The sequence below is a fragment of the Pantoea sp. E2023-21 genome, assembly GCF_051302795.1.
Taxonomy (GTDB): domain Bacteria; phylum Pseudomonadota; class Gammaproteobacteria; order Enterobacterales; family Enterobacteriaceae; genus Pantoea; species Pantoea ludwigii_A.
Genome location: NZ_CP195344.1, coordinates 1029215 through 1086885 on the forward strand (window position 1 = coordinate 1029215; position 57671 = coordinate 1086885).

General features: G+C 55.2%; 49 protein-coding genes and 1 pseudogene (2 of these 50 running past the window's edge). 28 read left to right on the forward strand and 22 right to left on the reverse strand.

Going from position 1 to position 57671, the window contains the following annotated elements; all coding sequences use genetic code 11:
- The 6 genes and pseudogenes from ACRQ84_RS04945 to ACRQ84_RS04970 form a co-directional block, all read left to right on the forward strand.
- A pseudogene (locus ACRQ84_RS04945) lies at positions 1-154 on the forward strand (MFS transporter) (it extends 1015 nt beyond the left edge of the window).
- A gap of 79 nt (positions 155-233) precedes the next feature.
- The gene (locus ACRQ84_RS04950; protein ID WP_483817324.1) at positions 234-1028 is read left to right on the forward strand and encodes an SDR family NAD(P)-dependent oxidoreductase; all 795 of its coding nucleotides are present in this window, start codon (positions 234-236) and stop codon (positions 1026-1028) included.
- Between the two features lie 220 nt (positions 1029-1248).
- Positions 1249-1605 carry a hypothetical protein gene (locus ACRQ84_RS04955; protein ID WP_064741138.1) on the forward strand — a complete coding sequence of 119 codons (357 nt, stop codon included), beginning with the start codon at positions 1249-1251 and terminating at the stop codon, positions 1603-1605.
- A gap of 49 nt (positions 1606-1654) precedes the next feature.
- Positions 1655-3655 carry a protein-disulfide reductase DsbD family protein gene (locus ACRQ84_RS04960; RefSeq protein WP_483817325.1) on the forward strand — a complete coding sequence of 667 codons (2001 nt, stop codon included), beginning with the start codon at positions 1655-1657 and terminating at the stop codon, positions 3653-3655.
- Positions 3655-4377, forward strand: coding sequence for a DsbA family protein (locus tag ACRQ84_RS04965; protein ID WP_483817326.1), 723 nt, complete (start codon positions 3655-3657; stop codon positions 4375-4377). Before ACRQ84_RS04960 ends, ACRQ84_RS04965 begins: the two co-directional genes overlap by 1 nt.
- A complete protein-coding gene (locus ACRQ84_RS04970) occupies positions 4374-4871 on the forward strand; it encodes a protein disulfide oxidoreductase (protein ID WP_483817327.1) in 498 nt (165 codons plus the stop codon). The genes ACRQ84_RS04965 and ACRQ84_RS04970 overlap by 4 nt, the downstream gene beginning before the upstream one ends.
- A 16-nt stretch (positions 4872-4887) precedes the next feature.
- On the opposite strand, the gene ACRQ84_RS04975 is transcribed toward ACRQ84_RS04970, so the two are convergent.
- Positions 4888-5217 carry a cupin domain-containing protein gene (locus tag ACRQ84_RS04975; RefSeq protein WP_483817328.1) on the reverse strand — a complete coding sequence of 110 codons (330 nt, stop codon included), beginning with the start codon at positions 5215-5217 and terminating at the stop codon, positions 4888-4890.
- 128 nt (positions 5218-5345) lie between these two features.
- Between ACRQ84_RS04975 and ACRQ84_RS04980 the strand changes: the two genes are divergently transcribed.
- A complete protein-coding gene (locus tag ACRQ84_RS04980; RefSeq protein WP_064741143.1) occupies positions 5346-5984 on the forward strand; it encodes an RpiB/LacA/LacB family sugar-phosphate isomerase in 639 nt (212 codons plus the stop codon).
- 106 nt (positions 5985-6090) lie between these two features.
- On the forward strand, positions 6091-6324 hold the full coding sequence (locus tag ACRQ84_RS04985; RefSeq protein ID WP_483817329.1) for an HTH domain-containing protein: 234 nt from the start codon (positions 6091-6093) through the stop codon (positions 6322-6324).
- A gap of 220 nt (positions 6325-6544) precedes the next feature.
- Here ACRQ84_RS04985 and ACRQ84_RS04990 read toward each other — a convergent pair whose 3' ends face one another.
- From ACRQ84_RS04990 to ACRQ84_RS05015, 6 genes are read right to left on the reverse strand one after another with little or no spacing between them, the layout of a single operon-like run.
- Positions 6545-7300 (reverse strand): ABC transporter ATP-binding protein, encoded by a 756-nt coding sequence (locus ACRQ84_RS04990; RefSeq protein WP_483817885.1) that lies wholly within the window; start codon positions 7298-7300, stop codon positions 6545-6547.
- An 18-nt stretch (positions 7301-7318) separates the two neighbouring features.
- Positions 7319-8185, reverse strand: a complete 867-nt coding sequence (locus ACRQ84_RS04995) for an ABC transporter ATP-binding protein (RefSeq protein ID WP_483817330.1) — start codon at positions 8183-8185, stop codon at positions 7319-7321.
- Positions 8157-9062, reverse strand: coding sequence for an ABC transporter permease (locus tag ACRQ84_RS05000; protein ID WP_176972282.1), 906 nt, complete (start codon positions 9060-9062; stop codon positions 8157-8159). Before ACRQ84_RS05000 ends, ACRQ84_RS04995 begins: the two co-directional genes overlap by 29 nt.
- Entirely contained in the window at positions 9059-10084 is a 1026-nt protein-coding gene (locus tag ACRQ84_RS05005) for an ABC transporter permease (protein ID WP_064741146.1), read from the reverse strand. The genes ACRQ84_RS05000 and ACRQ84_RS05005 overlap by 4 nt, the downstream gene beginning before the upstream one ends.
- Entirely contained in the window at positions 10081-11712 is a 1632-nt protein-coding gene (locus ACRQ84_RS05010) for an ABC transporter substrate-binding protein (RefSeq protein WP_064741147.1), read from the reverse strand. The genes ACRQ84_RS05005 and ACRQ84_RS05010 overlap by 4 nt, the downstream gene beginning before the upstream one ends.
- A gap of 60 nt (positions 11713-11772) precedes the next feature.
- Positions 11773-12927, reverse strand: coding sequence for a mandelate racemase family protein (locus tag ACRQ84_RS05015; RefSeq protein ID WP_483817331.1), 1155 nt, complete (start codon positions 12925-12927; stop codon positions 11773-11775).
- A gap of 323 nt (positions 12928-13250) precedes the next feature.
- On the opposite strand from ACRQ84_RS05015, the gene ACRQ84_RS05020 reads away from it, so the two are divergent.
- The 4 genes from ACRQ84_RS05020 to ACRQ84_RS05035 all read left to right on the forward strand — a co-directional run bounded on the left by ACRQ84_RS05020 (position 13251) and on the right by ACRQ84_RS05035 (position 18182).
- Positions 13251-14366, forward strand: coding sequence for an ABC transporter substrate-binding protein (locus tag ACRQ84_RS05020; RefSeq protein ID WP_483817332.1), 1116 nt, complete (start codon positions 13251-13253; stop codon positions 14364-14366).
- 132 nt (positions 14367-14498) lie between these two features.
- Positions 14499-14921: a DUF2231 domain-containing protein gene (locus ACRQ84_RS05025; protein ID WP_064741150.1), complete on the forward strand. Its 423-nt coding sequence runs from the start codon at positions 14499-14501 to the stop codon at positions 14919-14921.
- Complete coding sequence (locus tag ACRQ84_RS05030) at positions 14918-16210, forward strand: PQQ-dependent sugar dehydrogenase (RefSeq protein ID WP_483817333.1); 1293 nt, start codon at positions 14918-14920, stop codon at positions 16208-16210. The genes ACRQ84_RS05025 and ACRQ84_RS05030 overlap by 4 nt, the downstream gene beginning before the upstream one ends.
- Before the next feature lie 589 nt (positions 16211-16799).
- On the forward strand, positions 16800-18182 hold the full coding sequence (locus tag ACRQ84_RS05035) for a M24 family metallopeptidase (protein WP_155726424.1): 1383 nt from the start codon (positions 16800-16802) through the stop codon (positions 18180-18182).
- A gap of 78 nt (positions 18183-18260) precedes the next feature.
- On the opposite strand, the gene ACRQ84_RS05040 is transcribed toward ACRQ84_RS05035, so the two are convergent.
- From ACRQ84_RS05040 to uxuA, 4 genes are all read right to left on the reverse strand, one after another.
- A complete protein-coding gene (locus ACRQ84_RS05040) occupies positions 18261-19160 on the reverse strand; it encodes a LysR family transcriptional regulator (RefSeq protein WP_483817334.1) in 900 nt (299 codons plus the stop codon).
- Positions 19161-19194: 34 nt separating this feature from the next.
- Positions 19195-19971: a Uxu operon transcriptional regulator gene (uxuR, locus tag ACRQ84_RS05045; protein ID WP_073991707.1), complete on the reverse strand. Its 777-nt coding sequence runs from the start codon at positions 19969-19971 to the stop codon at positions 19195-19197.
- Positions 19972-20092: 121 nt separating this feature from the next.
- Positions 20093-21511 carry a glucuronate isomerase gene (gene uxaC, locus ACRQ84_RS05050; RefSeq protein ID WP_483817886.1) on the reverse strand — a complete coding sequence of 473 codons (1419 nt, stop codon included), beginning with the start codon at positions 21509-21511 and terminating at the stop codon, positions 20093-20095.
- On the reverse strand, positions 21508-22701 hold the full coding sequence (uxuA, locus tag ACRQ84_RS05055) for a mannonate dehydratase (protein WP_483817335.1): 1194 nt from the start codon (positions 22699-22701) through the stop codon (positions 21508-21510). Before uxuA ends, uxaC begins: the two co-directional genes overlap by 4 nt.
- A 230-nt stretch (positions 22702-22931) precedes the next feature.
- Between uxuA and ACRQ84_RS05060 the strand changes: the two genes are divergently transcribed.
- Together ACRQ84_RS05060 and ACRQ84_RS05065 are read left to right on the forward strand one after the other, a co-directional pair.
- Positions 22932-24233 (forward strand): MFS transporter, encoded by a 1302-nt coding sequence (locus ACRQ84_RS05060; protein WP_064741157.1) that lies wholly within the window; start codon positions 22932-22934, stop codon positions 24231-24233.
- Positions 24234-24247: 14 nt separating this feature from the next.
- The gene (locus tag ACRQ84_RS05065) at positions 24248-26641 is read left to right on the forward strand and encodes a glycoside hydrolase family 31 protein (protein WP_483817336.1); all 2394 of its coding nucleotides are present in this window, start codon (positions 24248-24250) and stop codon (positions 26639-26641) included.
- A 182-nt stretch (positions 26642-26823) separates the two neighbouring features.
- Here the strand turns inward: ACRQ84_RS05065 and ACRQ84_RS05070 are convergent, their stop codons facing one another.
- Both ACRQ84_RS05070 and ACRQ84_RS05075 read right to left on the reverse strand, forming a co-directional pair.
- On the reverse strand, positions 26824-27369 hold the full coding sequence (locus ACRQ84_RS05070; RefSeq protein WP_483817337.1) for an NUDIX hydrolase: 546 nt from the start codon (positions 27367-27369) through the stop codon (positions 26824-26826).
- A gap of 68 nt (positions 27370-27437) precedes the next feature.
- Positions 27438-28319 carry a LysR family transcriptional regulator gene (locus ACRQ84_RS05075; RefSeq protein WP_483817338.1) on the reverse strand — a complete coding sequence of 294 codons (882 nt, stop codon included), beginning with the start codon at positions 28317-28319 and terminating at the stop codon, positions 27438-27440.
- A gap of 103 nt (positions 28320-28422) precedes the next feature.
- Between ACRQ84_RS05075 and ACRQ84_RS05080 the strand changes: the two genes are divergently transcribed.
- Entirely contained in the window at positions 28423-29517 is a 1095-nt protein-coding gene (locus tag ACRQ84_RS05080) for an oxidoreductase (protein ID WP_483817339.1), read from the forward strand.
- A gap of 126 nt (positions 29518-29643) precedes the next feature.
- Positions 29644-31590 carry a TonB-dependent receptor domain-containing protein gene (locus tag ACRQ84_RS05085; protein WP_483817340.1) on the forward strand — a complete coding sequence of 649 codons (1947 nt, stop codon included), beginning with the start codon at positions 29644-29646 and terminating at the stop codon, positions 31588-31590.
- Here ACRQ84_RS05085 and ACRQ84_RS05090 read toward each other — a convergent pair.
- From ACRQ84_RS05090 to ACRQ84_RS05100, 3 genes are all read right to left on the reverse strand, one after another.
- Positions 31580-32908: an ATP-binding protein gene (locus tag ACRQ84_RS05090; RefSeq protein ID WP_483817341.1), complete on the reverse strand. Its 1329-nt coding sequence runs from the start codon at positions 32906-32908 to the stop codon at positions 31580-31582. The two genes, ACRQ84_RS05085 and ACRQ84_RS05090, sit on opposite strands and share 11 nt — an antisense overlap.
- A 20-nt stretch (positions 32909-32928) precedes the next feature.
- Positions 32929-33681: a response regulator transcription factor gene (locus ACRQ84_RS05095; protein ID WP_483817342.1), complete on the reverse strand. Its 753-nt coding sequence runs from the start codon at positions 33679-33681 to the stop codon at positions 32929-32931.
- Positions 33682-33801: 120 nt separating this feature from the next.
- On the reverse strand, positions 33802-34704 hold the full coding sequence (locus ACRQ84_RS05100) for a ParB/Srx family N-terminal domain-containing protein (RefSeq protein WP_483817343.1): 903 nt from the start codon (positions 34702-34704) through the stop codon (positions 33802-33804).
- A 133-nt stretch (positions 34705-34837) separates the two neighbouring features.
- On the opposite strand from ACRQ84_RS05100, the gene ACRQ84_RS05105 reads away from it, so the two are divergent.
- Complete coding sequence (locus tag ACRQ84_RS05105) at positions 34838-35470, forward strand: DapH/DapD/GlmU-related protein (protein WP_483817344.1); 633 nt, start codon at positions 34838-34840, stop codon at positions 35468-35470.
- 84 nt (positions 35471-35554) lie between these two features.
- Here the strand turns inward: ACRQ84_RS05105 and ACRQ84_RS05110 are convergent, their stop codons facing one another.
- The 3 genes from ACRQ84_RS05110 to ACRQ84_RS05120 all read right to left on the reverse strand — a co-directional run bounded on the left by ACRQ84_RS05110 (position 35555) and on the right by ACRQ84_RS05120 (position 39029).
- Entirely contained in the window at positions 35555-36523 is a 969-nt protein-coding gene (locus ACRQ84_RS05110) for a GT-D fold domain-containing glycosyltransferase (RefSeq protein ID WP_483817887.1), read from the reverse strand.
- A gap of 236 nt (positions 36524-36759) precedes the next feature.
- On the reverse strand, positions 36760-38103 hold the full coding sequence (locus ACRQ84_RS05115; protein ID WP_483817345.1) for an NtaA/DmoA family FMN-dependent monooxygenase: 1344 nt from the start codon (positions 38101-38103) through the stop codon (positions 36760-36762).
- Positions 38100-39029, reverse strand: a complete 930-nt coding sequence (locus ACRQ84_RS05120; RefSeq protein ID WP_483817346.1) for an aliphatic sulfonate ABC transporter substrate-binding protein — start codon at positions 39027-39029, stop codon at positions 38100-38102. The genes ACRQ84_RS05115 and ACRQ84_RS05120 overlap by 4 nt, the downstream gene beginning before the upstream one ends.
- Before the next feature lie 367 nt (positions 39030-39396).
- Here ACRQ84_RS05120 and ACRQ84_RS05125 point away from each other — a divergent pair, with 367 nt between their 5' ends.
- From ACRQ84_RS05125 to ACRQ84_RS05150, 6 genes are all read left to right on the forward strand, one after another.
- Complete coding sequence (locus ACRQ84_RS05125) at positions 39397-41757, forward strand: membrane-bound PQQ-dependent dehydrogenase, glucose/quinate/shikimate family (protein WP_483817347.1); 2361 nt, start codon at positions 39397-39399, stop codon at positions 41755-41757.
- 100 nt (positions 41758-41857) lie between these two features.
- Positions 41858-42511 carry a glutamate racemase gene (locus tag ACRQ84_RS05130; RefSeq protein WP_483817348.1) on the forward strand — a complete coding sequence of 218 codons (654 nt, stop codon included), beginning with the start codon at positions 41858-41860 and terminating at the stop codon, positions 42509-42511.
- Positions 42512-42941: 430 nt separating this feature from the next.
- On the forward strand, positions 42942-44084 hold the full coding sequence (locus ACRQ84_RS05135) for an efflux RND transporter periplasmic adaptor subunit (RefSeq protein ID WP_483817349.1): 1143 nt from the start codon (positions 42942-42944) through the stop codon (positions 44082-44084).
- A 2-nt stretch (positions 44085-44086) separates the two neighbouring features.
- On the forward strand, positions 44087-47242 hold the full coding sequence (locus tag ACRQ84_RS05140; protein WP_483817350.1) for an efflux RND transporter permease subunit: 3156 nt from the start codon (positions 44087-44089) through the stop codon (positions 47240-47242).
- Position 47243: 1 nt separating this feature from the next.
- The gene (locus ACRQ84_RS05145; protein WP_483817351.1) at positions 47244-48677 is read left to right on the forward strand and encodes an efflux transporter outer membrane subunit; all 1434 of its coding nucleotides are present in this window, start codon (positions 47244-47246) and stop codon (positions 48675-48677) included.
- A 162-nt stretch (positions 48678-48839) separates the two neighbouring features.
- Positions 48840-49421 (forward strand): TetR/AcrR family transcriptional regulator, encoded by a 582-nt coding sequence (locus ACRQ84_RS05150; protein ID WP_483817352.1) that lies wholly within the window; start codon positions 48840-48842, stop codon positions 49419-49421.
- Positions 49422-49423: 2 nt separating this feature from the next.
- On the opposite strand, the gene ACRQ84_RS05155 is transcribed toward ACRQ84_RS05150, so the two are convergent.
- Positions 49424-49987 carry a TetR/AcrR family transcriptional regulator gene (locus tag ACRQ84_RS05155; protein WP_483817353.1) on the reverse strand — a complete coding sequence of 188 codons (564 nt, stop codon included), beginning with the start codon at positions 49985-49987 and terminating at the stop codon, positions 49424-49426.
- 205 nt (positions 49988-50192) lie between these two features.
- On the opposite strand from ACRQ84_RS05155, the gene ACRQ84_RS05160 reads away from it, so the two are divergent.
- Positions 50193-50864 (forward strand): pirin family protein, encoded by a 672-nt coding sequence (locus ACRQ84_RS05160; protein ID WP_483817354.1) that lies wholly within the window; start codon positions 50193-50195, stop codon positions 50862-50864.
- Positions 50865-51425: 561 nt separating this feature from the next.
- The gene (locus ACRQ84_RS05165; RefSeq protein ID WP_483817355.1) at positions 51426-52142 is read left to right on the forward strand and encodes a GntR family transcriptional regulator; all 717 of its coding nucleotides are present in this window, start codon (positions 51426-51428) and stop codon (positions 52140-52142) included.
- A gap of 1 nt (position 52143) precedes the next feature.
- On the opposite strand, the gene ACRQ84_RS05170 is transcribed toward ACRQ84_RS05165, so the two are convergent.
- The gene (locus ACRQ84_RS05170) at positions 52144-53343 is read right to left on the reverse strand and encodes an enolase C-terminal domain-like protein (RefSeq protein WP_483817356.1); all 1200 of its coding nucleotides are present in this window, start codon (positions 53341-53343) and stop codon (positions 52144-52146) included.
- 304 nt (positions 53344-53647) lie between these two features.
- On the opposite strand from ACRQ84_RS05170, the gene ACRQ84_RS05175 reads away from it, so the two are divergent.
- Complete coding sequence (locus tag ACRQ84_RS05175) at positions 53648-55039, forward strand: PTS transporter subunit EIIC (protein ID WP_483817357.1); 1392 nt, start codon at positions 53648-53650, stop codon at positions 55037-55039.
- A 123-nt stretch (positions 55040-55162) separates the two neighbouring features.
- On the opposite strand, the gene ACRQ84_RS05180 is transcribed toward ACRQ84_RS05175, so the two are convergent.
- Positions 55163-56179 (reverse strand): lipoate--protein ligase, encoded by a 1017-nt coding sequence (locus ACRQ84_RS05180; RefSeq protein ID WP_483817888.1) that lies wholly within the window; start codon positions 56177-56179, stop codon positions 55163-55165.
- A gap of 203 nt (positions 56180-56382) precedes the next feature.
- Between ACRQ84_RS05180 and ACRQ84_RS05185 the strand changes: the two genes are divergently transcribed.
- Positions 56383-57063, forward strand: coding sequence for a type 1 glutamine amidotransferase domain-containing protein (locus ACRQ84_RS05185; RefSeq protein WP_483817358.1), 681 nt, complete (start codon positions 56383-56385; stop codon positions 57061-57063).
- A gap of 251 nt (positions 57064-57314) precedes the next feature.
- On the forward strand, positions 57315-57671 hold the 5' portion of the coding sequence (locus tag ACRQ84_RS05190) for a TetR/AcrR family transcriptional regulator (protein ID WP_064741182.1). It continues 252 nt past the right edge of the window; the window shows 357 of its 609 coding nt (coding positions 1-357); the start codon lies at positions 57315-57317; the stop codon falls past the right edge of the window.

A 57671-nucleotide genomic window follows, 5' to 3' on the forward strand; every position in this document is an offset into this window, starting at 1 on the left:
TGCGGCTGGCGGCATGTTGGGCGGCGTGTTGCTACAAAATCTCGGTATCGGCAGTTTCGCTCCGGTGTTGTTGCTATTGTTAATCATGGCGTTTGCGGTGGCAGGGTGGTCGGGACGGCGTGCAGTTCAGGCAGAGGTTGATCCCTTGCCGTGACAATAACCGCATGATTTGTCAATGCATATTCGCCAGCATCAACCAGGCTTTTGTGATTACGCTCACAGAGGAAACCTTTATGAATATCGATTTACACGGAAAAATTGCCCTGGTAACCGCCTCTACCGGCGGCATCGGTTTTGCCATTGCACAAGGTCTGGCTGCCAGCGGAGCGGAAGTGGTGCTAAACGGACGCAGTGAAGCATCGGTCAGCCGGGCGCGCGAGAAGCTTAACGGTCTGGTGGCGGGGGCGAAAATTCATACTGCTGTCGCCGATCTCGGCAGTGCGCAGGGCGTTAAGCAACTGCTTAATGGATTGCCGCCGATCGATATTCTGGTCAATAACGCCGGGATTTACGGTCCGCAAGATTTTTATGACGTGGATGATGAAACCTGGGATGCCTATTGGCAAACCAACGTGATGTCCGGCGTGCGCCTGTCGCGGGCACTATTACCGGAGATGGTGAAGCGCGGTTGGGGCCGTGTGGTGTTCATCTCATCGGAGTCAGCATTGAACATTCCCGCCGATATGCTGCATTACGGCGTGAGTAAAACGGCACAGCTCTCGCTGGCGCGCGGTCTGGCGAAAGTGGCAGCGGGCAGCGGAGTGACGGTGAACAGCGTGTTGCCGGGCCCAACGCTCTCCGATGGCTTTGCCGCGATGATGGAAGATGAGGTGAAACGCACCGGTAAGCCGCTGGAAGAATTGGCGAAAGAGTTTGTCATGGCCCAGCGTCCAGGTTCGTTGATCCAGCGCGCTGCCACGGTTGAAGAGGTGGCGAATATGGTGGTGTATGTCTGCTCGAAACAGGCGTCAGCCACTTCCGGTGCTGCGCTGCGCGTCGATGGCGGCGTCGTGGATGATATTGTGTAGCCCCGCATACCGTGATTATTCAGGTCGCCATCAATGGCGACCCAACGTCTACGTAACTGGGTTTCGTAGGGTGCGCATTCATGTGCACCTGCATTACGCCCTAGATGGCGACCCTACGTTAAACCCGCACCGCACCACAAAGACAAAAGTTTACACTGCAAAGCTTGGTGTTTCTGCTGTAGATGCTTAAAATGCCCGCACTTTTCTCTGAGGCTGCGGCATGACGATTTCGCTATCACGCGCAAAATGGATACTGGCACTGGTTTGTCTGGTGCTGGCCTTTTGTCTCGTCCAGCGCAGCTTCAATTTGCCTTCTGCGCCTGTAGCGCAGGTCAGCGCGTCCGCACACGCTAACAGCAGTGACGATGCCGGCGGCAGCGAAAAGCCTTGCGCACTGAGCGCCAAATCGCTGAGTGCCGCCGCGCCAATCCTCGATACCGCCTTGCCTTTCCTGCTGTTGCTTTTAGCGCTGATCGCCACCTTTAGACAAACCACCACGTCCGTCGGTTACCGCCGCGCACCGCTGTTTCCGCCTCTGCGACGGCGGCATCTGACCTTCTGCGTCTTCCGGGAATAACACCTGCGCGTTGCATCGCGTAAACCCTGTTATTCACTGGAGAATTCACATGTATGTATTGATCAGGAGCGTGCTGCTCCTGCTGGCGAGCTGCGCCATCACCGTGCAGGCAGCAGATAGCGGCTGGCTGCGCAATGCGCAAAATAGCCACGCGGAAGTGCGCCTGCGTAGCGCCAGCCACAACGATAATCAGCAACTGCTGCTGGACATTCGCCTGCAACCCGGCTGGAAAACCTACTGGCGTACGCCAGGTGAAGGCGGCGTAGCGCCTGAAATCCGCTGGCAAACGCCAGATGTCAACGCGCAATGGTTCTGGCCTGCGCCCGAGCGTTTTGACGTTAGCGGCTTGACCACGCAAGGCTACAAAGGCGATATCACGCTACCGATCGCACTGGCGAACGTGTCGAGCCCACGGCTTGCAGGTACGCTGACGCTCTCAACCTGTAGCGATGTCTGCATCCTCACCGATTTCCCTTTCAGCCTCGATCTGAGGCAGCCCGCTGACACCCGTTTTGCCCGCGATTTTGCCGAAGCGATGGGGCGAATCCCGGCGGCGAGCGGCTTGACCGATCAATTAGACGCCAGCTTTGTGAATGGCGAGCTGCAGATCCGCGCGCAGCGTCAAGGCGGCTGGCAAAAACCGGAACTGTTCTTCGATTATCCCCCGGGCAGCATGCTGGCCGCACCGCACATCAGCGTGAATGGCGACATCCTCAATGCGCGCGTGGCGGTAACGGACGAATGGGGCGAAACGGCACCGGATCTGCGCGGCAAAACGCTGTCGCTGGTGGTTGCCGATGCTGGCATTGCGCAGCAAAGCGCAATACATATTGGCGCGCAAACGCTGGTGTCAGGCGCTGCGGCGCAAACTATAGGGTCGGTGTTACTGCTGGCGCTGCTTGGCGGTTTGATTCTCAACCTGATGCCGTGCGTGTTACCGGTGCTGGCGATCAAGCTCAGCAGCCTGGTTCAGCAGCAGGGGCAAACGCAGCGTCAGACGCGCCAGCAGTTTCTCGCGTCCAGCGCCGGTATCATTTTCTCCTTCCTGCTGTTGGCGCTGCTGATGACGGGATTGCGGCTCAGTGGTCAGGCGCTTGGCTGGGGCATTCAGTTCCAGAGCAGCGGCTTCCTGCTGGTGATGGTGCTGGTGATGTTCCTGTTCAGCGCCAGCCTGTTTGACCTGCTGCATTTCCGCTTGCCGTCCCGTCTGAATACCCAACTGGCGACGCAGGGCGGCGACGGCTTGCTGGGTCACTTCGGCCAGGGCGCGTTTGCCACTCTGCTCGCCACGCCGTGCAGCGCGCCGTTCCTTGGTACCGCGGTAGCCTATGCGCTGACGGCACCGCTGCCGCAGCTGTGGCTGCTGTTTGTCGCACTCGGCGTCGGCATGAGTTTGCCGTGGCTGCTGGTAGCGGCGCTGCCGGGCATGGCTCGCTGCCTGCCGCGTCCGGGGCGCTGGATGGTGCATCTGCGCACCGTGCTCGGCCTGTTTATGTTGATCGCCACGTTCTGGCTGGTGACCTTGCTGGTGCCACATTGGGGCAACACCTTCGCAGGGGGGCTGGCGGGATTGTTACTACTTGTGCTGTGTGGCTGGCTGGTGAAACGCCGGGCGTTGCAGCAGGCGGGCGTGGTGTTTATCACCCTGACGCTGGCTGGCGCACTGTTCCTGATGACGCGTATCTCGCCGGAAGAGGAGACGCTGCACTGGCAGCCACTGACCGAAGCGGCGATCCATCAGGCGCTCGAACAGGATAAACGTGTGTTTGTCGATGTCACCGCTGACTGGTGCATTACCTGCAAAGTGAATAAATCCCGCGTATTGAATCAGCCCGATGTGCGTGCGGCGCTAAAAACCGATGACGTGGTGCTGCTGCGCGGCGACTGGACGCAACCCGATCCGGCGATCGGTGAATTCCTGCAACGCCGCGATCGCGTAGCGATCCCTTTTAACCAAATTTATGGCCCGGCACTGCCGCAAGGCCAGATTTTGTCACCGCTGCTGAGTCGTGAAGCAGTGATCTCCACTCTCTCTGAGGCGAAAAAATAATGAAGAAATCCCTGTTACTGCCACTGATGTTCCTTGCTGTGCCGGCGCTGGCGGCGGCGCCTTTTACCCCTGAACAGGAAGCGCGCATTAAACAGCTGATCCGTGAAACTCTGGTGCAGAATCCATCGATTCTGGCGGAAGCGGCTGATGCATTCGATAAAGAAGCGGCGCAACAGCAGCAAAATGTGGTGGCGCAGATGGTGGAGAAAAACCGCGATGCGCTGTTCAATGACGCCGGTTCACCACGTATTGGTGCTGACAAGCCGGCGCTGACGCTGGTCTACTTCACCGATTACAACTGCGTGTTTTGTAAGAAATTTGAAACTGATATTGAAAAGCTGCTGAAAACCTATCCGCAAGTGGCGGTGGTGATTAAACCGCTGCCGTATCGTTCTGAAACCTCGCTGACATCGGCACGTCTGGCGCTCACCGTGTGGGAACAGCAGTCGACGAACTTCCTCAAATTGCATGAACGTTTAATGGCGAAAAAGGGCAACCATGATCAGGCCAGTATTGAAGCCGCATTGGCGAAAACCGGAATCACGCTGAAAGCGCCAAGCAAAGTGAGCCTTGATACCATCAACAGCAACCTGACGCTGGCCCAGCAACTCGGCGTACAGGGCACGCCAGCCACGTTGATTGGTGATCAGATGATCAGCGGCGCGGTGCCGTACGCGCAGTTGGACGCCGCCGTGAAAGGCGCGTTGCAGGCGAAGCAATGAGGCGATTAAAGCGCTGGCTGCGTGAGGCGCTGTTGCTGGTGCTGCTTGTGGCAGCGGTGTTGTGGGGCATGGATTGGCTGCGCGCGCCGCAGCTGCCTGCTGATTTGGCACAACAGCCGCTGACCTCGCTGCAAGGCGAGGTGAATCTGGCTGAACTCAGTCATGATCGACCACTGCTGGTGTACGTCTGGGCGACGTGGTGTGGCGTGTGCAAACTCACCACGCCAACCGTGGCGGCGATGAGCAAGGCGGGTACTAAGGTGGTCAGCGTAGCGCTGCGTTCCGGCAGTGATGCGCGCGTGGCGACCTGGCTAGAGAAGAAAGGGCTGCAAGGTGTGGCGATCAATGATGAGAGCGGGGCGATTGGCCAGCGCTGGGCTATCCAGGCCACGCCGACCTTTATCGTGTTGTATCAGGGTAAAGTCATCAGCACCAGCAGTGGCTGGACCAGCGGTTGGGGTCTGAAGCTACGACTTTGGTGGGCTTCCCGCTAATCTTACTGGCGGTACGTTACGGTGCCGCCAGGAAATCCTCGCGCTGCGGCGTAAAGGTATCCAGCAATACGCCCGCTTCCAGACACACGCAGCCGTGCACCATGTTCGGCGCTTTATACAACGTATCGCCGGCGCTGACTTCTTTCGTCATGCCATCAATGGTGAAGGCAAAACGTCCGGACAGCACGTAGGTGAGCTGTTCATGCGGATGGTGATGCAGCGGGCCGATGGCATCTTTCTCAAAAGTGACTTCCACCGCCATCATAGTGCCGCCATGCGCCAGAATTCGGCGTGTTACGCCGTTGCCTAAATCGTCCAGTTGGGTTGCGCTTTTATAGATAAACATGGTTTCTCCTTGCAGGTTGCATCGCGAATGTGTGACTTAACTCACAGTCAAAAAGGCAATTAGAGGCTGCATTTTAACGATCTTTGATTAAAATGAAACGGTGTTTCAATTTAATCTGAGGATGGATCATGAAAATCGCTTTGATGATGGAAAACAGCCAGGCTGCGAAGAACGCAACGGTGTTGAAAGAGCTTCAGTCTGTGGCGCAACCGCTCGGGCATCAGGTGTTTAACGTCGGCATGAGCGACGAACAGGACCACCATCTCACCTACATTCACCTCGGCATCATGGCCAACGTGCTGCTGAACAGCAAAGCGGTGGACTTTGTGGTTGCTGGTTGCGGCACCGGGCAGGGCGCGCTGATGTCGCTTAACCTGCATCCGGGCGTGGTGTGTGGTTACTGCATTGATCCCGCCGATGCCTACCTGTTTGCACAAATTAACAACGGTAACGCACTGTCGCTGCCGTTCGCCAAAGGCTTTGGCTGGGGTGCGGAACTCAACCTGCGCTTTATCTTCGAGAAAGCCTTCACCGGCGAAAAAGGACACGGCTATCCGCCGGAGCGTAAAGAGCCGCAGGTACGTAACGCAGGCTTGTTGAACGAAGTAAAAGCGGCGCTGCTGAAAGAGAATTACCTCGATTCGCTGCGCGCCATTGATCCTGAGTTGGTAAAAACCGCGCTGAGCGGACCACGTCTACAGCACGCGCTGTTTGAGCATGGCCAGAATCAGGAAATTGCTCGCTTTGTCCGTGAACTGACGCAGTAAATCAGACGCGTTTAACAACGCCAGGGAAACCTGGCGTTGTTGTTTTCATCCTGCCGCATTTTAAATCTCATTTTCCCCATCACATGTTGTCTAAATGTCGGAGAAAATGTCGGAGAAAAAAACGGTCAAACTTTCTAAAACCGCCGAAAAAATACTCTCTGCTCTGCATCATTCACCTGAGATGACGATTGCTGAACTGTCGCTAAAACTGGGCGTGAGTAGCAGGACAGTTGAACGTAATCTTAAAATTTTACAGTCACTTCACCGCCTGAAAAGAGTGGGCGCGGCGAATGGCGGCTTTTGGCGTGTATTAGCGGATGAATGCGTTCAGGCAGAATAAGAAGTGTCCATGAACTGACGCAGTAAGGTTCCCACGCTATTTGTCGAAAGGGTGCGCCATAAATGGCGTAATGCCGATCGGTTAAGCGCAGCATCAAATCACCGCTCATTTCGTAGCGGCGCGATTTATCGCGCAATGAATTGCGCCGCTACAATGTGTGCGCTCGGTAATTAGGATTTTTATCTCTTAAAGGACGAACACTACGCCATCCATGGCGCCCTTACGCTAAAACCCCGTTATCCTGCCGACTCGCATCCACCAGCATCTGCGTATACGCCACTTGCGCGCGATTGTTTACCAGCGCATCGACATCCAGCGTCTCCAGCACTTTGCCATGCTGCATCACCGCCACGCGATGGCACAGATGCGCGACCACACCGAGATCGTGCGTGACCATCAAATAGGTGAGCTTCTCCTGCTGCTGCAAATCGCTAAGCAGATTGAGGATCTCGGCCTGCACGGACACATCCAGCGCCGATGTCGGTTCATCCAGCAGCAGCACGCGCGGTTCGAGGATTAGCGCCCGGGCAATCGCGACGCGCTGACGTTGCCCGCCCGAAAGCTGGTGCGGATAGCGGGTCTGCCACGCACGGTTCAGGCCGACCTTTTCCAGCATGGCGATTACCCGCTGCTGGCGCTGGCCGATACCGTGAATCTGCAGCGGCTCCTCAAGAATGTCGCCAAGGGTATGGCGCGGATGCAGCGATCCGTAGGGATCCTGAAACACCATCTGCACGCTTCGGCAGCGTTCGCGAGCGATACGATGCTCCAGCGGCACGCCATCGATAGCCAGTTCGCCCTGCCAATGGGTAAACAGCCCGGCGAGGCACTTCAGCACCGTGGTTTTGCCGGAGCCCGACTCGCCAACCAAACCAAAAATCTCGCCCTGACGAATCGACAAATTGACGTCAAACAGCACCTGATTACGCCGCTCCTCCTCGCCAAAACTGAGGTTGAGATTATTTATGCGGATCATCTCGTTCATCGTCGCTCCTTAGGGTTGTAGCCAGCTGGCCTGACGTTGCAGCACGGGCAGACGCGCGCGCCGCTGATCCATGTCCGGTAGCGCGGCGAGTAAGCCTTGCGTATACGAATGTTGGGCGTGGTCAAGCTCGTTGGCGGCTAATGATTCCACTACGCGGCCGGCATACATCACCAGCACGCGGTCACAGAAACGCCGCACCAGATTGATGTCGTGACTGATAAAAATCAGCCCCAGGCCGCGCTGTTTCACCAAATCGTCCAGCAGCGCCAGCACCTGCAAACGCACTGAAACGTCCAGCGCCGAAGTGGGTTCATCGGCAATCAGCAATTCAGGATCGGTAATCAGCATCATGGCGATCATCACCCGTTGTCCCTGACCGCCAGAAATCTCGTGCGGATAACATTGATAGATACGCCCCGGATCGCGCACCTGTACCACTTCAAGCATTTCCATCGCCCGTTGCCGCGCAACGTCACGCTGGCCGGGATGATGACTGCGCCAGGCTTCGGCAATCTGCTCACCCACGCGTACCACTGGATTTAGTGAGTATTTCGGATCCTGCATAATCATTGAGATGCGTTTGCCGCGAATGGCACGCATCTGTTTCGGCGTGGCGCGCAGCAGATCCACGTCACCAAACTGCATGCGCTGTGCCGTGACCTGTGCGCTGCGCGGATGCAGCTGTAACAGCGCGCGGCCCACGGTGGATTTGCCCGAACCGGATTCGCCCACAATCGCCAGTTTCTCCTTACCCAACTGGAAGGAGATGCCCCGCACCGCGGGCGTTACCAGGCGGCCATTGACGAAATTGACCTGTAAATCCTGCACGTCGAGCAACGGAGCAGCGCTATTCGCTGCGGGGATCGAGGATGTCACGTAAGCCATCTCCTAAGAAGTTGAACGCTAAGCTATTGATCAGAATCGCCAGACCCGGCACCGTCACCACCCACCAACACTCAAGCATGTAGGTGCGGCCGCTGGCGATCATCGCACCCCATTCCGGATCCGGTGGCTGCGCGCCCAAACCGAGAAAACCCAGCCCGGCAGCGGTAAGAATGATGCCCGCCATGTTCATGGTGATACGGATAATCACCGACGGCAGGCACAGCGGCACAATGTGTTTCCACAAAATGCGCAGCGATGACGCGCCTTGCAAACGCACTGCCGAGACAAAATCGGCCTGACGCAGCGACAATGCTTCAGCACGAGCCAGTCGGGCAATCGGCGGCCAGGCGGTGAGCGTGATGGCGATGACGACATGTTCCAGTCCCGGACCGAGCGCGGCGACAAACGCTAGCGCCAGCACCAGGCTGGGGAAGGAGATGAAGATGTCGGTGACGCGCATTAATACGCTATCGACTTTGCCGCCGAAGTAACCGGCGGTGACGCCGAGCAGCAGACCTAGCGGGCCAACCGTGATCGACACCAGCAACACGATATACAGCGTGATGCGCGCGCCCCACACCAGGCGGCTAAAGATATCGCGACCAAATTCATCGGTGCCAAACCAGTGCTGCGCGTTGGGCGGCGTCAGCGCATTATTGAGATCCTGAATCAGCGGATGATAGGGCGCGATCCAGGGGGCAAATAGCGCGACCACCAGCAGCAGCAAAATGATGCCGCCGCCAATTGCGGTTAACGGGTTGCGCGCCATTTGCCAGAGAAAATGGCCAATACGTGCACCGGTGCGGCGACAGCGCGCCAGCCGTTCGCGCGTCTGGCTGGCTAGTGGCGTATCAAGAGAAATCGTCATACTTTGGTCCTCGGATCGAACACCTGATAGAGCAGGTCAGAGAGCAGATTGAGCAGCACGAAAATCAGGCCGACCACCAGCACGCAGCCCATCACCGCATTCATATCGCCGAGCATCAAACTGCCGGTGAGATAGGAACCAAAACCGGGCCACGAGAACACGGTTTCAATTAGCACCGCGCCTTCCAGCAGCGAGCCGTACGCCAGCGCTACCACCGTCAGCAGCTGCACCAAAATATTGCGGAACGCATGCTGCCAAATGACTTGCCATTCGCTAAGACCTTTCACCCGCGCCGTCAAAATAAACTCCTGCGACAGTTGCGCCAGCATAAAGCTGCGCGTCATGCGGCTGATATAAGCCAGCGAGTGAAAGCCGAGCAGGGACGCGGGCAGAATCAGATGATTGAGCGCATTGCTGAACACCGTGAAGTTGCCCACCAGCAAAGCATCGATCAGCAGAAAACCGGTGCGACGCGGCACAATGCCATCCAGACTGAAATCGACGCGGCCGGCGCCGCCGACCCAGCCGAGATGGGCATAAAACAGCAGCAGGCCGACCATACCCACCCAGAAGATCGGCGTTGAATAGCCCGCCAGGCTGATAATACGCACCAGATAGTCAATCACGCTGTTGCGGCGCGCGGCAGCCCATACGCCGAGCGGGACGCCAAGGCCGGTACCAATCACAATCGCCAGCGTCGCCAGCTCCACCGTGGCCGGGAAGACGCGCAGGATGTCGTTGATCACCGGTTGTCCGGTCAGCAGCGCCAGCCCAAGATTGCCGTGCAGTAGGCCTTGCAGATAGATACCAAACTGCACCCACAGCGGTTTATCGAAGCCGAGTTGATGATAAACCTGCTGATAAGTATTGTGATCGGCATCTGGCCCGACTATCGCCAGCACCGGATCAAGCGGCATCACGCGACCGATAAAGAAGGTCAGTAGCAGCAGGCCAAACAGGGTGATGGCCACCTGTACGGTGCGGCTACGCAAGCGTCGCCAGTGACTTTTTGTCAGCTTCATTGCGCACCTCCTGCCAGACTGTCTGGCGTTTTCCATACGTCACGCAGGAAGGTGGTGGCCGATGGATGCGGCACGTAATCCTGCACCCGATTGTTTACCACCACCGAATCCGTCATTTGTGAGATCGGCATGAGCGCCGGGATCAGCTGGTCGTAGCGCTGTTGGATAGCGAAATAATCCTGCTGCTGCTGTTTTACATCGCGCTCCAGCAGCGCTTTATCGATCATGCTGTTCAATTGCGCATCATAGAAACCGGTGCGCCAGCCCTGAAAATTGGTGAGTCGCGCGCTGTCGGCGTTATTGGGGTTATACACCAGCGCGCGCAGGCTGGAGTGCGGATGCGGCTCCACGCCGCTGCCGCCGCGTCCCACCAGCAGGTTGAACTGCCGCTCGCGCATGGCACCGTAAATCTGGTTGCCGGTACCGGTGATGATTTTGGCGCGAATTCCGCCCTGCATCAGCGTGGACTGAATGGCGATGGCGACATTGAGGAACGGCTGATCGGCCAACACGCGGAGCGTGGTATCAAAGCCGTTGGGATACCCCGCAGCGGCGAGCAGTGCCCTGGCGCGTGGCACATCCAGCTTATAGCCAGGATCGGGCAGCGTCGCCGGCATGCCGGATTGAATTGGCCGCTGATGCAGCGTGCCGTAGCCGGCCATCAGCGTTTTGTTAATCCCCTGATAATCCACCAGATAACGCAGCGCTTCGCGCACCTGCGGATGGGCGAAGTGATCGTCCTTCATACTCATCGCCAGGTAATAAATCGTGCCTTTTTGTACCGCATCGATGGTGAGGTCGGGGTCGTGACGCAACGCCTTCACATCGGGGATCGCCATGTTGCTGGCAATATCGAGGTCGCCTTTCTCCATCATCAGGCGCAAGGTTTGCGACTCCTGCAGATGGCGGAACACCACGCGCGTTAGCTTAGGCGCACCGCGCCAGTAGTTGGCATCGCGGCTGATGCGCAGCACATCTTTGGCCTGCCACACATCAAGGCGAAACGGCCCGGAACCCGCTTCGTGGGTGGTGAGCCAGCGATTACCCCAATCGTTATTCACTGCTTGCGCCTGCACGGTTTTGCTGTCAAGCACCACCATGCTGCCGAGCGCCGCCAGTGAGTAAAGCACCAGCTTAGGATCGTTGGCCTTAGGTAGGCGAATCACCACCGTGCGCGCGTCCGGCGCGGTGATCATCTGGTCCACGTTCTCTTTGCTGAAGCCGTAAGATTTCCACACCGACGCCTGCGCCAGATTGAGGTGCAGCACGCGGCGCATTGACCAGATCACATCGGCGCTGCTCAGTGGATTGCCGGAGTGGAAGGTGACATTGTCACGTAAATGGAAGGTCAGTTGTCGGTTGTCGGGGCTGATCTCCCAGCGCTCCGCCAGCGCGGGTCGCACGCTGGTGAGCTGCTGCGGATCCAACTCGACTAAACCGTCGTAGAGATTGACGACAATGCCGACCACTTCGTTGCCGGTCATGGCGGCAGGATCCAGCGTGAGTAAGTTGTTCATGTTCATACCCACGATCAGCTGGTCGTCCGGCGTGGCCGCCAGTAATGACGGGCTGCAGGTGAGCAGCAGCAGCGCGGCGCACCACGCTCTGCATCGGTGTACTAGATTCATAAGCAAAGTCCAGCAGGTCAGAGGTTTATAGTTTTTTGCCGTACTGCTTGTGTTTGGCGCTTACCAGCGATTAAGCGTATGCGTCTCAATCCACGCGAAATTGATGTCCTCCCCAAGGCCATGGCGCGTTGGCAGATGGACGAAACCGTCTGCATCCATCGGGTCAACTAGCGAGTTGAGATAGGCGGGCGGCTGTTCATAATCGAGGAATGGATGCAGCAGACCGCGTTCGTACCAGCGGCAGTTACGGATGGCACCGACTACCGCGATGCTGGCGGCGCCATTGCCATGCACTTCGCAATCCATGCCGAAGGCTTCGGCGAGGCTGGCGACCTTCATGGTGGCGGAGATGCCGCCGACGCCGTTGGCTCCGGCGCGCAGAATGTCACAGGCACTGGCGCGTACCCAATCGGCACGACTATGATGCTTGCCACCGAGACTTTCCGGGCCGAGTACGTCAATGCTGAGGTTTTCCGCCAGCCAGGCGTACGACGCCATACTTTCCTCTTCCATCGGCTCTTCGAACCAGGCGAAGTTGAGTTTTTCCAGCGCTTTACCAATGGTGAGCGCATCGCTGCGGCTGTACCAGTGATAGCCGTCGAGCATCAGGGCAATGTCCGGACCGACCGCTTCACGCACCGCGGCACAGGCTTTGATGTCCATTTGTGGGCTAGGGGCGAACGAGACCGGCGGCATCCAGGTATGCAATTTGATGGCCTGATAACCGCGTGCCACCAGCTTTTCAGCAAACTGCGCATATTCGTCGGGAGTGGATAATCCGCCTTCCAGCTCATCGCCACACATGGTGCTGCCGTAAGCCGGAATTTTCTCACGATAGCCACCGAGCAGCTTATGCACCGGCTGCTTGAGTTTGCGGCCAATCAAATCCCACAGCGCCTGTTCCACTGCGGATAACGCGCGTTCAGTGAGCTGATGGGCGCTACCGCGCTGCCAGTGCACCAAATCCTGCCACAAGCGTTCGCGATCAAAAGCATTTTGCCCAATCAGCACTTTACGGAAGAAGGCGTTAACCACGTGCGGACGAATCACTTCTGCAGGGGCGAAGGCATAGCCGCAATCGCCATCTTCGCTGGTGAGGGTGAGCAGCGCCATTTGGGCATCGGTCTCTGCGCCCGGATGGGAATGCCCGGCGCTGTCAGAGACGCGGCGCGTAGGGTAGCTAAACAGGGTGACATCAATGGCACTGATCTTCACGGTAACTCCTCCGTCAATTCGTTGGCATGCCCAAACTGGGCATTAACATGAAAAATAAAACGCCGTTTCATTTTGTAATTTAGCGTTCACATTTTGTTTACGCATTAGCCAAAGCGCGGGATAGAACGGCGATTAATTGTGCATTTGCCTGGCATGCTGTGAGCGTTTTCACGAATGAGGGGCGTTTTGTGAGCGATTGCACAGTGGTGAACACGCGGCTGAATGTAAAAAAATGTGTCTCGAGGGCTTTTCATTTTCCGTCAGCCAGGTAATAGTGACGCCGTGAAATTTAATAATAATCATTCTCATTACGGGTAGATCGAATGAAAACATGGCTGTTTGCACTGGGACTACTGGCGGTGGCGAGTCACGCTTCTGCTAAAACAATTACTGATGTGGCGGGACGACAGGTTGAAGTGAAAGAGGAGTCCAAACGCATCATTCTGGGTGAAGGACGTCAGATGTATCTGTTGGCGGCGTTTGATACCGCCGCGCCGTTCCAGCGCGTGGTTGGCTGGCGTGATGATTTCCACAAAGCCGATTACGACGGCTATATGGCGTATGAAAAGAAATATCCGCAGATCAAAAAGCTGCCGACCTTTGGTGGTGCGAAAGATGGCACCTTTAACGTCGAGCAGGCGCTGACGTTGAAGCCCGATTTGGTGCTGATGAACCTCGAATCTAAAGCGGCAACCGATGAAGGTAAGCTGATCGAGAAGTTACAAGCGGTGGGCGTGCCGGTGGTATTTATCGACTTCCGCGAGAAGCCGATGGAACATGCCGAGCAAAGCATTCGCATCATGGGCGAGTTGGTCAACAATCCGCAGCGCGCGGAACAGATCGTCGCGTTCCGTCGTGCGCAAATCGAAAAGGTGACCGATCGCCTGAAGAACTTTAACGGTACGCGCCCGAAAGTGATGATTGACCGCGCTGGCGGTTACACAGATGAGTGCTGCATGTCGTTTGGTAACGAGAACTTTGGTCAGATGGTTGAGCTGGCGGGTGGCAGTAATATTGCCAAAGATCTGATTCCGGGCACCTTCGGCACGCTCAATCCAGAGCAGATCATCGCCAGCCGTCCGGATGTGGTGGTGGTCACAGGCGCGAACTGGAAAAACTACAACACCGTCGGCAAATGGGTTGGCGTGGGTCCGGGTGCGGATGTCAAAGAAGCGGCGGCGCGTTTGCAACTGCTCATGATGCGTGATGCTTTTAAAACGCTGCCGGTGGCGCATAACGGTAACGCGCATGCCATCTGGCACCAGTTCTACGACAGCCCGTATCAGTTTGTCGCGATCCAGGCGCTGGCGAAGTGGCTGCATCCTGAACTGTTTGCCGATCTCGATCCGGACGCCACGTTCCGTGAGTTTCATGAAAAGTTTCTGCCATTGCCGTATCAGCCCGGTTATTGGGTAACCCTGCCGGTAGATAAGTCTTAAGTTTGAGCATGTTAGATAAGTGTTAAACGTTACTGTTTATCTTTACTAATATTTCACAGGTGGTTGCACGTTGTTTCAAAAAAGCGAAACGCGTGCAGCCTCTGATGACAATACGGTAAAAGGGAGAGAGTAATGTTTCATACCTCAGGAAGATCGGTGTTCGGTGTGACGTTGTATACGCTGCTGGAACCGTTGCCGCTGGGCTTTTTTGTTGCCGCCTGGTTTTTCGATATCCTCTATTTGCAAACCTTCGTCATCATGTGGACCAAATCTGCCAGTTGGCTGATCACTCTCGGTCTGGTGCTGGCCATCCTGCCACGTTTAATCAGTTTGGTTTATTTATTCCGCGGCGCGCGGCCGAATGAAAAAACCCATTTCTGGCTGTCGCTGCTGGCGATCGTGCTGGCGGTGGTCAATGCCTTTATTCACAGCCGCGATGCGTATGCCGTGGTGCCAATGGGCATAACGCTGTCGACGCTGGTGGTGGCGCTGCTGCTGATCGCGAACGTGCAGCTGGTGCTGCGCGAACGTCGCACACAAGGAGGTCGCGTATGAAACACCTACTCAGCGCGGTAGCCATCGCGATGTTGCTGAGCGCCTGTGACGACGGGGCGCTGATTGAGCCACAAAAGCAAATTGGGCCGAATCCTGAACTGCCGCAGGCGCAGAACTTCTTTATGCCGCCGATGCAGGTGCCGGAAGGCACGCCGTGGAAAGCCGGAGAGATGCCGCAAGTGGCGGATGGGTTGAAGATCGAAAAGATCGCCGATAACTTGCAGCATCCACGTCAAGTATTGGTGCTGCCTAACAATGATGTGCTGGTAGCGGAATCCAATGGCATGCCTAAACCGACCACCGCGCCTAAACAGCTGATCATGGGCATTGTGCAGAAAGCGTCTGGCAAAGGCGGCGAGGGGGGAAATCGCATTACCTTGTTGCGTAACGTTAACGGTAAATGGGAACAACATCGCTTCATTGATAACCTGACGGCGCCGTTTGGTATGCAGCTGGTGGGTAATACCTTGTATGTGGCGAATGCCGATAGTCTGGTGAAATTCCCCTATGAAACCGGACAAACTGAGATCCGCACGCCGCCGGTGGAAGTGACCGAACTGCCGGGTGGACCGATTAACCATCACTGGACCAAATCGCTGCTCGCCAGCCCGGACGGCAGCAAGTTGTATGTTGGCGTGGGATCCAACAGCAACGTGACGGAAAACGGCATTGGCGAAGAGTATCGCCGCGCGGCGGTGCTGGAGGTGGATGCGGCCAGCGGTGCCAGCCGGATTTATGCCAGCGGCCTGCGCAATCCAACTGGATTGCAGTGGGAGCCGCAGAGCGGCAAGCTGTGGGCGATTGTGAATGAACGCGACGAAATCGGTTCTGATTTAGTGCCGGATTACATGACGTCGGTGCAGGACAAAGGCTTCTACGGCTGGCCGTACAGCTATTATGGCCAGCACGTTGATGAGCGCGCGCAGCCGCAACGGCCGGACCTGGTGGCGAAGGCGATCAAACCGGATTACGCCCTGAGCTCGCACGTTGCACCACTCGGCCTGTTGTTCTACGGTGCGGATAATATGCCGCAGTATCGCGGCGGGGCATTTATCAGCGAGCACGGCAGCTGGAACCGCACGCCGCTCAACGGCTATCAGGTTGTGTGGGTGAAATTCGAAAACGGTAAACCGGTGGGACAGCCGCAGCCAGTGGTAACCGGATTTCTTACCGACGATCAGAAGCAGGTGCGTGGTTTACCGGTGGGCTTAGCCACCGACCAGCAAGGCGGCGTGTTGATTGCGGATGATGCGGGAAATAGCGTCTGGCGAATCAGTTCCGCCCGATAAGCCATCGCAGGCAATAAAAAAGGATTTGGCGTTAAGCCAAATCCTTTTTTTTATGTTCGCTATTCGGCGGGTAACCGCGTCGCGAACGGGGTGCTCAGCACTCCTCACAAAGCCGATGATAAAATGTGCGGCGAGATATTTCAAGTTTTGCAATAATACTGTATGGTTATACAGGTGTTGAGTGACGAGCGAAGCCTCATTGTTTTGCTGATGACTCCAGGGGCGCGGATAGTCAAATCCCGGCAGGTTTCAGGTGGTGCTGGCCTGTGGCTTTCACAATGAGAGCCGCTCAGCACTCCTCACAATTGTGCTTAGGCGGTCGGCGGGTGGAGTCAAAGCCTCGGCAGCTGAAAGGCGCGCTCCTCTCAGAGGAGAAGGAAAGTGATTGAAATTGTTCGATTGCTGCTGGACATCGTCCGCATCATTCTTCAAATCATCGTTGCCCTTATGCAACTGACCGGTCAGGCACACTGATCGGAACTTGAGACAAGGCGGAGCTCACCCCTCCGCCTTTTTTCGTTTGGATCAAAAACCGCTGCGCTAAAAACGCTACTATCCTCATCTCATTCTTACTGCGAGGAAGTGCATCATGGCAATCACGTTCGGGCCGATCTCCGCGCCGGTGAAATTCAGTGATGTTGAACCGGTTTTTCTCTCGGATGACACGCTTTTGCAGCGCAAAAACGCGCTGCTGGCGGGCATGCAGCGTGAAGGTTTTGACACGCTGGTGATCTATGCCGACAAGGAGCACGGCGGCAATTTCGAATATCTCAGCGGCTTTATCCCGCGTTTCGAAGAAGGGCTGCTGCTGCTGGATAAGAGCGGAGATTGCACGCTGGTGCTAGGCAATGAAAATCTCAAGATGGCACGCTTTTCCCGCATCCCTGCCACGCTGGTGCATACGCCGTACTTCTCGCTGCCCAACCAGCCGATGGATAATGAAGCGCCGCTGGAAAGTCTTTTCAAAGACGCTGGCCTGGATACCCGCAATAAAGTCGGGCTGGTTGGCTGGAAAATGTTCACGCCAGCCGCCGGCAAGGGGCGCACAATGTTTGATTTACCGTACTTCATTGTGGAAGCGATCACGCGCACGCTGAAAGACGACGCCGTTGTAGAAAATGCCGTCCACCTGTTTATCGGCGATAACGGCGCACGCACCACCTGCAATGCCAATGAAATTGCGCATTACGAATACGGTGCCAATCTCGCGTCAAATTGCATGCTGGATGCGCTGAATGCCATTGAGGTTGGCGTGCGTGAAACCGAGTTGGGTGCGTTGCTCACCGCGGAAGGGCAGAACAATACGGTGGTGACTATCGCGGCCACCGGCAGCCGTTTCGACAAGGCGAATCTCTATCCCAGCTACAAACAAGTACAGCGCGGCGATCCGCTTTCTCTGACGACCGCTTACAAAGGCGGCCTTTCCAGCCGTAGCGGTTTTGTCATTGCCGAACAAAGCGAACTGCCGCCAGACCAGCAAGATTATCTGGAGCGCATCGCCAAACCCTATTTCTCCGCAGTGGTCGGCTGGCTGGAAAATATTCGTTGCGGCATGAGCGGTGGCGCGCTGTATGCGCTGATCGAACAAATTTTGCCCAAAGCCCGTTTCGGCTGGCATCTCAATCCGGGACATCTGGTGGCGGATGAAGAGTGGATGTCTTCGCCGATTTATCACGCTTCCACTGAACTGCTGAAAAGCGGCATGATGCTGCAGATTGATATCATCCCGTCCGTGCCCGGCTATAACGGGGCCAGCGCCGAAGAGTGCGTGGTGCTGGCCGATACGGCGCTACAAACCAGTATCCGCACCCATTATCCGGCGCTATGGCAGCGCATCGAAACCCGCCGCCGTTATCTGCGGGAAACGATCGGTATTCAGCTGAGCGATGAAATCTTGCCGTTGTCGAACAGCGTGGCTTATCTGAGACCGTTCTTTTTGGCGAAAGATTTGGCGCTAAGCGTGGAGAAGTAAGAAGGCTATTCTGGTCGCCATCAATGGCAATCCTAAGATGGAACAAGGCGCGCATTCATGCGTGCCTGCTTGAGAGTATTAATTCATTCCCTTATATTTTATCGCTTCAATCAATTTCTCAAATGCGGCGGTGTGCTGTTTGCGGCTCGGATAATACAGATAATATCCGCTAAAAGGTTCGCACCAGTCTTCAAGCAGGGATTGCAGTTCGCCATTGGCAATGTGTTGTTTGACGGTATCTTCGGGTACATAGGCAATACCCATGCCGGAAAGCACTGCATCAATTCGTGAGGCCAGATTATTAAAGATCAGCTGCCCTTCAACTTTAACGCGAATATCTTTGCCATCTTTGCTGAATTCCCAACTGTATAATCCGCCGAGCGTGGGAAGACGCATATTAATACAGTTATGATTTTGCAATTCATAAGGCGTCTGCGGGATACCGTTTTTTTGCAGATAGTCAGGCGATGCCACCGCCACCATTTTCCAGTCCGGGCCAATGCGCACCGCCACCATATCTTTCTCAATACTCTCGCCTAAGCGCACCCCGGCATCGAAACGCCCGCTGACAATATCGGTTAAGGTGTTATCGACAGAGAGTTCGACATTTACTTGCGGATAGGCTTGCAAAAATGGCTTTAGCAACGGCCACAAAGTGGAAGACAGTGCATGTTCGCCGGCGGTAATACGAATATTCCCCGACGGCTTCCCCTGATTATCGCTCAGTTGCAGCAGCGCTTTCTCAATATCGGCCATCATCGGTGCCACGCTTTGAATCAGGTTTTCACCGGCTTCGGTCGGCGCGACACTGCGCGTGGTGCGCGTTAATAAACGCGTATTTAATCGCTCTTCAAGACCGCGGATCGAGTGGCTCAACGCCGATTGTGACACGCCTAATTTGGCCGCAGCGCGCGTGAAGCTGCATTCGCGCGCCACCATCACTAAATAAATCAGATCGTTGAAGTTTTCCCGTAGCATGGCTTTACCTTTAATTTGCTGGCGACCAACCGCATCAACTGTTGGGATTGCGGGTCGCGTACAGCGGCCAGGATTCAAACAGATAACCATCGAAATCAATATCATCAACGTCTGAAAATTCCAGCAGACGTTGTTTCACGTTTTCCAGGTGTTGCCACATCGCCAGTTTGGCGGCGCGCGCGTCTTTCTTGATCAACGTTGCGAGGATCTTTTTGTGATCGTCGAGCCATTGTTTGCGGTAATCGTTGTTGACCAGATGACGATGCAGCTGGCTCCACATCACGTTATCTTCGCGCCATTGCCAGGATTGCTTAAACAGCTCAACCAGCATGCTATTATGGGTGGCTTCGGCAATGGCCAGATGGAAATTGCGGTCGCCGTGTTCACTTTGGTTGACCGATCCTGAAGCCAACTCTTTCTCTTCCAGCTCCAGCGCCTGACGCATCTTTATGATGTCTTCGCGCGTGGCCTGTAGCGCGGCAAACTCGGCGATATTGCTCTCCAGCAGCTGACGCGCCTGCAACATTTCAAACGGTCCGGCATCGTTGCTGGCCTTGTGAAGTGAAACCGCTTGCTGCGGCGAATCGTGAATCACAAAGATGCCGGCACCGCGACGCACCTCGATTAATCCTTCCAGCTCCAGCATGATCAGCGCTTCACGCACCAGCGTGCGCGTCACATCCAGCAACGCCGCGAGTTCGCGCTCCGGCGGCAGCCGTTCGCCCACGGCATACTGCTTCTGCGTGATCATCTGGCGGAGCATTTCCCCGACTTCCTGATAAGGGCGCTGTGCTGAAGTTTGAGTTTTCATCGTGCTCTTTTCTGTGTGTTAATGGGTTCACAACCTCTGATACAGCCTCACTCAGAGACGCGCACTATAGCATAGCGAATAAGAAGCGGCCTGGTCACGGTGTGCAGTCACCAGGCCGTAATCACCGGGCGTTCAGCGCGAAATAGCGTTCGGCATTGTTAAAGCAGATATCGCGCAGCATGCTGCCGAGCATCGGCTCATCATGCGGCACAATGCCCTCTTTTACCCACTGCGCCAGCAGATTGCACAGAATACGGCGGAAGTATTCGTGGCGCGTGTAGGAGAGGAAGCTGCGCGAATCGGTCAGCATGCCGACAAACTGGCTGAGTAAACCGATTTGCGACAGCTGCTCCAGCTGACGCAACATGCCGTCGCGCTGATCGTTGAACCACCAGCCAGAACCGAACTGCACTTTGCCGGCAAGGCCCGCGCCCTGGAAATTGCCTGCCATAGTGGCCAGCACTTCGTTATCGCGTGGATTAAGGCAGTAGAGGATGGTTTTCGGCAGTTGATCGTTGATGTCCATCGCATCCAGCAGGCGCGCCAGCGGCCAGGCAATAGGGTTATCGCCAATCGAATCAAACCCGCTATCTGGCCCAAGCTGGCGGAACATGCGTGTGCTGTTATTACGGATCGCGCCGATGTGCAGCTGCATCACCCAGCCGCGCCGCGCATATTCACTGCCAAGCCACACCAACACCGCGCTGCTGAACTGGGCGATTTCAGTTTCCTCCAGCAGATCGCCACGGCGACGTTTCGCCATAATCGTATCGAGCACGCTGTCGTCCGGCACCGGCGCAAAGCGCAGGGTTTCGATACCGTGATCCGATGCGCGACAACCGTGGGCAGAGAAGTGATCAAGGCGGCGCAACAGCGCGCGGCGTAACGCATCGAAGCTGTCGATGGCGACATCGGCCGCGGCTTCCAGACGAGCAAGATAGTCGACAAAACCCTCCAGCTCGATTTTGAAGATTTTGTCCGGACGCCAGCTCGGCGCGACATCAATATCAAAGCTGCTGTCAGCGGCGATTTGGCGGTGATAGTGCAGCGAATCAACCGGATCGTCGGTGGTCCCCACCATGCGCACCTTCATCTGGCGCATGATGCCGCGCGCAGAAAACGCCGGCGTCGCCAGCTGTTCCGCGCAGCGCTGCCAGATAGCAGGCGCGGTATCCGGGCCAAACAGCGTATCGGTGATGCCAAACGGCCGACGCAGTTCCAGGTGCGTCCAGTGATAGAGCGGGTTGCCGAGGGTTTTTGGCACCGTTTGCGCCCAGGCGAGATACTTGTCGTAGTCGCTGGTGTTCTTGCCGGTAATCAACGACTCATCCACGCCCGCGGCACGGAGGGCGCGCCATTTGTAGTGATCGCCCTCCAGCCAGATTTGGCCGAGGTTGGCGAAGCGACGGTCTTCAGCAATCTCCTGCGGATTGAGGTGACAGTGATAATCGTAGATCGGCATATCTGCGGCAAAGTCGTGGTACAAACGCCGCGCGATGTCGCTCTGCAGCAGAAAATCTTCATCCATAAAGCGCATTATTGAGCTTCCTGAGCAAAATAGGCGCGGTGAATCGCCAGTTCGACGCCGCGAATTTCAGCCAAACCTTTCAGTCGACCAATTGCCGAGTAGCCGGGATTGGTTTTTTTCTTCAGGTCATCCAGCATCTGGTGGCCGTGATCGGGGCGCATCGGAATCAAATCCTCCTGGCCTGCGGCTTTGCGCCGCTGCTCCTCTTCGGCAATCGCCTTGATCACTGCAAACATATCGACATCGCCACCCAAATGCGCGGCCTCGTGGAAGCTGTTTGGATTATCTTCCCGTTGAGTGGAACGCAGGTGCGCGAAGTAAATGCGCGGGCCGAAGCGCTTGACCATGCCGGCTAAATCATTCTGTGCCAGCACGCCGTACGAGCCGGTACACATAGTGAAACCGTTGGCAGGGCTGCTGACGGTATCGATCATCCACTGCAGATCGTCAGCGTTGGAAACAATGCGCGGCAGGCCAAGAATGGGGCGCGGCGGATCGTCCGGGTGCACCGCCATGCGCACGCCCACCTCTTCAGCAACCGCAACAATGGCGCGCAGGAAAGTGGCAAAATTTTCACGCAGCTCGGCTTTGCCAATGCCGTCATAGCGCGCCAGCTGGGCGCGGAACTGATCCAGCGTGTAACCTTCTTCAGCACCCGGCAAACCGGCGATGATGTTGCGCATCAGGCGGTTACGGTGCGCTTCACTCATGCTGGCAAAGCGTTCGGCGGCTTGGACAATTTCTTCCGTGGTGTAATCCTGCTCTGCACCGGGACGTTGCAGAATGTGCAGTTCAAACACCGCAAACTCAATCTGATCAAAGCGCAGCGCTTTGGCGCCATCCGGCAGCAGATACTCGAGATCGGTACGCGTCCAGTCGAGAATCGGCATGAAGTTGTAGCACACGGTTTTGATGCCGCACTGCGCCAGATTGCGTAGCGACTGCTGATAGTTGCTGATCCAGTGCTGACAGCGGCCGCTGCCGGTTTTGATCTCTTCATGAATCGGCACGCTTTCCACCACCGACCACACCAATCCTGCAGCTTCCACCAGCGCCTTGCGCTGCATGATTTCGTCTACTGTCCACACTTCGCCGTTGGGGATGTGATGCAGTGCGGTGACGATGCCGGTTGCGCCCGCCTGGCGCGCATCGGCAAGAGAGACGGGATCGTTGGGGCCATACCAGCGCCAGGTCTGCTTCATGTTGTTACCTCATTTAGAATGGGTTGACCAATATTTTTTGTCAGCGTGTTGCATCAAGCACTGATCACGCGATTAAGAGGCAAAACTCTGCTCTTTGTGGGGGCAAGTCAACCTGGTGAGTAATTTTGGTTAACCAGATCACAATTGCGAGATTAAGCTGGCGACCACTTTTGGCGACTGTGGTTCACTCCTGGCGGATGGTTAGAAATGACTCACTAATGGAGAACCCGATGAATCGCAGTTTAAATCCAGGGATAACTGCCGCAGGCACCAAGCGCACGTTGCGCAATTTACGCTGGTGGGTGTTGGTGCTGTTCTTAGCTGGCGTCACGGTCAACTACATCACCCGCAACTCATTGGGCTTGCTGGCCCCCGAGCTCAAAACCAGCCTCAACATCACTACCGAACAATATTCGTGGATCGTCGGCGCATTCCAGCTGGCTTATACCTTCTTCCAACCGATTTGTGGCTGGCTGATCGACGTCATCGGTCTAAAAGTCGGCTTCCTGATCTGCGCCACCGTTTGGGCTGTCGCCTGTTTGTGCCACGCTGGCGCGGCCAGCTGGGTGCATTTGGCTATCCTGCGTTTTGTCATGGGCGGCGCAGAAGCGGCGGCAACGCCCGCTAACGCCAAAGTGATTGGCGAATGGTTCCCGAAAAAAGAGCGTCCCATCGCCGCCGGTTGGGCGGGCGTGGGTTTCTCGCTTGGCGCGATGTTGGCACCGCCGATTATCTACTTTGCCCATGCTTCGTTTGGCTGGCAGGGCGCGTTTCTGTTTACCGGCTGCCTGGCGCTGGGCTGGGTGGTGCTGTGGTGGCTGCTGTATCGCGATCCCGAACAGCATCCCAATTTGCAGGCCTCAGAGCTGGAATTTATTCGTCAGGACAACGAGCCACCCGCGGTGAAACTGCCGTTCTTTACCGCGCTGAAAACCGTGTCGAAAAACAAACGTTTTTACGGTATCGCCATTCCCGCATTTATGGCCGAGCCCGCCTGGGGCGTGTTGAGTTTTTGGGTACCGCTTTATCTGGCTAAAGAGCTGGGTATGGATCTGAAACAGATCGCCATGTTCGCCTGGCTGCCGTTTCTCGCCGCAGATTTAGGCAGTGCGGCCAGCGGCTACCTGACGCGGCTCTACACCAAAATGTTTGGCTTCACCCAGGTCAATTCGGTGGTGGCGAGTTCGGTAACCGGCGCTTTCCTGATGCTGTCGTTAGCGCTGGTGGCGGTCACCAAAGATCCTTACGTCGCGATTGCGCTGATCTCAATTGGTGGTTTCGGTCATCAGATCATCTCCTGCATGCTGAGCGCGCTGGTGGTGGAGAAGTTTGATAAAGGCCAGATGGCCACCGTCAACGGTATGCGCGGCTCGTTCGCCTGGATCTCCAGCTTCCTGTTCTCACTGCTGATCGGTGTTACCGCCGACACCATTGGATTTAATCCGCTATTTGTCGCCATGGGCTTCTTCGACCTGATTGGCGCAGTATTCCTGATTGCTTTTATTGCTGAACGTCGCGCACAGCGCGCATGAAAAAGTAGGTAACGATGAAAACGTTAAAACATTGGTCATTAGCCGGTTCCGATGCGCACCATGTGGCGTTAACCGTCGATGGCAAACACACGCTGTGCCTGTATGTGCTGGATGCGGGCCTGTTCCGCGTGGTGATTAAACGTCAGGGCGCCTATAGCCTCGATCGCACCTGGAGCATCGCACCAGAAAGCGATGTGCCGTGGGAAGGGCGTCAGCGCGACAGCCTGGTGGGCTTCGCCTTGCCGTCGTTCACGCTGGAAGAGGAGGGTGATACGCTGGTGGTGGCCACCGATAAGCTGCGGGTGATTGTGCATCAGCCGCTGGCGCTGGAGTGGCAATATTGCGACAGCCACGGCGTATGGCAACTGCTGACCTGCGATCGTCCCACCAGCGCTTATCAAATTAACGCGCACGGCGATGGCGTGGCGCACTATCAGTGCCGCATGAATGACGATCGCTATTACGGACTGGGTGAAAAAAGCGGCGATTTGCAGCGTAACGGGCAACGCTATGAGATGCGCAACCTGGATGCGATGGGCTACAACGCGGCCTCCACCGATCCGCTGTATAAGCATGTGCCATTTACCATCACACGCCGCGACAACGTTAGTTTTGGTCTTTATTACGATAACCTCAGCAGCAGTTGGTTTGACCTGGGTAATGAGCTCGATAATTATCACCAGCCGTACCGCCGCTGGCAGGCCGAAAGCGGTGATATCGACTATTACCTGTTTGTCGGTAACAAGGTGCTGGATATCACCAAAGCCTTCGTGCGGCTGACCGGTAAAACGCTGTTCGGCCCGAAATGGAGTCTTGGTTACAGCGGGTCGACCATGCATTACACCGATGCGCCGGATGCGCAAAACCAGCTGATGAACTTCATTCGCCTGTGTGAAGAGCATGATATTCCGTGCGATTCGTTCCAGCTTTCATCCGGCTATACCTCAATTAACAACAAGCGTTACGTGTTCAACTGGAATTACGACAAAGTACCGCAGCCCGAAGTGATGAGTCAGGCATTTCACGACGCAGGCTTGCGCCTCGCCGCCAATATCAAACCGTGCTTGTTGCAGGATCATCCGCGTTACAACGAAGTGGCGGAGCAAGGTCTGTTCATTCGCGATTCTGAAGAGGATGCGCCGGAGCGTTCGGTGTTCTGGGATGACGAAGGGTCACATCTTGATTTTACCCATCCACAAGCTGTCGCCTGGTGGCAGGAAAATGTCACCAAACAGCTGCTGGAAAAGGGCATCGATTCCACCTGGAACGATAACAACGAATATGAAGTGTGGGATGGCGAAGCGCGCTGCCACGGTTTCGGCACGCCCATTGCCATCAAACACATTCGCCCAGTCATGCCACTGTTAATGATGCGCGCCTCAATGGAAGCGCAACAGCGTTTTGCGCCGGAGAAGCGGCCGTTCCTGATTTCACGTTCAGGTTGTGCCGGGATGCAGCGCTATGTGCAAACCTGGAGCGGCGATAACCGCACCAACTGGACCACGCTGCGTTACAACATCCGCATGGGATTGGGCATGAGCCTATCCGGCTTGTACAACGTGGGACATGATGTTGGCGGGTTCTCTGGCGATAAGCCAGACGCAGAACTGTTTGTGCGCTGGGTGCAGAACGGCGTGATGCATCCGCGTTTCACCATTCACTCCTGGAATGACGATCGCACCGTTAATGAGCCCTGGATGTATCCGGCGGCCACGCCAGCGATCCGCGCCGCCATTGAGCTACGTTATCGTCTGCTGCCTTATCTCTACACGCTGCTGTGGCAGGCGCATGCTGACGATGAGCCGATGCTGCGTCCCACCTTCCTCGATCATGAACAGGATGCGCAGACGTTTGCCGAGTGCGACGAGTTTATGTTGGGCCGCGATCTGCTGGTGGCCAGCGTGGTCGAGCCCGGTCAGCGCGCGCGTCGTCTGTGGCTGCCCGACAACCAAACCGGCTGGTATGATTTTGCCAGTCAGCAATGGTACAGCGGCGGTCAGTGGATCACACTGGATGCGCCATTGGAAACCCAGCCGATGCTGGTGCGCGCCGGTGCGGGCTTGCCGCTCAGCGAGCGCCTGCGCCATGTCGATACAGCGTCGGATGATTGTCGCACGCTGCACCTGTTCCCAATCAAAGGTAAGGGCGTCAGCAACGGCGTACTGTTTGAGGATGATGGCGAAAGTTGGGGTTACCAGCAGGGCAACGCGCTGTGGCTGAACTGGGAAATGCGCAGTGATGCGTCATCGATTCACCTTAACTTCCAGCGCAATGGCCGCTTCCAGCCGGCATGGCAAGCACTGAGGGTTACGCTGCCGCCGGGTGAACAGCGCCAACTATTTATTGATGGCGTAGCGGTCAATAACGCGCAGGCAGAAGCGGTGTTGGCAGAGATTGCAGCAGTGTAATGCTTATGATGGGTCGCCATACATGGCGTAATGCCGATCAGTTAAACCCCATATTAATCACCGCACATTCCGTAGCGGCGCGATTTATCGCGCAATAAATTGCGCCGCTACAAGGTGTGCGCCAGGTAGTTGGGGTTTTGTAGGGTGCGCATTCATGTGCACCATGAAAAAAGGTAACTAGATCAATCAATTAATCCTTTCGCCCGCGCCAACAAAAACGCAGTGACCGATGTCGCATCGCTGATCTTTCCTGCCAGGATCAGTTCAAGAAACGCAGCGAGGGTGATTTTCCTTGCAGTCAATCCCACTTCTTCTGCATCAAGCTTTTGCCCCTGATACGTTAACTCGCGCGCCAGATAAATGTGATAGCCCTGCGCGGAGTAGCCTTGCGCTAACTTTTGATAACCCACGTAACAGAGCTGCCCGGCAATCAGTCCGGTTTCTTCTAACAACTCGCCGGCGGCAAGATCTTCAGGCGCGGCATCGGGCACGAGCTCCCAGCTTCCCTGTGGCAGCTCGAGGGTACGTTCGCCAAGGGGATAACGGAATTGCTCCACCACATAAATGTGATCGTGCTCAACCGGCAAAATCACCACAAAATCACTCTTCTCAATCACCGAATAGATGCCTTCGCTGCCATCGGCACGCTGAATTTTATCCTCTTTCAAGGTCAACCAGCGGTTGCGGTAGATTTCTGTCGAAGCGAGCGTATGGATTTCAGGTTTCACTGGTGGCCTCCGTGATCGTAATGAATACGCCACTATAACCCCGTTCGCCGTACGCATTATCTGAATGTTCACGCGCGCGTTTGCATCGCCTGTTTCAAGGCATTCAGGAATACCGTGACACGGGTTGGCAGATGGCGGGCAGTGGGAAACAGCGCCCAGACGCCAAGCAACTGCGGTTGTGCATCTCGTAAGGCAATCTCACGCAGTTCACCCGCCGCTAACTCTTCCTGCACATCCCACGCCGAGAGTTGCGCGATGCCGCTGCCCGATACGCATAAGGTGCGTACGCCTTCCACATTGCTGCCGCTGAAACGGCCTTCAACGCTGACACTGGAAATATGATCGTCGATCATAAAACTCCATTGCGGCACGCCGGATAAACGCAGGCAGTTGTGCTGATGCAAATCGGCCAACATGTGTGGCGTGCCGCAGCGCGCTAAATAGTCTGGTGAGGCACACAGCACGCGTGGATTATCCGCCAGTCGCTGCGCCACTAAACGTGAGTCCCGCAGCGGTGCGATACGAATGGCAACATCGTAGCCGAGCCCAACAATATCGGTGACATTGTCGCTGAGCTGAAAATCGATCTTCAGTTCGGGATTTTCCGCCATTAGCGCGGGCAGCAAAGGAATAATGGTACGGCGACCAAAGCCTGAAGGCGCGGTGATGCGCAGCTGGCCGGTGGCGCCCTGTTTATCCGGCGAGAACAGATTGCGCGCGCTCTGTTCGGTCTCGGCCAGCGTTTTGGCGTAGGGCAGAAACTCTTCGCCTTCATCCGTCAAGGCGATGGCGCGGGTGGTGCGATGCAACAAACGCACGCCAAGATCTTCCTCCAGTGAAGCGAGCCGGCGCGATACCGTCATCGGCGTGGTGTTCATTCGCCGCGCCGCCTGCGTCAGGCTACGCGTCTGGGTGACCATCAGGAACACCTCAACATCCTTTGAATTCATTGTAACGATTTCCGTTATGCAGACGTATCATCATTGGCCATTTTTGGCCTCATAGTGACAGAATATACTGCGCTCTGTAGATAATCCGCATCCAGAGAGCAATATGAGTGATAAACATCTTTTTCAGTGCGGGACACTGAACCAGCTGGCGTTGAAGAATCGCATCATGGTGGCGCCGATGACGCGCATCTCCGCCAGTGTCGATGGGGTGCCGGGCGAGCGTATGCAGCAATACTATCAGCGCTTCGTGCGCGGCGGATTTGGCGCCATCATCACTGAAGGCATCTATATCGATGAAGCCTGGTCACAAACCTATGCGTTTCAGGCGGGTCTGATCAACGCCAAACAGCGTGCCGGATGGCGGGCGATCACCGATCGGGTGCATCAACGTGGTGGAAAAATCATTGCGCAGTTGATGCATGCCGGTGCGATTTCTCAGGGCAATATCTACCGACCGGATACGTTAGCGCCATCAGCGGTGCAGCCGCGTGGAGAACAATTGGGTTTCTATCACGGTCATGGTGCCTATCCGCTGCCACGTGAAATGGATGAAGAACAGATCCTGCAGGTGATCGACAACTTTGCGCAAACTGCTGCGCGGGCCGTCGACGAAGCGGGTTTTGATGGCATCGAAATTCACGGCGCAAACGGCTATCTGCTTGACCAGTTCTTTACCGATTACACCAACCAGCGCCGCGATCGCTGGGGCGGAGATATTGTTGCCCGGTTGTCTCTAACGCTGGAAGTCATCGCGGCGGTGCGCCAGCGCGTGGGTAAGGATGTTACCGTGGGCGTTCGCCTCTCGCAGGGCAAAGTGAATGATTTCCATCACAAATGGCGGGAAGGCGAAGCGGGCGCACGTCAGGTATTCGCCGCGATCGCTGAGGCCGGCGTGGATTATCTGCACCTGACAGAATATGACGCGCTGCAGCCCGCGTTTGCCGATTCGCCGCTGTCGCTGGTGCAAATTGCGCGTCAGACGGCACCCAATATGCCGATTATCGCCAATGGTGCATTAAGTGATGCCTGCACGGCGGCACAGGCGCTGGAGCAGGGCGCGGATTATGTCTCGATTGGCAAAAGTGCGCTGGCCAATCCCGACTGGCCGATGCGAATTCGTGAGGCTACGGAACTGCGCCCCTTTGATAAAAACCTGCTGGCGCCGTCTGCGGACGTAAAAAACTGCGAGTTGGTGTAAACCTCTTTAACGGGCGTGCAGTAGGCGCCCGTTTCATTTTCTCATGGGAAAGTTGTCCAACATTGTCCAACTTTCACCGATGCGCATGAGTATGATTCGCGTTTTCAACTACACCCCTAATTGAACATGCGTAAACCGACTTTTGCTCTTAAACCCCTTTCTGTTGCCTGCATGGCAATGCTGCTGCCCGCCACGGCGCTAGCCCTTGATGATGACAACACCGCTGAAACCATGGTGGTGACCGCTTCCGGTTTTGAACAGCGTCTGGAAGATGCACCGGCCTCGGTCACGGTGATCAACGGCGACGATCTGCGTAAGCGCTCGATTAATAATCTGGCCGATGCGGTGCGAGAGGTGGAAGGCGTGGCGGTGATCGGTGGTGCCAATGAAAGCGATATCTCGATTCGTGGCATGCCGGGCGATTACACCCTCATTCTGGTGGATGGCGTGCGCCAAAGCGGCCGCGATTCGCGCGTTAACGGCAACGGCGGTTATGAGCAGAGCTTCATTCCGCCTGCTTCGGCCATTGAACGTATTGAAGTGATCCGCGGGCCGATGTCATCGCTGTATGGCTCCGATGCGATTGGCGGCGTGATCAACATCATTACGCGTAAAGTCACGCCGCAGTGGAACGGCTCGCTGTCGTGGGATTATGCGGTGCGCCAGCACAAGGATCAGGGCAATGCCAGTAACAATCAGTTCTACCTGAATGGTCCGCTGATTGCCGATCGTCTCGGGTTACAGTTGTGGGGACGCTATCTGAATCGTCAGGGTGATGATGACGTGCAGAATACCAACGGCTATACCCAAGCCGATCATCGTGATATCACCGCACGCCTCGTGTTTACGCCAAACGCTCAGCACGACATTACGCTGGAAGGGGGCGTGAGCCGCCTGAAAAACGGCGAAGGTGAAAGCGCCAACTGGGCGACGCGTGAACAGAAGAATAATCGCGACCACTGGTCGCTGGCGCATGAAGGGCGCTGGGGATGGGCAACCTCGACGCTGGCATTTTCTCAGGAAGAGACCAGCCGCGAAGGGCTCGCCAGCCCGTCACAATCCGATGTCTATGGCCGCAAACCGACCATCAAAAACAGCGTATTGGATGCCAAGCTGGTGATGCCAACCGCCTATCACACGACTACCGCTGGCGCGCAGTGGCAGGAAAATACGCTGAAGGACTGGAATCAGGGCGACGGCACGCGCGTCAATCATCGCTATAGCGTGGTGCAGCGTGCGCTGTTCCTCGAAGATGAGTGGCGCATGCTGGAATCCTTCTCGCTGACGGGCGGCTTGCGTCTCGATAATCATGAGCAATATGGCAACCACTACAGCCCACGCATTTACGGCATCTGGTATGTCAGCGATGAATGGACGCTGAAAGGTGGCGTAGCGCGTGGTTTCAAAGCGCCGGAAATTCGTGCGGTGATCGAAGATTATGCGGTACTGCGCCGCAATCGCTTTGCGATGTTGGGTAATCCAAATCTCAAGCCGGAAACCAGCACCAACTATGAATTGTCGGCGATGTGGTCGAACCGCGACGATCTTTCGGCCAGCGCGACCTTTTTCTACAACGATTTTAAAGACAAGCTGTTGACCGTGACCACCGATCAGCTGTGGAACGGCTACATCATCATGGATCGCGTTAACATCGACAAAGCAGTAATCCGCGGCGTGGAGTTGACCGGTAGCTGGAAAATTACCTCGGATGTGTCGCTGAAAGGGAACTATACCTGGCTCGATTCCGAGCAGAAAAGTGGCAGCAATCGTGGCGCACCGCTGGCGTTGACGCCAAAACACAAAGCCAGCCTGCGCAGCGAATGGCATGTCACCGAAGCCACGCAGCTGTGGGCTGCCGCTAACTATTACGGCAAAGAGTACGGTACTAGCGTCACGGAAGACGCGGCGCCGGATTACCTTACTGCCGATCTCGGTATATCACATCAGTTGACGCACAACCTGACGTTGAACGGCGCCATCTACAATATCGGCGACAAACGACTGGATGATGAAACCTATGGTACGGTCAATTACGGCCGCACTTTCTGGGGTGGCGTGACGCTCAGCTTCTGATGCCATCCGGCAGCATAACGGTGACACATAATCCGGCCGGGGGACGATTCGCCAGCGTCAGTTCCCCGCCGTGCGCATGAATATTCGATTGTGCGATGGCTAATCCGAGGCCTAAACCGCCGCCCGCGGTATTCTCAGTGCGCGGTGTGTCGCAGAAACGTACAAAGGGTTCGCAGGCTTGCTCCAGCTGTTCAGCGGACAAGCCCGCGCCCTGATCCAGCACCTCAATTTGCACCCAGCCCGGCAGTTGCGTCAGCGTTAGCACGGCATCGCCGCCATACTGCAACGCGTTTTCAATCAGATTACTCAGCGCGCGTTTGATCGCCACCGGACGACACATCAGCTCAATATCCGGCTCACCTTGCCAGGTGACGGCTTTCCCCAGCAGCAGGTAACGGCGGGTTAAATCGGCCAGCATCTGACTGAGATTGCAGCGCTGCGGCAGCGCGTGTTGCACCTCCCCGCGAATAAAATGCAAGGTTTCATGCACCATGGCGCGCAGTTCATTCAGGCTTTCCAGCATGTCATCACGCGCATCACCCTCTGGCATCAACTCCACCTGCAAGCGTAATTCGGTGATCGGCGTGTTGAGGTCGTGGCTCATCGCGGCCAGCATGCGCGTGCGGCTATCCAGGTGACGCGCCAGCCTAAGCTGCATGAGATTAAAAGCCTGGGTTAATTCCCGCGATTCCTGCGGCCCGGTGATCGGCAACGTGGTGCGCCATTCGCCACGACTAATGGCATCGGCAGCGCTGGCTAAGCGCCGAATCGGTCTGACCACGCGATAGATAAAATAGAGGCTGAGCAGCAGCAATGGCACGCTCACGATAGGCAGGGAAAATGACAGTAGCTGCGTCCATTCATAAGCGGGCATAACCGATTGCACGCTATTAAAGTAGCGACCATCCGGCAGGGCAATGGTGACGCGCAGGCGCAACGGCTCATGGCGCGCCGCGCTAAAAATATGCCTGCGCGCCAGGCCGCCATCAGCACTTTCGAGTTGCAGGGTGACGTTGGCCGACGTGGTTAATTTTAACTGATTAACCAGTGAGTCACGCAGACGTTGCTCCTCATCGCGCAGCGCAATGTCCTGCACTTCCGGACGCTGCGCCAGCCAAAAACGGGCACCGTCCGCGCGCGTTAACGCAACGTTCTCTGCGCCCGCCAGGCTTTCGTGGTAGGCCAGCACCACGCGCTCGACGGCAATGTTGCGGGTAGAAGGCGTGAGTAAATTGCCCAGCAATTGCGTAGCGGCAACGGCAGCGAGATTGGCCAGCAGCAAAGCCACAATCATCAGCCCGGCAAGCTGGCTCATCATGCGCCTTGGCAATAGCGTGCTTAGCATGTGATCGGTTGCACCGTTTGTACCTCAGCGGTGAAGCGATAGCCTTCGCCCCACACCGTATCCAGCAGCACGCAGCCGGGCAGAACCTGCTCCAGTTTGATTCGCAGGCGGCTCACTTGACGATCGATGGCACGATCAAACACCTCGTTGCCCGGCGTGACGCAGCGATCCATCAACGCTTCCCGACTCAACACCTGATACGGATCGGCGAGAAAGGCCGACAGCAGTTTGGCTTCCATGGTGCTGAGGCGAACGCTTTGCTGCTGTTGATTGCTTACCCGACGCGAGGCGGGATTGAATATCAGCGTGGAAAAGTGAACGGGTTGCACCGCAGGGGACGTTTTTTCACTCGTCAGATTAGGCCGGCGATCGGCACGTCGCAGCACCGTGTGTATCCGCGCCAGCAACTCACGCGGTTCAAAAGGTTTAATCACGTAATCATCGGCGCCCAGTTCAAGGCCCGTCACGCGATCATCCAGAGCATCACGCGCGGTTAACAGGATCACCGGCGTTTTATAATGGCGTTGAATTTGCTGACAGAGTTGCATGCCGTCGCCGTCGGGCAGCATCACATCCAGCACAATCAGATCGAACGTCGCGGTGCGTAGCAGCGTCCAAAGTGAGGCGGCATCCTCTGCGGTTACCACAGAAAAGTGCTGACGACGCAAGTAAGTGGCAAGCGGTTCACGGATTTTGCGGTGATCGTCAACCACCAAAATTTTTATTGGTGCTGGCGTAGCGTTCATTGGGATGTTCCAGAGAAAAGCGCGCCCAGGCGGCAAAGAGCCGTAGCTTAATTGAGAATGCTTTTCATCTGCAACTGCAACCGCGCCTAACGGCGGAGAGCACCTCCGCCTGCAAAGACATTAGTGCGCGAAGGCCCACGTCAATTTGCCGTTGTCGGAGACCAGCTTATCCAGCTTCTTCTCGTTCACTTTCTTGCGCGCACCAAGGCGCTCCGCAGTGAGCGGGCCGCTATCCCCTTGAGCAATGACCGTGTCTTTCGGCACGCTGGTCATCTTCTCTGCGATGGTTTCCAGTGCTTTGGCGTAACCGCTGCGATTATTGAGGTCAAAGTTCTTCAGGGGGAGCTGCGTTTCCAGCCATTTTCCCCAAAAGAATTCCAGGAACGGCGGCGGATTCTGCTCTTTCTCAAAGCCAATATCGCGCACAAAATAGACCAGCGAGCGGTATTCATCATTCTGCATATGCTGGCGACCCAGCTCTTTCGGCAGTGCATCCGGTTGAATTTTGCCAGACGGCGTATCCAGCCACGTCAGATGTGCTGCTTCCATTTTTTGCCAGAAGGCGGACATGGTTTTCAGGTTGCGGAAATCATCGGTGATGCGCACCTGTACCGGCGTGTTAAGACCGGCGATATCGGCGAAATTGCTGAAAGTATGATGACCATCGGTGAGGTACAGCACATTATCCGGTGCAATCACTGCGGTTTTCATCGGGCCAGGCGCGCTGCCGACCGGCGCTTTGCAGCGAAAGCTGCTGGGCTGCGAGAGACGCGATTTGCCATCAAATGTGTCGACGCCTTTTTGCCCCATGCTTTCGCAATAATCATCAAACAGCTTTTTCGGTTCGGCTTCATAACGATGCTGCTTGTAATCCAGCTGACGATAGCCAATTGCGGCCTGCGTCGGATGGAGTTGCGCTAACTGCACTTGCACAATATCACCGGCTTTGATGTCAGCGGGCAGTGCGGCGGACGCCGATCCGGCTGACCACAATAGCGCCAGTATTGACCACGGTGTTCTCATTCCCTTTCCTCAAATCGCCAATCGCAGATGGGCACAATAGCATTACTGTCATTTTGCCGCTGTAGAGTTATGGCTCGCGGTTGCCCAGTGGCAACCCGTCATCCAGACATCTGACCACTACGGAGCGTTGATTATGGCACTCGCTGCTGTGCAACCGGCAAAACTGCAACATACCGTTATCGATCCCAGCGTGCGCATGCGCGAAACCCAGATTGGCGCGCAATGTGAAGTGCTGGCCGAAACCTACATTGAATACAGCGAACTGGGCGACTTTTCCTATCTGGGAGAACACTGCTGTGTCGCCGATGCGCAGATTGGCCGCTTTACCGCCATTGCCAATCATGTGCGGATTGGCGCGCCCAATCACCCGATGGATCGCGCCTCGCAGCACCGTTTTACCTATTGCCCGGAATACTATGATGCACAGGCGGCGCGTGATAATGACTTCTTTGCTGCCCGACGTGCCGAACGCGTGGTGATTGGCAATGATGTGTGGATAGGTCATGGCGTGATAGTGCTGCCGGGCGTGACGGTGGGTGATGGTGCGGTGCTGGCTGCCGGTGCAGTGGTCACCAAAGATGTGCCGCCTTATACCATTGTGGGTGGTGTGCCAGCCAAAGTCATTCGTGCACGTTTCGCTACGGATATTGCCGCGCAGCTGCAGGCGATTGCCTGGTGGAACTGGCCGCTGGAGAAGCTGATGGCCAATCTGGCGGATTTTCAGTCTTCCGATCTCCGCGCATTTTGCCAGCGGCACAGCCTCTAAAAGCGGTGTAAACGCCGTTTATCGCCGCAAGTATTCTCCAGCAAACTCACATTACCCTGTTTTTGCGATTGCTTGCGCGGCGGATTATACCAACGGCGGAGGAATAACCATCGCTGACAGCACCGCCTCCTGCGGTAGCCCAACATGCAGCAAGATCTGCTGGCGATAATGTTCATCGGCATCGCGCGCCTCGTCACTGAGTAAAACACCCACTTCATTGACGTTCTTACCGGCCACCTGCACCTTGTCACGCGCGGCACTGCGCATCCATTCGTACTCGATATCAATGTGCCCGGTATCAATACAGCGAATGCCATGCTGACTGAGATCGTAAGCCAGTACCGTTGCTGTGGGGCCGAGCGACATCAGTACCATATCGTAATCGCGTGCGTGCGCCAGTACAGAGCTGTAGAGATCGTTGTAAACCGAGAAGGCGTTACGATTCAGCGTGGTGATGCGTTTAATATCCCGCGCACCCGCGAGCAGATTGTTACCGATGCCGAGACGCGTGCCGCTACCTTCCACGACTAATATTTTTTTATCGCTGAACAGCTGTTTGAACTTATTAAACACGCGTTCTGCCTGCTGCTTATCTTTATAATCATGATAGGGACGCGTAACGGAGGTGTTGCCGTAGCGGTAATCTTTCTTTAATAACGCTTCATAATGGCGAAAATAAAACGCTTTATGAAAAAACCAGAAAAGGGCCGAACCAAATCGCATATTCCCAGTACCACGAAAGGCATCGGGCATACACAATAAACAGGTATTTTTCGGCTGACTTCCGCGCCGCAAAATTTCTTTCAGGCGAAGAGAGAGACGTTCATCGAAAGATTGAAAACCGATATTTTTAAATAAGGTCATTTCCAGTTCTCCATCGCCATAGCGGCTTACCGACAGCACGTCGTTGTTGAGCAGCAAGTCAATGGTCTGCTCAGGTGACATTACCTGATATTGTCGGGCTCGCGCATTGGCAACCGGAAACTTAAAAGCAGCGTGTGTGAGTTTAAAAGGAAAACGTAATTTACGATAAAAGAAATTTGCGCTGATCATCATCACCTTCTTTTTATTAGCGGCCTTGCCGCAGAGCAGTTACGTGATTTATATCACGCTAAATCAGCGTAAACAGGCTGAGGAAAATCTCAAAAAGTCATTGCGCCGCAATGGCTAATCAATTTAGAGAAGGTTAAATAAAGACAGCGGAAATAAAAATGCAATAAAAGCACGCTTATTCTCGCCGCTGCAATAAAGGTTGCCAGGAATAATCGCAGCGGCGTGTTAATGATTAATTAAGTTATTTCAATTGATGATGAACGGTGAAAGCGATTTTCCGGCTTTACTAAGCCTAAACGATCGCGCAGCGTGCCTGGCTGATACTCAGAGCGGAATACACCCGCGGCCTGCAGGCGCGGTACCACCTGTTCGAGGAAGCGGTCTTCGTTCTCGTCAATATAGGTGGGCAGAATGACAAAACCGTCGCAGGCCTGATGCTGATACCAGTCAGTCATTTGCTGCGCGATCGTGTCGGCGGTGCCGGTGGGGGCCGGGAACGATAAGCTCTCGGCGTAGCGTTTCGCCATTTCACCCAGCGTCAGTTTCTGCTCAATGGCGCTGGCAATCACATATTGGAAACGGCCTTTGCTGCCGGTGATTTTTTCACGCAGATCAGGTACCGGACCATCAATCGGATACTGCGACAGATCGATATTCATGCTGGCCGAGACAAAGCTCAGGCCCGATTCCACGGTGATCAATGATTTCAGATACTCTGCACGCTCCTCTGCGTCGCGCTGCGTGTTGCCGACAATCGGCACCATGCCGGGCAGAATACGCAGTTGATCGGGCTGACGCTGATACTGCAGCGCACGCTGTTTCAGGATGTGGTAGAAATGCTGCGCACGTTCCCGATTGGGTTGCACCACAAACAGCACTTCCGCCTGTTGCGCTGCCAGATCGATAAAGGCTTCCGACACGCCAGCCTGAATCACTACCGGATGACCTTGCGGCGGACGCGGCAGGTTAAGCGGGCCCTGCACATCGAAAGATTCCCCCTGATGATCGAGCCGATGGAAGCGTGCCGGGTCGGCAAAGCGCGCCTGCGCTTTATCCAGAATCAGCGCGTCCTCTTCAAAGCTGTCCCACAGCGCTTTCATGACATCGATAAATTCGGCCGCGCGGCGATAGCGATCTTCATGGCTGAAGTGTTCGCTGCGACCAAAGTTGCGCGCTTCGGCGTGGCTCAGCGAGGTAACCACGTTCCACGCTGCGCGTCCGCCGCTGATATGGTCAATGTTCGCCAGCTGTCGCGCCGTGGTGTAAGGCACCGAATAGGAGGAGGAAACGGTGCCGCCGAGGCCGATATGGTCTGTAACCGCCGCCAGTGCGGCTAATAATGTTAAGGGTTCAGACCAGCCCACCTGACGATGCTGAACGGTGTGCGCCAGATGACCGCCGTAAACATCATCAATTGCCAGCTTGTCAGCGACAAAAATCATATCCAGCTTCGCGGCTTCGGCGCGCTGGGCAATTTTGCGGTACAGCGGCCAGTTGCTGCCGCCGGTTGCAGCCGAATCGGCATGACGCCAGCCGCCCTGGTGAATTCCGGAGTCGAGGTAGAGTGCCAGGTTCATCATGGTTTGGCGGCTCCGTTGGCGTTAAAGAAGGAGGCGTCTACCAGTTTGTCGGCTTTTAGGCCGGGTGTGATCAGGCCGCCGCGGGTGAACGTATCAATGGCCCGCTGCTGGCGTTTTTCCACCAAAGCGTAATCCTCAACCGGCGCGTTGTTTTCACGCTGCACTTTGCTCAGCGCTACCTCATCTGGCAGACGCAGCAGTTTGGCGATCTCGCTGGCGTAGGCCTGGGGATGTGCCACGCCCCAAGCGCGTGCACGGATCAGGCGCTGACGGAAGTCGGCGAGCTGCTCACGCTTATTAGCGATAGCGCTATCGGTTGCCACCAGATAGTTTGAAACCGGGGAATTTTTACCGTCGATGGCAATGCGATCGCCGGACTGTGCCACGGCAAAAGACACATAAGGTTCCCAGGTTGCCACCGCATCCACCGCACCATTATCCAGCGCCAGCGTGGCTTCCGACGGCGTGGTGAAGACAAAACTGACGCTATCGTCAGGCAAGCCTGCTTCATGCAGCGCATTCAGTACCATGTTTTGCCCGGACGATCCTTTCACCGTCGCCACTTTTTTGCCTTTTAAGTCGGCGATGTTGTGCAGGGCGCTATTGTTTTTCACCACAACGGCATTGCCGAGATATTGCGATGCTTGAATAGCGCGGATCTGCGCACCTGCGGCTACGGCAAACGACAGCGGACCATCGCCGACCAAACCGGCATCCAGATGCTGTGAGTTGAGCGACTCCAGCAGCGGTGCTGCGTTGGGGAACTCATACCATTTGATTGCATAAGGCACATTGTTGAGCTCCCCGGCGGCGGACATCACCGCGCGAGCATTGCCTTTTTGATCGCCCACGATCAGTTCGTTTGTGGCGGCGTGAGACGTCACCGCGAGGAACAACAATGAGCTGTCTAATAAAGTGATTTTCATAACGTTTCCCGGGTAAAAAGAAAACAGCGTAAGTTTTCTCCAACAACGGGCGTAGTAACAAATCCGCACAAGGTTATGTCTGAGGCGCAAAAGCCACCCAATCGCGCATCCTCGCCATTTTGCGTTATCAAAAAATGCGAATTTTCCTGACTAATGATTAATTCTCTCAACGAAAATGAAACGTGATTTCAGTCACACATTGAGCGAGGCGGTAGCTAGCAGCCATTAGCCAAACTACATTCATTAGCGGAGCTAACGACACACCTCGCAACGGGTTTTTACTAAACGGTAACGTAAGTTAAAATTCTGTTGATTTTATGTGGGGTTATTTTTGAGGTTTTTCGATGAAAATGGTTGAGGGATTAGCATGGTTAACAAACTAACCAGTATCGTGCTCGCGATTCTGGCGATTGCCTTGCTGTATATGGGCGGCAAGCTGTTAATGCTGGGCGGCAGCGCCTTCTATGCGCTGATGGCGGTGGGATTACTCATCACCGCAATTTTACTGTTCCGCAACCAGCGCAGTGCGCTGGCGCTGTATGCGGTGCTGATGTGGATTACGCTCGCCTGGATTATCTGGGAAGTGGGCTTTGATAAATGGCAGTGGATCCCACGCGGTGACCTGTTTGGCGTGATCGGCCTGTGGCTGGCGATGCCGTGGGTGGTGAAACCGCTGTACCGTGGCGAACGCCGTTTCCACAGCTTCCTTGGCGGCACCGTCATTATCATGATTGTGGTGGTGATTGGTCTGTGCTTCTACGATCCGGTTCCACAGCAAGGCACCATCAGCAACGCCCGCACGCAGAACAGCGAGCAGGGCGCGGCTAACGACTGGACCGCTTACGGCGGATCGTCCGACGGCCTGCGTTTCTCGGCGCTGAATCAGATCAGTAAAGAGAACGTCAAAAACCTCGAAGTTGCATGGACGTATCACACAGGCGATCTGCGCCAGGATGCGGATGCCACCGAATACACCTTCGAAGCCACGCCGCTGAAAGCCAACGGTATGCTGTATTTCTGTACGCCGCATAACGAAGTGCATGCGCTTGATCCGGAAACCGGCGCGGTGAAGTGGAAATTCACACCGAATAAAGATCGCTCTTACCTGCAGCAGCATCAAACCTGTCGCGGCGTCAGCTACTACGAAGAAACGCCGGTGGCCGCGCAGGATAGCGCAGCGACGCCGGCCATCTGCCGTAAGCGTATTTTCAATGCGACCACTGATGCGCAACTGATCGCGCTGGATGCTGATACCGGCAAACCGTGTGCTGATTTCGGTCAGAACGGTGTGGTTGATCTGCATGCCAACATGGGTGAAGTGCGTCCACATGCGCTGATGCAAACCGCCGCACCGCTGGTGGCAGGCAAGCTGGTGATCGTTGGCGGTTCCGTGATGGACAACGGCTTCAACAGCGGCAACCCGTCGGGCGTGATTCGTGCGTATGACGTGCAAAGCGGTCGTCTGGTCTGGAACTTTGATCCGGCCAACCCAGAAAACACCGCGCCAATCGCTGCCGGTCAAAACTACCCGCAGGACACGCCAGTGGCGTGGGGCACGCTGAGTGCTGACCTGAAAAACGGCGTCGTGTATGTGCCGTTTGGTAACGCTTCACCGGATGAAGTGGGCATTGAACGCGATCCGAACAGCAACACCGAGAAGTTCCGCGATGCGCTGGTGGCACTTGATCTGCAAACCGGTGCTTTCAAATGGCGCTATCAGAGCTCTAACCACGATCTGTGGGACCGCGATAATCCGTCACAGCCTTCGCTGGTGGACATCGATTATCAGGGTCAGAAGCAGCCTGTGGTGATCCTGCCGACCAAAACCGGCAACCTGTTTGTGCTGAACCGCCTGACCGGCCAGCCGGTGTATCCGGTGAACCAGGTGAAGGTTTCCACCGAAGGTGGCGTCGCGGGTGAGAAATTTGCGGCGACCCAGCCGGTTTCCAGCCTGAACTTCATCCCGCAACCGCTGACTGAGAAGTCAATGTGGGGCATCACGCCGTTTGACCAGATGTCATGCCGCATGGATTTCCGTAGCCTGCGCTATGACGGCAATCCGTGGACGCCAGCGACCGAAGGCGGTTCGCTGATCTTCCCTGGCAACATTGGTGTGTTCAACTGGGGTTCTGTCGCGGTCGATCCGCAGCGTCAAATGCTGATTGCCGCGCCCGTGCGTCTGGCCTACAAGTACAACCTGATCAAACGCAGCGAGCAGACCGCCACCGAGCGCCTGTTCACCAAAGATGGCACGCCATACTGGAACGAAAACTTCCACGGTGATTACGCGATTCACATCCAGCAGTTGGCGTCAGGCTTGGGCATTCCCTGTGTTGCCCCACCTTGGGGCCGCATGGTGGGCGTGGATCTGAAGACCGGTAAAACCGAATGGCTGCGTCGCGTGGGCGTGACCAAAAACCTGAAGACCAGCTTCTTGCCTGGCCGCTTCCCAATCGGTTTCCCGATGGGCATGGTAGCGCACGGTGGTCCATTGCTGACCGCAGGGGATTTGGTGTTCCACGGTGCAACCGCGGATAACTTCTTCCGTGCCTACGACAGCACCACCGGCGAACTGCTGTGGCAGACCGAGCTGAGTGCTGGCGCACAAGCCACGCCATCTACCTTTATGGGCAAAGACGGCAAGCAGTACGTGGTGATTGCAGCAGGCGGTCACGGTTCGCTCGGCACCCAGGCGGGTGACAGCGTCGTGGCATTCCGTTTGAAGTAATCGTTACACAATAGACGAAGGCGCCCCTGCGGCGCCTTTTTTTGTTTCTACGCCAGGATATAGTGATTCTCAATGATAGACGCCACTAATAAGGGATTTTATGACCATCGCCTGTTTGCATACCGCCGCCAGTAACATCGCTATTTTTGATGACGCCGCACACTCATTGGGCATGAGCAACGGCTCATTGAGTCATATTGTGATGCCGCATTTGCTGGCCGAAGCCGAGCTGGCGGGAGGCATGACCGCGCCGCAACAGCACAAGCTGGAACAGTTGTTACACAGCCTGACGCCGTGGTTCGACGCGATTCTGATTACCTGCTCGACGCTGGGGCCGGTTGCCGATGGTTTTAACGCTGAGGGACATGATTGCCCGGTGTATCGCACCGATCGCATGCTGGCCGATGAAGTACAGCGATTGCCGGGAAAATCGCTGGTGCTGTGTGCGGCGGAATCTACGCTGGCGGCGACGCGCGCACTGTTTTGCCCAGCGACGCTGCCAGTGGAACAGCATCCTGATGTGCAGCTGATTGCTGGTGCATGGGCGGCGTTTAAGGCGGGTCAGCAGGAGGCGTATCTGCAAATGATTGCGCAAGCGGTGGTAGACGGCAAACAGCAGGGCGCGGATCATGTGGCGCTGGCCCAGGTTTCCATGACGGCGGCGTCCAGGCTGTTTAGCCCGGATAGTCAGCCCTTAACCAGCCCGCAGCTGGCGTTAAAGGTGGTACGTGATCTTTCGTCGGGTGCGCATTAATGCGCACCTGGATTAAGGTCGCATTTGCTGGCTGGATGCTTTTCAGTTAAGCCGCGCCGAGTGCGCTGGCCGGGGACGCTATGAAGCTTCAGTGCGTGCTGGTTTGTTATTTTGTAGGGTGCGCATTAATGCGCACCTGGATTAAGGTCGCCATGAATGGCGACCCTACGACGTTCATGCAAGACCGCGCAACGGGCTAACGCTCACCCATATCGTAAATAATAATCATTTGCATTTGCTGCTGTTGCTCATTATATTTGGCAACACGTTGTAACCTATCGCGATTTAACCACTAAAAAATCTTCAATCAAAGAGGAAGCTATTCTGCTGCCGCTTTTCAGGAGATCTCTTTTCATTTTCCTGACATACGCCCGTATCTGCGATTTGGTAAACTCAAGATTGAGAATGAACGTTCACTACAGGATTATTCATGAAGAATTTTCAGCGTACGGCCATCGCCGGGCTGGTGTTATTGCTCGCCGCCTGCGACCAGAATAGCGCCCCACCAACGGGCGATATGACCACCGAAGTTGGCGTGAAAACGCTGCAAACCGAGTCGGTGACGCTCGAGAGCCAACTCACCGGACGCGTGGTGGGCAGCATGGTGTCGGAAGTGCGTCCGCAAGTGGATGGCATCATCCAGAAGCGTCTGTTTACCGAAGGCGATGAAGTTAAAGCCGGCCAGGTGCTCTATCAAATCGATGCGGCCAGCTATCAGGCCAGTTACGACCAGGCCGTTGCGCAGTTGAAAAATGCGCAGGCGTTAGTTAAAAGCAGCCAGTTAAAATCCGCGCGTTATACCGCACTGGTGAAAGAGAACGGCGTATCACGTCAGGATGCTGACGATGCGCTGGCAACCTATCAACAGAATGTGGCGTCGGTTGATCAATATCGCGCAGCAGTCGAAAGCGCCCGCATCAACCTCAACTACACGCAAATCAAAGCGCCGATTTCTGGCCGCATCGGCATCTCGTCGGTGACGCCGGGCGCGCTGGTAACCTCGGCGCAAACCACGGCGCTGGCGACCATCCGTGCGCTCGATCCGATCTATGTCGACCTCACGCAATCCAGCGTGCAACTGCTGAAACTGAAACGTCAGCAGGCTTCCCTCCAGCAGAGTAGCGATGCCGTGCCAGTGACGGTAAAACTGGAAGACGGCAGCCATTATGATCATCCCGGCAAGCTGGAACTGACCGAAGTCGCGGTTGATGAAGCCACCGGAACCGTTACGTTGCGCGCCATCTTCCCCAATCCGCAGCATGAATTGTTGCCGGGCATGTATGTGCGCGCCAGCGTCACCAACGGCGTTAAAAACGAGGCGATTCTGGCCCCGCAGCAGGGCATCACGCGTGATGCTAAAGGCAACGCCACGGCGCTGGTGGTGGATAAAGAGAACAAAGTGCAGAGCCGGGAAGTGGTGACCGATCGTGTTATCGGCAACACCTGGCTCGTCACCCGCGGTTTAAACCGCGGCGACAAACTGATTGTCGAAGGCACCGCCAAAGTGCAGGCCGGGATGACGGTGAAAGCGGTTGAAGTGACGCCGAAAAGCGCCAGCAGCGGAGGCCAGTAATTATGTTGGCTCAGTTCTTTATTCGCCGCCCGGTATTCGCCTGGGTGATCGCCATCTGCATCATGATGTTTGGCGTGCTCAGCATTAAAAGCCTGCCGATTGCGCAGTATCCCGACGTCGCACCGCCGCAGATCAGTATTCAGGCCACTTACACCGGTGCGTCGGCGGAAACGCTGGAAAGCAGCGTCACGCAGGTGATCGAGCAGCAACTCACCGGCCTCAACGGCTTGCTCTATTTCGACTCCACCAGCACCGCCTCGACTGGCCAGGTAAAAATCAACGTCACTTTCCAGCAGGGCACCGACCCGGATATTGCGCAGGTGCAGGTGCAGAACAAAGTGCAGCAGGCCGAAAGCCGCTTACCGACCTCTGTCACCGCGCAAGGCGTGACGGTGGAGAAGGCGCAAAGCGACTTCCTGCTGATTCTGGCGCTGTACGATAACACCAACAAAAGCACTTCGGCCGATGTGGCTGACTACATGGTCAGCAACATGGAAGATACGCTGGCGCGCGTGCCGGGCGTTGGTAGCGTGCAGGTGTTTGGCGCCGAATACGCCATGCGCATCTGGCTCGATCCCGCCAAACTCGCCTCTTATTCGCTGATGCCATCCGATGTGACAAGCGCGCTGGAGAGCCAGAACACCCAGGTTTCCTCCGGTCAGCTGGGCGCACAACCGGCCAGCAAAGAGCAGCAGCTGGTGGCGACCGTGCGTTCGCGTTCACGTCTGCAAACGCCGGAACAGTTCCGTAATATCGTGCTGAAAAGCCAAAGCGACGGTTCAGTGGTGCATCTTAGCGATGTGGCCCGCGTCGAAATGGGTGATGAGGATTACAGCGCTAACGTGCTGGCAAACGGTCATCCGGCTTCAGGGATCGCGGTACAGCTGGCGTCCGGCGCCAATGCGCTTTCAACCGCCGAACAGGTGAAAGCCACCATCGACGAGTTCCGCAGCAGCATGCCGCCGGGCTATGAAGTGGCGTATCCGCTCGACAGCACCGACTTCGTGAAAATCTCGATTGAAGAGGTGGTGAAAACCCTGATCGAAGCGGTGATTCTGGTGGTGATCGTGATGTTCGTGTTCCTGCAGAACATCCGCACTACGCTAATTCCGGCGATTGCCGTGCCGGTGGTGCTGCTGGGAACCTTTGGCGTGCTGTCGCTGTTCGGCTACTCGATCAACACCTTAACCATGTTCGGCATGGTGCTCGCCATCGGACTGTTAGTGGATGACGCGATTGTGGTGGTGGAGAACGTCGAGCGTGTAATGCGCGAAGAGGGTTTACCGCCGCGTCAGGCCACCGAGAAATCGATGAAAGAGATTACCGGCGCGCTGATTGGTATCGCGCTGGTGCTGTCGGCGGTATTCCTGCCGATGACGTTCTTTAGCGGCTCAACCGGCGTTATCTACCGTCAATTCTCCATCACCATTGTTTCATCGATGGTGCTGTCGGTGATTGTGGCGCTAACCCTGACGCCAGCGCTGTGCGCCACGCTGCTCAAGCCGCACAACGAAGAAGGCGGCAAAAAGGGCTTTTTCGGCTGGTTTAATCGCAGCTACGAGCGCGTGCAGGCGCGCTATCACAACGGCGTGGGCCATGTATTGCACAGGTCGGTGCGCTATCTGCTGCTCTATGCGGTGCTGCTGATCGGGTGTGCGGTGATGTATATGCGGTTGCCGACCGGTTTCCTGCCGACCGAAGATCAGGGTTACATCATGGTGCAATATCAGCTGGCGCCGGGCGCGACGGAAAACCGCACCAGCGCGGTTCGTCGTCAGGTGCAGGACTATTTCGCCACCAAAGAAAAAGACAACGTCAACGTCAGCATGCTGGTGAACGGCTTCAGCTTTGCCGGCAGCGGCCAGAACGCCGGGATTGGCTTTATCTCGCTGAAGAACTGGAGTGAGCGTAAAGGTCCAGAAAACAGTGCCGATGCGATTGCCGCGCGTGCAATGGCGAACCTGGCCAGCATTCGTGATGCGCAGATCTTCGTGCTGTCGCCGCCCGCGGTATCCGGTTTAGGGCAGTCAGACGGATTCACCTTTGAGCTGCAGGCGCGTGGCAGCACCGGGCGCGACCAGTTACTGCAGATGCGCAATCAGCTGATTGCCGAAGCCAATCAGGATCCGTTGCTCAGTGCGGTGCGTGCCAACACCTTGCCGGATTTGCCGCAGCTGCAGGTCAATATCGACGATGAAAAAGCGCAGTCGCTGGGTCTTACCATTAGCGACATCAACGACACGCTCAGTGCGGCGATTGGCGGCAGCTACGTCAACGACTTCACCGATCGAGGCCGCGTGAAGAAGGTCTACATCCAGGGCGATCAGCCGTTCCGCAGCAAACCAGAAGATATCGATCACTGGTATGTGCGCGGCAGTGATAGCAACAGCAATACCACTATGGTGCCGTTTGCGTCATTTGCGTCCTCGGAGTGGGCGTACGGCCCGGATGTGCTGTCACGCTATAACGGCTTGGCGTCCTATGAGATCGAAGGTTCGGCGGCGGCAGGCAAGAGTTCCGGGGATGCGATTAGCGCGATGGAAAAACTGGCGGCGAAGTTGCCAGCGGGCACCACTTTTGCGTGGAGCGGCTTGTCCTATCAGGAAAAACTCTCCGGTAACCAGGCGATGTCACTGTATGGCATCTCGCTGATTGTGGTGTTCCTGTGCCTGGCGGCGTTGTATGAAAGCTGGTCGGTGCCGTTCTCGGTGATGATGGTGGTGCCGCTGGGCGTGATCGGTTCGTTGCTGGCGATCAGCCTGCGCGGATTGGAAAACGACGTCTATTTCCAGGTGGCGCTGTTAACCATCATTGGCTTGTCGGCGAAGAACGCGATTCTGATCGTCGAGTTCGCCGAAGACAATTACCGCAAAGGGGAAAACCTGGTCAAAGCGGCGACGCACGCGGCATCAATGCGCCTGCGTCCCATCATCATGACCTCGCTGGCATTTACCGCAGGCGTATTACCGTTGGCGATGTCCACCGGCGCGGGCGCTAATAGCCGTATTGCGATTGGTACCGGTATCATTGGCGGCACACTGACCGCCACCTTGCTGGCGATCTTCTTCGTACCGCTGTTCTTTGTTCTCGTGCGTCGCGTCTTCCCGACAATTCCGCATGACGATAATCATGCATCTGTGGCGAAGGCAGGGGAATAACATGTCTGCAAAACTCTTAATGGTGTTGGTTCCCGCGCTGCTGTCGGGTTGTGTGTCGCTCGATCCGCACTATGACCGCCCGCAAGGCGCGGTCAGCAGCCAGATGCCGAGCGGTGACGCCTATCGTTCATTGCAGGGCACGCAAGCCAGCAACTACCGCGACCTGAGCTGGCAGGATTATGTGCTCGACGCGAAACTGCGTCAGGTGGTGGCGATGGCGCTGGATAGCAGCCGCGACTTGCGTGAAGCGGTAGCCAGCGTTAAATCCGCGCATGCACAATATGGCGAAGAGCGCGCCAATCTGTTCCCGGCCCTCAGCGCCGGCGTGAGCGGTACGCGTTCACGCGCGTTGACCGGCGAAGGCAATCAAACCGCCATCAGCAACAGCTACTCAGCGGAAGGCAGCGTCAGTGCGTTTGAACTCGATCTGTTTGGCAAAAACCAGAGCCTGACGCGCGAGCAGTATGAAACCTATCTCGGCACGCTGCAGGGTGCACGCAGCACCCGCCTGACGGTGTTGTACAACACCGTGGATTACTGGCTGCAGCTCGCCGCCGATCGCAGCAATCTGGCGATTGCCAAAGAGACCGCCGAGAGCGCGCGACAATCGTGGCAGGTCACGCGTAAGCAGATGGAGAATGGAATCGCTTCGATGGTGGATGTCTCCTCTGCGGAAACCACCTATCAATCCGCGCAGGCCGATGTCGCCAGCTACACCACGCTGGTGGCGCAGGATAAAAATGCGCTGGATTTAGTGGTGGGTCGCAGCGTGCCGGATAATCTGTTGCCTGACAGCATTGAGTCGATTGGTAACGCCTTGCGTGAGGTGCCGGCGGGCGTCTCGTCGGATGCGTTGCTGAATCGTCCTGATGTGTTGCAAGCCGAGCATAATCTTAAGTCTGCCAACGCCAGTATAGGCGCGGCGCGTGCCAACTTCTTCCCGAGCATTACGCTGACGGGCAGCGGTGGCGTTGGCAGTGCCGATCTGTCGACGTTGTTTAAAAACGGAGCGGGCATTTGGTCGTTTGCACCGAGCATTTCGCTGCCGATTTTCCAGGGCGGCTACAACGTTTCTTACCTGAAATACACCAAAGCACAGAAAGAGTATTACGTGGCGGCGTATGAGAAAGCGGTGCAAACCGCCTTCCAGGAAGTGGCGGATGCGCTGGCGCGTCGCGGTACCATCAACGATCAGCTCAGCAGTCAACAGCATAATGTAGCGGCATCGCAAACCTATTATCATCTGGCGGATCTGCGTTATCGCAACGGCGTTGATACGTATCTGAATGCCTTGACTGCGCAGCGCACGCTGTACAGCGCCCGAACCAGTCTGGTGAGTACGCAGCAAGCCTACTACCTGAATTTGATCACCTTCTATAAAGTGATGGGCGGCGGCACGGCGTTGAAAGAATCTGAAATAATGCGCACGCAATAATGGCACATTTTGTAGCGACGTGATTTATCGCGCAATAAATTGCGCCGCTACAACGCCTGCGATCGGGCAAGCAAGAATTGGAAACATTGTCTGGGTTTCTCACCGGATAGGCATCGCGTATGATAAAGCGATTAAAACGATAAATTATTTTTCGGAGCCAATGTGATTCACTCTGAACATGACGATTTTCTCTTACAGCGTCAGCAGCAAGTTATTTCTGCAGCCAAAGTTTGTTTTAGTCGCTCCGGATTTCATGGCGCCAGCATGGCGGACATTAGTCGCGAATCAACGTTAGGGGCAGGGCAAATATATCGTTACTTTAGCAGTAAAGAGCTTATTGTGACGGAAACAATAAAAAGCATCGCGCAGAATTGGCGCCTGTTTTTAGTACAATATTTACCGTCGCAACAATCGACGCAGGATATTATCAATGCCGATTCGCCTTTCTGGCAGCATTGGCCGAGTCAGGACCGGAAATTATTACTGGAAGTGTATTCTGAGGCGTCGCGTAATGAATCAGTGCGTGCCATTCTTGCTCAGCAAGAGCAATTATTACTTGCTGAGTTAGAGGCTATTTTTACCGCGCAACAACCTGATATCGACCCAACACAGCACGCCAATCGCATTCAGTTTTTATTGCTGCTGGTGGATGGCGTAGCCTGTCGCGCCTTCGGCGATAGCGACCTTGATCACAATGAAATGCTGCGGGTGAACGGCATTCTCAGCCAGCATCTGTTCGGCTGAATCTACACCGCACCGTGCGGATAGACGTCATTCACCACCGCATTGAAAAATGGCATAAAGCCCGGCGCAATGTCGCGCTGCTTCATGCAGCGGCGAATAATGATGCCGTCAATAATCAGCGACATCACATATAAACGGGTGTGAATGGCATTGGCCTCCTGCTCGGGATGCAGCGCGTGCTCCTGAGCGATAAAGTTATTTTTGAGCTCATGCCAGGCATCGAACATAATTTGTTGGATGCGATTATTGCGCGTGGCTTCAGACGACACTTCCATCAGCAGAATAATACTGTTTTCCACTGCCGCCGGCACAATATCTTCCGCTTCGTGATAGTGCCCTTTCATATGCGCGATACGTTCAAAGTCGGCATTCAGTAGCATGATCATCCGCTGTACCACACTGATGACTAATGCCTCAATGATCGCGTCTTTATTTTTATAATATTTATAAATTAAACCGATGCTGACGTCGGCCTGACGGGCAATATTCTGAATCGACGTCTGGTGAAAACCTTTTTGCCGCATGCATTGTTCGGCGGCGGCCAGGATCTGTTCGCTACGGTTCATGATTATTACCCTCACAAAATTGAGCGGTTATTTTACGCAATTAAATCTGTGCTGGCGATGAATAAAAACATTACCAAAACCTTATTATTTCAGCACTTGACCGTTATTCAGTTTTTTTGATTTAAGCGAGCAGTTTTTCCTGCTGTTCATGCTTTTCCAGACCACTATGATGGAGGACTAAGAGAATTTATCGAGGCATAACACGATGAACATCCTGCGCGCTCAACGCGATCAATTGTTTGAATACGGTCCTTTTACCATTCGTCGCCAGCGTCCCGATGAAGCGTTTGGAGCGCTGGCGATCGTCGATCAAATGACGCTGCAACTGGATGCTACTATCCCGCTGCATTCGCATCAGGATAGTGAGATTTTCAGCTACGTTTGGCGCGGTTCGTTGCTGCACAGCACCGAACAGGGTGAAACGCATTCCCTCAACGCTAAACGTGCGTTGCTGCTGAGTGCCGGTAGCGGGATGCGTGTTGCCGAGTCTGCACCTTTTGTCGCAACCGAAATGCTGCAGGCGACCATTCGTCCAGCGCAAACCGGAGGTGTTCCGCAGGTCAATACTTTTACTCGCGTGGACGGTGCGGCGGTAAACGCATGGACGTTGCTGGCAGGGCCGCACGGCAGCGCGGCACCGCTGGCGCTGAATCAGGCGGTATACATTTATGACCTGAAACTGGAGCGCGGCAAACAGGTGGAGGCGCCACAGCGTGCAGGTTATTCCAGCTGGGTTACCGTGCTTGACGGTATTGTGCGTATGGGTGATGAACGATTGCACAAAGGCGATTCTGTGAGCGATGCCGCGGCCTTGCCAGCGCTGACGGGAGAGAGGGATGCAATGCTGATTGCGTTTCTGGTGCAGAAGGGCGAGTGAGGTCGCCATGAATAGCGTAATGCCGATCAGTTAGGCAATGAGCCACTTTCGTTCGCCACAGGCTGGGGCAGTTTCAGTACTGCCGTGCGGCGACCGAGCAGAGAGCGCCTGGCCGCGCCCTCTGCACTCCCGGGCCCTGCGCCAGCCCAGCCCGCCGCTACGCGGTGCCTTCACTCGCTCACGATTCCTGACGGACCGGCGGCGATTCGCTCCTGCTCAGCGCCGCCTCTCGCCGCATCCCTGCGGCTCGCCCTGGAATCCCTCGCTCGCTCAGCGGGCTGGGATGTCGCCTCAACCCCCACGCTGTAGCAATGATGCACATTATTTAGCCATCATCGCTGTTACGCCTGCATAACGCGTTGTGAAACTGCCTGATATTTGGCGGGCGGAACCTCTGCGGTGTCAGTACACCGCTCAGCGCAGGCTCAAGTGATGAGCATTACGCCATGAATAGCGACCCTGCGATAATTTCGTAGGGTGCGCATTCATGCGCACCAGGCAATTCCTCCACATAACATCGTGTTATCATCGTTCGCTTAAACTCTGGAGGAGGGTAATTCAATGAAAAAGAAAGAGTTCATTACCCAGGATTTGCTGAGCAAAATTTATCAGGAAGAGACTTCCGCACCGCGCAAATTACCGCCTGAACGCCAGCTGGCCGAAGAGTATGGCGTATCGCGTTTCACTATCCGTCAAGCACTGGAGAAGCTGGTCAGTATCGGGGCGGTGCGTATCGTGCAAGGATCAGGCATCTGGATTAACGAGACGGTGCGTAATAACCCGCTGGTTTATAATTCGATCACTGAAAAGCGCTTTGATCAGATGCATTACCGTTCAATCAGCCTGCGTAAAAGACGCCCGAACAGTGACGAGCAACAAATATTCGCCATTAACGACGACGCCTTTATCTGGGAGTTTTCCCGCCTGCGCTATGTCGATAATGTGGCGGTTCAGATTGAAATATCGCGTATGCCAGCTACCTTATTTACCGATCTTAACGGTGACATGATTGAGCGCTCGATACAGCAATATGTATTGTCCAAAGGCTACCATATCTCACATTTACTCACCAGCTATCGCGCGATTAGCATTGACCGCGAACAGGCGACGCTACTGGGTTGTAAAAAAGGCAGTCCGGCGATGCACATTATTAATCGTGGAATTTTGCAGGGCGGGCAGGTATATGAAATCAGCGACATCATTGATATTAACTACACCTGCACCTATCTGATTCCGCATAACCCGGATAATCTGCGTTTCCGCCAGCAACAGCGCTAACTTACGGTGTGTGAATGGTGCCATCTGGCAGGCGACTTTGCGTCCATTCATGCGGACGATAAACCACCGGATGTTTTTCCGCTAACGCTTGATCGAAGTCGACCCCAATACCTGATGCTTGCGGCGGATAGAGATAGCCCTTTCTAATTTCCGGCGCGCCAGGGAAAATGGCATCCGTCAGCGCTGAGCGCGGAATAAATTCCTGAATCGCCGCATTGTGCAGATGAATATTCAGATGCGTATTGACCGCTACGCCAATTGGCGTCATATCGCCCGGTCCGTGCCATGCCAGCCGCACGCCAAATGCCTGACATAACGCAGCCAGTTTCAACGCCGGCGTAATGCCGCCAATCTGCGAAACGTGACAACGAATAAAGTCGATGCGACGATTCACAATTAACGCGTGCCATTCCGCTGGGTTATTAAATAATTCGCCTAACGCTAACGGCACCGCACTTTGCTGACGCAGCTGCTCCAGCCAGCCGGTTTGTGTGGGAGGAAGCACATCTTCAAGGAAATAGGGCATATACGGCTCAAGCTGTTTTACCAGCTGAATGGCCTGCTGTGGGAATAAGCGTTCATGCACGTCATGCAGAATTTCAAAGCGATGACCGTATTTCTCTCTTAACGCACGAAACATCTCGACCGTATTGGCCATGTACTCTTGCTGCGAGTAATAAGCGCCGGACGTGCTATTTTCCGGGGCATTGAGTGCTTTAGGCGTTCCGCCGTAAAAACCCAGCTGACAGCGAATATGGCGATAGCCTTGCTCTAATGCGTTATCAACTGAGGTATAGAGTTCCTCCAGCGTTTCCCCGCTGGCGTGTGTGTAAGCTGCAATCGCATCGCGCGCTTTACCGCCCCACAGTTGATATAACGGCATATCGGCTAACTGCGATTTAATATCCCATAACGCCATATCAACGCCCGAAATGGCATTGTTGGTGACCGGCCCGTTACGCCAATAGGCGTTAACGTTCATCATCTGCCACAGGTCTTCAATATTGTTGGCATCGCGTCCAATTAATAAGGGTGAAAGATACTCATCCACCATGGTTTTAACCGCTAAGGGACGCTGTTGAAAGGTAGCGCAGCCGTGACCGGTAATTCCTTTATTGGTGGTGACACGTACGGTAATCAGATTATGGCGATCGGGGCGAGTAATAAAACACTCAATAGTTTCAATAAGGGTTGGGGTCACGAGAAATACTCCTGTCGTGCAGTGACTGCACGCAATATCAAGGCATGTTGATAAGCTATTTTTGGCGTAACATTACCGGGTTTTTATTGAGACGCAAACCCTTTTTCAGATAATAAATATTGGTCAGATAAATAGAGTGTTTGCTGTAAAAAAACAGACCAATTCGGCATTATAAAACTCAAAGCACCTGTTGCGACGGGTTTTGTGATCGCAGTCATGATTTATTGGTTTGTTTTGTTCGGTGGCATTTATTACCATCCAGTGCAGATTTCATCAGGCTGTTTTTCTTCCCTCAGGAGCACGTATGGGAACGCAGGAAGTAATAAAAAATATAATTCACTTAGTGGGTGGGAAAAATAATATCAATAAAGTCTGGCATTGCATGACGCGCTTGCGCTTTGACCTTATTGATGACAATAAAGTTAACCAGGGCGAAATTAAAACCTTGCCCGGCGTGCTGGGCGCGCAAATGCAGAGCGAACAATTTCAGATTATTATCGGTCCCAAGGTCAATAGCTGGTATGAGCAAATCGTTCCGGTCTTAAATAACGATGATGTGCAGCCCGCGCAAAACGAGAAAGCGCGCAAAAGTCTGATATCGCTGTTTATGGATACCGTATCGGGCGTATTTGGTCCGATTGTTCCCGCCATTGCTGGCGCAGGGATGATTAAAGGTTTGCTGGCCGGATTGGTGGCGTTACAGCTGGTTTCGGCCAAAAGTGACACGGTGATGGTGATTGATTTAATTGCCAGCGGCGTGTTCTATTTCCTGCCGTTCTTTTTAGCGGTCTCCGCCGCCAAAATCTTCAAAACCAACGAGTATTTAGCCGCTGCTGTGGCGGCTTGTTTAATGTATCCCTCTTTAATTGACGCGGCCAAATCGCTGGCGGCACATCAGGAGGGCGCAGTAAGTGCATTCTGGTTAATGGGCGTGCTGCCGGTTTCGGTGTTCAATTATGCCTCCAGCGTTATCCCGGTGATTTTCTCTATTCTGGCACTCAGCTATATCCACCGCGGGGTGGACCGTATTATGCCTGAGGTGTTGAAAACCGTATTTACCCCAACCTTAACGCTGTTCCTTACGGCACTGACCGCGTTAGTGGTGATTGGCCCGATGGGTATTTGGCTCGGTAAAGGTCTGGCGCTGTTTATTGAAGGCTTATTCAGTATCTCAGCCAGCTTTGCAGGATTGATTGTGGGTGCCATTCGCCCGGTTGCGGTGCTGACCGGCATGCATCATGCGATGACACCGATTGCGCTACAGAACTTCAGCGATCGTGGTTATGACATGTTGATGCCGATGATGTTTATGGCAAATATGTCGATTGCGGGCGCGACATTTGCCATCTGGACATTAACTAAACATCGTCAGGATAAAGTGGTTACCCTTTCAGCCGCGATTTCAGCGTTATTAGGTATCACCGAGCCGGCGCTGTTTGGGGTATTAACGCGCTATAAAAAAGCCTTTATCGCTGCTACGGTCTCCAGTGCGCTGGCTTCTGCTTTTATTGGATTCTTTGGTGTCCGTTTATATGGTTACATTCTTTCCAGTATATTTAGTTTGCCTGCCTATATCGGGCCGTATTTTATCTGGGCCGTTTCCGGCGTCGCCATTGCCCTTATCCTGTCTTTCAGCCTGACGTTAATATTGGTGGGCAAGGAACCTGATTTGGTTGTGCAGTCAGAGAAAAGTTGAGCGCTGCATTCAATGAGCGCACACACCGTAGCAGCGCAATTAATCGCGCAAACATTGCGCCGCTACAATGCCCGCGCGGGATGATTACTGACACACGTTACGCCATCAATCGTGGCCCACGTTTTAGCTCACGCTACTCACTAGCCAGCTTTCCAGCTGGCTCAGTTCATTAAGCTGCTCAGGATATTCCGCTTTCAATTGCTCCAGGTGCGCCAGCATGGTTTCCGGGCGATACACCGCACCTTGCAGGCGTAACGCCAGCGTTTCTAATGGCGAGGGATTCAGGCTATCGGTGAAAATTTGGCAGCGAGAAATCACGCCGCGCTCCACATCAAAGTGAATCTCTACGCCGCCCCAGACAAAGCGCTCATTTAGCAGATGTGAGAAGTCCGGTGCGTGACCAAAATTCCATTCCCAGCTGCTTTGACGTGCAAACTGCTGTTGAAAACCGGGCAGGTCAGGCAAGGCGCTGGGCGAGATATGCTCCGGTTCGCACTGTTCCTGGTAGTAAGCGAAATAGGCGGCAATCACCTCGCGGCAAATCGCATCAAAGCTGATGCCTGGCACCAAATCGGCTATGTTGGCCACCCGCGAACGCACCGAGGAAATCCCTTTCGCCTGTAATTTTTTGATGTCCGGATTGAGGTAATCGGCGAGACGCGAAAGGTCGGCATCCATTAAAAATGTGCCGTGGTGAAAGCCGCGATCCGGCGTTTCACGGTAGGCAGAACCGGAGATTTTGCGCACCTCGCCATCAACGTTCACCACGATATCGTTGCGGCCAGAGGCTTCAGCTGGGATGCCAAGCTGCTCTAACGCACGCAGGATAATCGCCGTGGACACCGATTTGTCGTATTCCGGTTTGCCAGCCATAAAGGTGAAGCAGCAGTTGCCTAAATCATGAAATACCGCACCGCCGCCGCTGCTGCGTCGTGCTAATTTAATGCCGTCTTCTGCCATCCGCCGCGTATTGCACTCTTTCCACGGATTCTGGGCACGCCCAATGACCACCGTTTCGGCATTCTGCCAGAGAAACAGTACGCGCTGTGTTGTCGGCATCTGGCGAAAAATACACTCTTCTACTGCAAGGTTAAACCAGGGATCGTGTGAGTCAGAGATTAACAAACGTAAGGTGGACATCATTCCTCCAGTTCCATGAGAAAGGGCAAGCGGGATAGATTACGCTTAAGCTGATCGAAAGGTAAGAAACAGGGCGAGCATTTCATTTCAGTAAAAAATAATCTTAATGCTAGACGACTGGTCTATTAGCTGTTAGTTTGAACTCAAGCGCTAGACGACTGGTCTAGTTAAGGTGTCAACATCCATTAAGCAGGAGATTTACAATGAAGATTCTTATGGTACTAACCTCACACGACCAATTGGGTAACACCGGACGTAAAACCGGTTTCTGGCTGGAAGAACTGGCCGCGCCTTACTACGCCTTCAAAGATGCCGGCGCAGAAATTACGCTGGCATCACCAAAAGGCGGCAACCCACCGTTAGATCCTAAAAGCAATGAGCCCGATTTCCAGACAGAGCAAACGCATCGCTTTGAAGCGGATAGCGCAGCCACGGCGCAACTCGCCTCCACCGTTCGTCTGGACAGCGTATCCCCAGCCGATTTCGACGCCGTGTTTTATCCAGGCGGCCACGGCCCACTGTGGGATTTAGCCGAGGATCAGCATTCCATCGCGCTGATCGAAGGTTTCCTGGCCGCAAATAAACACGTCGCCTTGGTCTGTCATGCACCGGGCGTGCTGCGTCACGTCAAAACGCCAGAAGGAAAACCGCTGGTTGAAGGACGGAAAGTCACCGGCTTTACTAACAGTGAAGAGGAGGCGGTCGGCTTGACTCAGGTCGTGCCTTTCCTGGTGGAAGACGAACTGATTGCAAAGGGCGGTGTTTATTCAAAAGGCGCGGACTGGAGCTCCTATGTCGTCAGTGATGGCCTGCTGATTACCGGTCAAAATCCAACCTCTTCAGCAGAGACGGCGCAACAATTGATTAAGCAACTGGCTCAATAAAAGTGCTATGAAGGCAAAACCCCGCTGGGCGGCGGTGGCAATGGAAAATTGCGCGTTGATTTCGCAGCGGGAACGGTTAGGGCGGAATGCGCCAACAGTACCGTGACGGAATTAAACGTAACCCTGCGATTTTCACGTCACAGCCCAGAGGGCTTGCGGCCTTCATCGTAAAAGCGGCATACAGCTTATCGCAGTGATAAATGCCTGAGTGTCGCATAGACGACTGGTCTAGTATTTGGTAATCTAACGCTATGACTACTTCATCTCAATTGCACAGCAATGAAATCCGCGATCACATCCTTGCCACCGGCCAACGCATTATGGCTGGCAAGGGTTTTTCTGCGGTTGGATTAAATGAAATCCTCACCGATGCCGGTGTGCCGAAAGGCTCGTTTTATCACTACTTCAACTCAAAAGAAGCTTTTGGCGTCGCGATGCTGGCGCGCTATTTTGAGGATTATCTGGCCGAGCTTGATAGCACCTTAAGCCAGCCGGGCTTTACCATGGCGCAGCGCCTGATGAACTACTGGCAGCTATGGCGTGAATCGCAATCGTTCTCCGATTGTCAGGGCAAATGTCTGGCGGTGAAGCTGGGCGCGGAAGTCGCT

Excerpts from the sequence above, each read along its gene's own strand:
- ACRQ84_RS05180 (WP_483817888.1), bottom strand. The coding sequence starts at position 56,179 with ATGTCCACCTTACGTTTGTTAATCTCTGACTCACACGATCCCTGGTTT.
- ACRQ84_RS05080 (WP_483817339.1), top strand. The coding sequence starts at position 28,423 with ATGAGTGATAAACATCTTTTTCAGTGCGGGACACTGAACCAGCTGGCG.
- ACRQ84_RS05100 (WP_483817343.1), bottom strand. The coding sequence starts at position 34,704 with ATGAGAACACCGTGGTCAATACTGGCGCTATTGTGGTCAGCCGGATCG.
- ACRQ84_RS05115 (WP_483817345.1), bottom strand. The coding sequence starts at position 38,103 with ATGATGAACCTGGCACTCTACCTCGACTCCGGAATTCACCAGGGCGGC.
- ACRQ84_RS05010 (WP_064741147.1), bottom strand. The coding sequence starts at position 11,712 with ATGAATCTAGTACACCGATGCAGAGCGTGGTGCGCCGCGCTGCTGCTG.
- ACRQ84_RS04960 (WP_483817325.1), top strand. The coding sequence starts at position 1,655 with ATGTATGTATTGATCAGGAGCGTGCTGCTCCTGCTGGCGAGCTGCGCC.
- ACRQ84_RS05165 (WP_483817355.1), top strand. The coding sequence starts at position 51,426 with ATGAAAAAGAAAGAGTTCATTACCCAGGATTTGCTGAGCAAAATTTAT.
- ACRQ84_RS05135 (WP_483817349.1), top strand. The coding sequence starts at position 42,942 with ATGAAGAATTTTCAGCGTACGGCCATCGCCGGGCTGGTGTTATTGCTC.
- ACRQ84_RS05105 (WP_483817344.1), top strand. The coding sequence starts at position 34,838 with ATGGCACTCGCTGCTGTGCAACCGGCAAAACTGCAACATACCGTTATC.
- ACRQ84_RS05085 (WP_483817340.1), top strand. The coding sequence starts at position 29,644 with ATGCGTAAACCGACTTTTGCTCTTAAACCCCTTTCTGTTGCCTGCATG.
- uxuA (WP_483817335.1), bottom strand. The coding sequence starts at position 22,701 with ATGAAGCAGACCTGGCGCTGGTATGGCCCCAACGATCCCGTCTCTCTT.
- ACRQ84_RS05005 (WP_064741146.1), bottom strand. The coding sequence starts at position 10,084 with ATGAAGCTGACAAAAAGTCACTGGCGACGCTTGCGTAGCCGCACCGTA.
- ACRQ84_RS05130 (WP_483817348.1), top strand. The coding sequence starts at position 41,858 with ATGACCATCGCCTGTTTGCATACCGCCGCCAGTAACATCGCTATTTTT.
- ACRQ84_RS05060 (WP_064741157.1), top strand. The coding sequence starts at position 22,932 with ATGAATCGCAGTTTAAATCCAGGGATAACTGCCGCAGGCACCAAGCGC.
- ACRQ84_RS04970 (WP_483817327.1), top strand. The coding sequence starts at position 4,374 with ATGAGGCGATTAAAGCGCTGGCTGCGTGAGGCGCTGTTGCTGGTGCTG.
- ACRQ84_RS05175 (WP_483817357.1), top strand. The coding sequence starts at position 53,648 with ATGGGAACGCAGGAAGTAATAAAAAATATAATTCACTTAGTGGGTGGG.
- ACRQ84_RS05140 (WP_483817350.1), top strand. The coding sequence starts at position 44,087 with ATGTTGGCTCAGTTCTTTATTCGCCGCCCGGTATTCGCCTGGGTGATC.
- ACRQ84_RS04990 (WP_483817885.1), bottom strand. The coding sequence starts at position 7,300 with ATGATCCGCATAAATAATCTCAACCTCAGTTTTGGCGAGGAGGAGCGG.
- ACRQ84_RS04975 (WP_483817328.1), bottom strand. The coding sequence starts at position 5,217 with ATGTTTATCTATAAAAGCGCAACCCAACTGGACGATTTAGGCAACGGC.
- ACRQ84_RS05160 (WP_483817354.1), top strand. The coding sequence starts at position 50,193 with ATGAACATCCTGCGCGCTCAACGCGATCAATTGTTTGAATACGGTCCT.
- ACRQ84_RS05155 (WP_483817353.1), bottom strand. The coding sequence starts at position 49,987 with ATGAACCGTAGCGAACAGATCCTGGCCGCCGCCGAACAATGCATGCGG.
- ACRQ84_RS04985 (WP_483817329.1), top strand. The coding sequence starts at position 6,091 with ATGTCGGAGAAAAAAACGGTCAAACTTTCTAAAACCGCCGAAAAAATA.
- ACRQ84_RS05075 (WP_483817338.1), bottom strand. The coding sequence starts at position 28,319 with ATGAATTCAAAGGATGTTGAGGTGTTCCTGATGGTCACCCAGACGCGT.
- ACRQ84_RS04955 (WP_064741138.1), top strand. The coding sequence starts at position 1,249 with ATGACGATTTCGCTATCACGCGCAAAATGGATACTGGCACTGGTTTGT.
- ACRQ84_RS05090 (WP_483817341.1), bottom strand. The coding sequence starts at position 32,908 with ATGATGAGCCAGCTTGCCGGGCTGATGATTGTGGCTTTGCTGCTGGCC.
- ACRQ84_RS05125 (WP_483817347.1), top strand. The coding sequence starts at position 39,397 with ATGGTTAACAAACTAACCAGTATCGTGCTCGCGATTCTGGCGATTGCC.
- ACRQ84_RS05110 (WP_483817887.1), bottom strand. The coding sequence starts at position 36,523 with ATGATCAGCGCAAATTTCTTTTATCGTAAATTACGTTTTCCTTTTAAA.
- ACRQ84_RS05040 (WP_483817334.1), bottom strand. The coding sequence starts at position 19,160 with ATGCTACGGGAAAACTTCAACGATCTGATTTATTTAGTGATGGTGGCG.
- ACRQ84_RS05145 (WP_483817351.1), top strand. The coding sequence starts at position 47,244 with ATGTCTGCAAAACTCTTAATGGTGTTGGTTCCCGCGCTGCTGTCGGGT.
- ACRQ84_RS04950 (WP_483817324.1), top strand. The coding sequence starts at position 234 with ATGAATATCGATTTACACGGAAAAATTGCCCTGGTAACCGCCTCTACC.
- ACRQ84_RS05030 (WP_483817333.1), top strand. The coding sequence starts at position 14,918 with ATGAAACACCTACTCAGCGCGGTAGCCATCGCGATGTTGCTGAGCGCC.
- ACRQ84_RS05065 (WP_483817336.1), top strand. The coding sequence starts at position 24,248 with ATGAAAACGTTAAAACATTGGTCATTAGCCGGTTCCGATGCGCACCAT.
- uxuR (WP_073991707.1), bottom strand. The coding sequence starts at position 19,971 with ATGAAAACTCAAACTTCAGCACAGCGCCCTTATCAGGAAGTCGGGGAA.
- ACRQ84_RS05095 (WP_483817342.1), bottom strand. The coding sequence starts at position 33,681 with ATGAACGCTACGCCAGCACCAATAAAAATTTTGGTGGTTGACGATCAC.
- ACRQ84_RS05025 (WP_064741150.1), top strand. The coding sequence starts at position 14,499 with ATGTTTCATACCTCAGGAAGATCGGTGTTCGGTGTGACGTTGTATACG.
- ACRQ84_RS04980 (WP_064741143.1), top strand. The coding sequence starts at position 5,346 with ATGAAAATCGCTTTGATGATGGAAAACAGCCAGGCTGCGAAGAACGCA.
- ACRQ84_RS05020 (WP_483817332.1), top strand. The coding sequence starts at position 13,251 with ATGAAAACATGGCTGTTTGCACTGGGACTACTGGCGGTGGCGAGTCAC.
- ACRQ84_RS05035 (WP_155726424.1), top strand. The coding sequence starts at position 16,800 with ATGGCAATCACGTTCGGGCCGATCTCCGCGCCGGTGAAATTCAGTGAT.
- ACRQ84_RS05185 (WP_483817358.1), top strand. The coding sequence starts at position 56,383 with ATGAAGATTCTTATGGTACTAACCTCACACGACCAATTGGGTAACACC.
- ACRQ84_RS05000 (WP_176972282.1), bottom strand. The coding sequence starts at position 9,062 with ATGACGATTTCTCTTGATACGCCACTAGCCAGCCAGACGCGCGAACGG.
- ACRQ84_RS05120 (WP_483817346.1), bottom strand. The coding sequence starts at position 39,029 with ATGAAAATCACTTTATTAGACAGCTCATTGTTGTTCCTCGCGGTGACG.
- ACRQ84_RS04965 (WP_483817326.1), top strand. The coding sequence starts at position 3,655 with ATGAAGAAATCCCTGTTACTGCCACTGATGTTCCTTGCTGTGCCGGCG.